Raw genomic sequence first — 44,978 nt, 5'->3', positions numbered from 1 at the left:
GAACGGGAGTCCCAGGACGACCATCACGAAGGAAACGAAGGGCATCGCCACCTTTTCATGCAGGTCCACCATCAGCTCCTGGACCGAGTAGCCTCGCCGGCGCAGGTCCTCGATGAATTCCCGCAGCTGCGTATAGCTCATCTGGTCAGGGGTTCGTGTGTCCCCCATGAAGCGGCTCGGATTGATCGGTAAGGGATAAGCCTTCTCCTTGAACTCGTCGAAGGAGGTGATGTGACCCCCCTCATCGAAGCCGCGCTCCCAGCCGCTGCGCAGCATCCACGACCCATCCACGAATTGGGCTTCGCGCGCATAGACCCGGGACAGCACCTGATAGGTCTCCGGATCCAGGCGCAGGATGCTGAATCCCTGGAACACCCCTTCCGTGGTGAGCGGCACCAGGCCGGGAGAGGTCTTCTGGAAGCTGCGGTACGAATAGAAAACTCCGTCGGTCCCCTGCACCCAGCGCTTTTGGGGCTGGGAATAGCTGCGGCTGACCTTGCCGCGAATCTGGTCGCGCAGCTGGCTGGCGCGCTGATTCGAGAAAGGCATGACGTAGCCTTGCAGGCCGAAGGCGAAAGTTGAGACCACGATCGTGGCGCCGAGGACGGGGAGCGAGATGCGGTAAAGGCTCAGCCCGCCTGCCTTCATGGCGGTGATCTCGTTGAACCGGGAAAGCACGCCGAAGGCCAGCAGGGTCGAGACGAGGCAGGCCACCGGCAGTATCTGACCGATGATCCACGGAGATCGATACTTGAAGAAATTCAGGACCAGTGTCCCGGGGACACGGCTGTTGATCACGTCGTCGATCAGCTCGCGGAAGTCGACCACCAGAAAGATGACGTAGATCGATAGCCCGGTCATGAGGAGGAACCTGAGATAGCTGCGCAGGACGTATCGGTCGAGCAGCGTGGAGAAGGCAGGACCCCCCGAGTATTTCCGCCGCGGTTCCGGGTCGATTGGCTCCGTACCGCCCTCCGTCCCACCGGATCCTCTCCGCTTCAGGACCCCGGCCACTGCCACTCGCACTTTTCGTCCGGCGGCGTAGCTTCGACCAATCCATCCGCTTCCTTCCATCCCCGTTTCCTGCTTCTCTTTGCGCCGCAGCAGCAGGACTCCGAAGATGACGAACACCAGGTTTCCGGTCCACAGCGCCACGAGGGGAGGAAGCTTGTTTTCGGTGGCCAGCTGCTCACCGGTCGTCAGAATGAGCCAGTAGACCAGCACGACTCCCAGGCTGATCGCGATGCCGGAGGATTTTCCGCCCCGGCGGTTGTAGATGCCGAGCGGGAAGCCGACGAAGCTGAACACCAGGCAGGCGACCGGCAAGGCGAAGCGCTCATGCCACACCACATCGATTGACGCTCTCAGCCGGTCCCGCGTCGGGATGTGCTCGAGAGCGCCGGCCTTGGCCCATGACTCCCTGAGCTCCTGCAGCGATTGCTCCCGATAGTTCTTCTGCTGGGGCTCTTTCAAGAGGCGGGTCCTGAGCTTGAACCCGCTGTCGGGCTCACGTAGGGCCATTTGTCGATCGGCTCCGTAAACCTGGTAGTCGAGGGGATCGGACGGATTGGTTCGGTGCGTCACGCCATCCTCGAGAAACAGCCGCAACCTCCCGGTGCCCGTGTCGTAATCGAGGCGACCCCGGCGCGCGGTGGTCAGCAGGTCCCGCCCCTGCGGATCGGACTGCGACAGGATGACCCGCTCCAGGCTGCTCCCGCCGCTATAGACCTTGTCGGCGTAAAGCAGCATTCCCGGAATCTCTTCGAAGAGGGTGCGCGACTTCAGCTCTTTGCGGAGGTCGGATTTAAGGACGAGGCGTGATCCGAGGCGATGGCGCAGATAATCGGCCTCCGGCTCGATCCATATGAGCAGCGAGCTGCAAATCGCCCATCCCACCAGGCCCAGGGTCATGACCGGAATCACGACCTTCCAGTAGCCAATCCCGCAGGCCCGCATGGCGATGATCTCGCTGTCGGCGGAGAGCCGGCCTACTCCGATGAGCACACCGAGAAGCACCGACATCGGAATGGTCAGAGTCAGGAACTGCGGCAAGGAAAGAGCCAGGATCTTGAGGACCGCGGTGATCGGCAAGTCCTTCTTGATGGCGAATTCCGCCACGTCGAAGATAGCGTTCATCAGGAGGACGAAGGTGTAGATGAGCAGACCCAAAACGGTCGGAGAGGCAAGATCCCGGAAGATGTAGCGATACAGTCGGAACATTAAGCCCCCTCAGGCGCTGTCATGGTAGGAGCGGCCCGGCCCTGAGTCAAGGCATCAGAAAGAGGTAAATCGCCAGGAAAATCAGGCTCTTTTGCGTTCCGACCCGGGATCCCGAGAATGTCCGATAAGAAATCTTATGTAAACTAAATGGTCGGTCAGGCCGCCCAGGAATTCCAGGGTTGCCTCTTCGCTCGAGCCTGCCCAGGCGCCGATGGAATGCCACCCCGTGAGACCCATCAAATGGAACAATCCAGGGACGTCCTCACGACATGTGTGCCTTCGCCTGCCCGGACTGCCGACCTACCCACACGATGCCCGCTGCAACCCCGGTGCGCTCCTTCCAGGCCCGGCCTCCTGACCTCGCAACGAGGCTGCAACTCGATGCATCTACCGTCTTGCTGTCGTTACTTAGGTCTATTTGAAAATGTCGGCCGGCCGACATTTCGCTCGATGACGCGGCTAGCTTTCGAAAACTTCTACGCAAGTTCGACAAGATCTTCCTCACCACCGATCGACATCGAATCAATGAGAATTCATCGCCCCATGCTCCATGTCCCGTGATCCGCCACGTGCGGTTCGTCTGTCATGCACCCGGGTAACGAAAACATTATTCACTCCTAACAGAATCCAAGATTCGTCTACGGCTACCTGATGGAGGCCTTCTTCTCCATGCCCCTCCACCTCCGCCTCCGGCAGGATCGTCCGCATCTCGAAGATCGAGCAACCAGCCGATCATCGGCAGGAACCGGATGAACAGGAACAGCAGCATAAGGAACAGCCCGATCGCCCTTAAGCGCAAAGATCATGAGAATTCCTTCGTGCTAGATCATTCTCAAGAAACCTCAAGGTCTCAACCGAAGTGAGCTCACGTGAACCGACACAAGTTCCACGCTCCAATTTCGCCTCCGAGCAGCCCGAACATCAGGCGTCGCAGCGAAGTGGATTGTTTCTTGACCAGGACGTCGGAGAATCTGCTCTTAGGAAGCTCAGATGGAGCTGGAGCTTGCGCTCCAGCCCGATTGCATCAACGAATTGGTGGATGGATTTATTGCGGGCGGCCGTGCCTAGTTGGCTTCGGCCTCGAGGTTCTGAAGGAGCTCGCGCAGCGTGTGAATGATTTCGTCCCGGGAAACTTCTGATTTGCTGAACCTGAGGCTGAAAGCGAAGCGACGGTCCTGTGCCCGATACCGGAACACGAAGTGCTTCGGCCTCCCCCGCTTTCCTTCCTCGGTCGACGGGTTCTTCAGCTTGCGCACGTCCTCCCGGGTCAGGTTCTGAGTCCGAATCTGCTCTGCAAGAGCCAGCATCGTGTCCACGTCAGGTTGATGGGCGATCGCGAGAAGATGCGATCGCGAGCTGATACCGTATTCCTGGCAATACTCCATCACCTCCTCGGGAATCTGGGTCAGGCTCAGGATCTCGGTGATTGCCGAGCGCGACTTTGCGAGCCGGCGCGAAACCTCTTCGTGGGTGTAGAGGAACCGGTCGATCAGCTGTTTGATGCCATGCGCTTCTTCGAAAGCGCTCAGGTCTCTGCGCTGCAAATTCTCGATCAGGGAGATCTCCAGCGTTCCTTTGTCGTCCACCTCCAGCTCGATGCACGGGATCTGCGTCAGGCCAGCCTCGCGCGAGGCGCGGTACCGGCGCTCTCCGGCGATTATCCGGAAGCGCGGTCCGTTGCGACGCACCAGGATCGGCTCGAGCACTCCCTTCTCCTTGATCGAGGCAACCAGGTCCTTCAAGTCTCCCATCTGCCGTCGGGGCTGGTCCGGAATCGTGTCGATCTGCTCGAGGGAGATCATCCTTCCGATGGGAGCCAGGGCTCCCCGGCTCAGGCTGTCGACGAAGTGGTGGTCATGGCGCATGCGTTTCTCGAGAGGCAGACCGCGATTCTTGCTGTTAGACACGTCCGATGACCTCTTCAGAAAGCCGGTAATATTCCAACGCGCCGGTCGAATTAGGAGAATAAGTGAAGATCGATTCCTTGTAAGCGGGACTTTCCTCGAGCCGCACGCTGCGGCTGATGATCGTCTTGAACACTTTGTTCCCGAAGACTTCCTTGATGTGGCTCTTGATATCCCTTCCGAGGACCGTGCGCTTGTCGTGCAGCGTGATGACCACGCCGAGGAACTCCAGCCCCGGGTTCGGGCGGGCCTTGATCTTCTCCACCGTCTCCAGAAGATCGTCTGTCCCCTCGAGCGCGAAGTAGGAGGACTGGATCGGTACGAGCAGGTGGCTCGCCGCCACCAGGGCGTTCACCGTCAGCAGCCCCAACGTCGGCGGACAATCGATGATGACGTAGTCATACTGCTTCTGCACCGATGCGATCCGATCCTTCATGCGGAAGTGACTGTCCAGCTCCCCAATCATCTTGCTCTCGAATTTCGCGAGCGTGATGCGCGATGGAACTACCTCGAGGTTCGCCGTCTGCGTCGGATGGATGGCCTCCTTGAGGCTCAATCCCGGCTCCGTCAAGGCCTCGTACACCGTCGTGCCGATTTGCTGGTGATCGACGAAACAGAGAGTGCAGTTCCCCTGGGGATCGAGATCTATCAGGAGCGTCTTATATTTCTTGTGAGCCAGGGCTGCTGCGAGATTGATGGCGGTGGTGGTCTTCCCGACTCCGCCCTTCTGATTGGCGATGGCCAGAATCATCCAGGAGATCCGCCTACGGGTTGTGGGATGCAGCTTGGTGGAATTGGAGCGAGAGAGCTATAACTTGTTATTTATCAATAACTTACGCAGCGAACGCCTGCGGCTACATCTCGTACTTGCCGAGCTCCTCCGGGTCCAGGTTCTCCAGCCATTTGCGGATCCGCTCCGACTCTCCTGCGTCCTTGGTGAGCTCTGCGTTCTTCGCCTTCTCGATCACCTCGCTCTCCACGAAGATGGGAGACTCGGTCCGCAGCGCGAGCGCGATCGCATCCGAGGGCCGCGAGTCGATCGACAACTGTCGGTCGCCGTGCCGCAGGTAGACCAGCGCGTAGAACGTGTTGTCCTTGAGCTCGGTGATCACGATCTTCTCCACCGAGGCCTGCATGCCGGTCAGGATGTTCTTGAGGAGATCATGGGTCATGGGCCTGGGGGTCGCGATTTTCTCGATCTGGAGGGCGATGGCATTGGCTTCGAAGATGCCGACCCAAATCGGAAGCACGGCGCTCGTCTTCGGATCGCGGAGAATGATGATCGGCATGTTGCTGATAGGGTCGATCATCAGACCCTTAATCTTCATTTCCACTTCCACGGTCTCTCCTGAAATTGCGCCCCACTTATAACCTTCAACTACGGGCAAGTCAAGACCCGGCGACGCGGATCCGGCGTGCTTCCAGGGAGTTGGGCCCCGCCGCCGTGATCCGGACCTGCACGGTGGAGCCGATCCAGGACTCTTCGCCCTCGAAGTTCACGACCCGGTTCGCCCCGGTGCGGCCTTTCAGCTTGCCCCCCATGCGCGACACCCCGTCCACGAGCACGTCCGCCTCGCTTCCGACATGAAGCCGGTTGCGCCGCAGCTGGATTTCCTGCTGCATCGCCTGCAGCTCCGCCAGGCGAGCGTTCTTCTCCGCGAACGACAGGCTCTCCTGCTCCTGGGCGGCGTCCGTTCCGGGCCGCGGCGAGTAGAGAAAAGAGTAGACCTGGTCGAACTCCACCTCGCGCAGCAGGGAAAGGCTTTCCTCGAACTCGGCGCGCGATTCCCCCGGATAGCCGACGATGATGTCGGTGGAAAGACCGAGGTCCGGAATCCATCGCCGCAGCGTCTCGATCCGGTCGAGGTAGCGCCGGCGGGTGTAGCCGCGGCGCATCCGCTCGAGGACCGCGTCGGAGCCCGATTGGGACGGCAGGTGCAGCGCGTGGCAGACGCTCGGGCACTCCGCCATGGCGCGAATGATGGCGGTGCTGAGATGGGCCGGGTGGGAGGTGGTGAAGCGCAGACGTTTTATCCCCTCCAGGGGCTGCAGAAGACGCAGCAGACCATCCAGGTGAAAGGAGCCGTCACGATAGGCATTGACGTTCTGGCCCAGCAGCTCGATCTCCACGAAGCCGGCCTGCTCCAGCGCGGCCGCCTCTTCCAGGACCTGGCTCACCGGCTTGCTGACTTCCCTGCCGCGGGTCGTCGGCACGATGCAGTAGGTGCAGGTCTTGTTGCATCCTTCCATGATGGTCAGATAAGCGCGAGGCCCCACAGCGCGACGTGCTCGCGCGCCGTCGAAGCGGATGCTGTCGTCGCGCACGGCGAGGTCGGCGAGCCGGGGGCGCCGGCGCTGCGCCGCTTCCCTCAAGAGGGCAGGAAGAGACTCGATGGCCCGCGGGCCGAGGATGAAATCGACCAAATCGCTGCGCCGGAACAGCCGCTCCCCTTCCTGCTGGGCGACGCAGCCGCACAGCCCGATGATGAGATCGGGGCGTTGCTCCCGCAGCGGCCGCAGCGCCCCGAGGTGCGAGAAGACCTTCTCCGCCGCCTTCTCCCGGATGCTGCAGGTGTTCAGTAGCAGCACGTCGGCGTCGGGCAGTCGGCCGGCCGGCACGCAGCCCTGCTCCTCGAGGATTCCGGCAAGCTTCTCGGAATCGTGGAAATTCATCTGGCATCCCCAGGTCTGGATGAAGTAGCGCATCGGCCTAGGATGCCTTCCGGCGCAGGGTCCGAGCCGGCTTCGAGCCGGGCTTCAGCGGCCGGCGGAGCTGCGTGCGGACTTTCTGGAAGGTGTCCTGCAGCAGCTCGGGAGTGACGCGCGTCGAGCCCACCACCGTCATGAAGTTGGTGTCCCCTTTCCACCGCGGCACGAGATGGAGATGGAAATGACCCAGGATGCCGGCCCCGGCGCTCTCTCCCAGGTTCATCCCCAGGTTCAGCCCGTCCATGCGATAGATGCGCCGGAGCGCGCGCTCGCAGCGCGCCGCCAGCATCATCATCTCGCGCAGCTGGGCCGGCGAGCTCCGCGCCAGGCTCGACAGGTGCTCGTTCGGGGCAATCATCAGATGCCCGCTGTTGTAGGGATAGCGGTTCAGGATGACGAAGTTGTAGCGGCCGCGGTGTACCACCAGCTCGGAGCGGTCGTCCCTGGAGTCACGCGCCTTGCAGAACACACAGCGCCGGCTGCGCCCGCCGCCGGCGAGATAGGCGTAGCGCCAGGGCGTGAACAGGTTGCGCATCGGAGCGGATCAGGGCTCGGGCTGGGAGTCGGAGTTGATCAGCTCCTTGAGCTCCTTGCCGGGCTTGAAGTACGGAATCTTCTTCGCCGGGACGTCGACCTTGTCGCCTGTCTTCGGGTTCCTCCCCTGGCGGGAGCGCCGCTGCCGAATCCTGAAGCTTCCGAATCCCCGCAGCTCGATCTTCTCGTCCTTCTGCAGGGCCTCGATGATCGAGTCGAAGACGGTGTTCACGATCACCTCGGAGTGCTTCTTGGTGAGCTCGGCGACGCGGGCTACCTCCTCGACAAGCTCCGCCTTGGTCATGGCCTGGGGCCCCTCCTCGCGGCGATTCATCGTCCGATCAGTTGTCGTCGCCATCGGCGTTGTCGGAATTCTCCGCCTCCAGGAATTGGGAGTTCCGCAGGGCATCTCCCAGTGTGCTGCCCGAGTCCTGAGCCGAGCGCTCCTGATACGCGCGCAGCTCTTCGGCGGTCAGATCCTGCGCGACCGCCTTCAGAGACAGGCCGATCTTCTGCTCGGCGGGCTCCATCTTGATGATTTTCGCCTTGACCACGTCACCGACCGAGAGGACGTCCTTCGGCTGCTCGACCCGCTCCTCCGAGAGCTCGGAGACGTGGATGAGCCCTTCGATCCCATCCTCGATCTCCAGGAAGGCGCCGAAGTCGGTCAGCCGGACCACCTTGCCGGTGACCACGTCGTTCACCGAGCGCAGGCGGAAGAACTCGTCCCAGATGTTCGGCGACAACTGCTTGATGCCGAGGGAAAGCCGCTGGTTCTCGGAATCGATCTTGAGGATCACCGCCTCGACCGTGTCCCCCTTCTTGAGCATCTCGGAAGGATGCCGCAGGCGCCGGGTCCATGAGAGATCGGAGATGTGCACCAGGCCGTCGATCCCTTCTTCCACCTCGACGAAAGCGCCGAAGTCGGTGAGGTTGCGGACCTTGCCCGTGATCTTGTCGCCAACGTGGTACTTGTCGGCAATGACGTCCCAGGGATTGGGCTCGGTCTGACGCAGGCCCAACGACAGCCGGCGTGCCTCCTGGTCGACGTCGAGCACGACCGCTTCCACCGTGTCCCCCACCGCCAGGACCTTGGAGGGGTGCTTGATCCGCTTCGTCCAGGACATTTCCGAGACATGGATCAGGCCTTCGACACCCTCCTCCAGTTCGACGAAGGCGCCGTAGTCGGTGAGGCTCACCACCTTGCCACGCACGCGCGAGTTCTTGGAGTACTTCTCCGAGACGCGCTGCCAGGGGTCGGTGCTCTTCTGCTTGTAGCCCAGCGACACGCGCTCCCGCTCCGGGTCGAACTTGAGGACTACCACCTCGACCTCGTCGCCCACCACGAAGAGCTCGGAAGGATGGTTCACGCGGCCCCACGACATGTCGGTCTTGTGCAGGAGGCCGTCGATGCCGCCCAGGTCGATGAAGGCCCCGTACTCGGTGATGTTCTTGACGATGCCCTTGAGGATTTTCCCCTCCTCGAGCAGCGCCAGGGTCTTCTTTTTCTTCTCCTGGTTCTCCTCCTCGAGGACCGCCTTGCGGGACAGGACGATATTGCCGCGCTTGCGATTCACCTTGATGACCCGCATGCGCAGCTCCTTGCCGCGCAGGGCGTCGAGGTTCCTCACCGGGCGCATGTCGACCAGGGAGCCCGGAAGGAAAGCACGCACGCCGATGTCGACCGCGAGGCCCCCCTTGATCCGCTCCTTGACGACGCCGCGGACGATCTTCCCTTCGTTGTAGGCCTGCTCGACCTCCTCCCAGATCTTCATCTTCTCGGCTTTTTCCTTGGAGAGGACGACGTAGCCTTCCTGGTTCTCCGTCTTCTCCAGGAGAACGTCGATCACGTCGCCCACCTCGACATGGATCTTGCCGCTGAGGTCGGTGAACTCCTCGATGTCGATCAGGCCTTCGGACTTGTAGCCGACATCGACCACGACTTCGTTGGGGAGGATGCGCAGGACTTTCCCCTTGACCACTTCCCCTTCCGCCAGGTTCCTGAAGCTGTCGTCGTACAGGCCCAGGAGCTGCTCGTACTCGGCCCGGTCCATCTCGGCCCCGGCGGCCTCGGTGCCTTCCAGCTTGGGCCGGGGAGCCTGTCGTGTGGGCCTGCTTGCTCCCGCGGGCGGGAAGTCGTCCTGGTCAAAATCCCTTTGCAAATCCATGCGTTTCGAATCCTCCTTCATTGCTTCAAAGGCCCCCAGGTCTTGCCCGTCCCGGGGTGCCCGGTGTTACTCCATCGAATAAAAGACCGGACCCTTCGGGCACCGGTCGTCCGCGGCCTGACGGCGTCCTCGCGCGGCGGGACCATCGCCATGTTGCCGCAAACCCATGAGAGCAAACGAGTAGCCTATAATACGAACCGAACCCCACCTTGTCAAGCAGAAAAGTCCTGTTTTCAGGAAATTAGGAAGACGCCGGCGGCCCCTTGGCCAGCACGCGGTCGAGGGATAGAAGCAGCCTGTCGTTCTGTGGGGGCGTGCCTACCGTGATACGGAGCGAGCGCGGGAATCCGTAGGCCCCCATCGGCCGGGCGATGACCCCTTCGGCCAGGAGGTCGCGGTGGACATCCTCGGCGTCCCTTTGGAAATGCACCAGGTGGAAGTTGGCCACGCTGGGGGTGAAGGGGACGCCCCGTTTCGACAGCTCGGCCGCCACGTGCTCCAACCCGATGCGGTTGGTCTCGACAGTGGCCGCGAGATGGGCAGAGTCATCCAGCGCGGCCAGCGCAGCGGCTTGCGCGACACGGCTCGTGTTGAAAGGAGATCGGACCTTTTCCATCGTCGCGATGAGATCGGCCGGGCCGATGCCGTAGCCGATGCGCAGCCCCGCAAGCCCATGCGCTTTGGAGAAGGTCCGCAGCACCACGACCGTCCTTCCTTCGCGAAGCGCGTCGAGGCCGGAGGGATAATCAGGACGCTGCAGGTACTCGCGGTAGGCTTCGTCGAGCACGGTGATGACACCCCCCGGCAGGTGCCGGAAGTAGTCCTGGAGCTCGGGGGTTGTGAAGTAGTTGCCCGTCGGATTGTTCGGGTTCGCCAGAAAGACCAGAGGCGTCCGGGGGTCGCAGGCCGCCGCCACGGCGGCCGGATCGATCCGCTGCTCGCGCAGCGGGACCTCAACCAGGCGCCCGCGAGCCGCGAGCACCGCGATGCGGTACATGATGAAGGTCCCCGCGGGGACCACGCTGCTTCCCCCGCTCCCCTGGAAGGTTCGCACCAACAGCTCCACCAGCTCCGTGGATCCATTCCCCAGGATGATCTGGTTCGCGGCGACCCCAAGCCGGCGGGCGAGCTCTTCTCTGAGCTGCCTGCCGGTCCCTTCCGGATAGCGGTGGGAGCGCTCCAGCTCCAGACGCACTGCTTCGAGGGCGCGCGGGGAGGGGCCCAGCGGGTTCTCGTTGGATGCCAGCTTCAAAGGCGCCTCGGTACCGTCCCCGCGCGCGGCAGACTCCTCCGACTGCCCCGGGACATACGGCATGAGGTTCGAGAGGTGCTGCGGAATTCGGGGACTCATCGCGCGCCGCTTTTCAGGGAGCGTATCTCCTCCTGGGTGAGATGCCGCCAGCTTCCGGGGGCCAGCCCGCGGTCGCCGATCCCTCCGATCGAGATGCGCTTGAGCTTGAGAACCGGATGGCCGATCTGCTTGAACATCCGCCGGATCTCGTTCTTGCGCCCTTCCCGCAGGGTGACTTCGATCCAGGCGTTCTTCTCGGTGCGGACCTTGGTCACCGCCGCGGGGGAGGTTTTCCTTCCCTCGAGCGGGATGCCCCGGCGCAGGCGGCCAAGCGCCTCGTCCGGAGGGACGCCCCGCACCTTCACCCGGTAGACCTTGGCGCACTGGTTCCGGGGATGGGTCACCGCCAGCGCCAGCTCGCCATCGTTCGTCAGGATCAGGAGACCTTCGGAGTTGAAGTCGAGTCTCCCCACCGGGTAGAGGCGCTGGCGGACTTGCGGGATCAGGTCCAGCACGGTGGGACGCTTCTCGGGATCGGAGCAGGTGGAAAGATAGCCTTTGGGCTTGTTGATCAGGATTGCGGTAGGACGCTCGGAGTGAGGGAGCTTCCGGCCGTCCACGCGGACCGTGTCGCGTCCCAGGAGGGCACGCGTTCCCAGCTCGGTGACGCGCCTTCCATTGACCGAGACCCGTCCCTGGAGGATCCAGCCTTCCGCTTCCCGTCGCGAGGCCAATCCGGCCTGAGCGATGAGCTTCTGGAGCCGCTCGCCCGCCGGGCTCTCGCCGGCCTCATTCTTCTTCATCGTCCCGGGGTCCGTCGGCCAGAGGCGTTGCGGGCGGCGCGCCCACGGGACGATCCTCCTCCCATTCATCGTCGGCGTCTCGCAGCTCGATGAAGCGCCCGCCGCGCACTTCCGGGCCGGAGGCCGACAGCCCTTCCAGCGAGCCGGCCGCGGCGGCGAGCGGGCCTTCGGGAGTCTCCAGGCCGCTTTCCGACAATCCGGGGAAATCCTCCAGGCTGGGCAAATCGCCAAGACCGTTCAAGCCGAAATGAATGAGGAACTCATCGGTGGTCCCGTAAAGGATCGGCTTGCCCACCACCTTCTTGCGCCCCAGCGTCCGGACGAGCCGGCGCTCCAGCAGCGTCTGCAGCACGCCCATCGGATTGGCTCCGCGGATCGCCTGGATCTCCGGAGAGGTGACCGGCTGCCGGTAGGCGATGATCGCGAGGGTCTCCAGCGCCGCTCGCGACAGCCGGACCTTGTTGCGCTGCCGATACAGGTTGCGAATCCAGGCATCGTGCTCCGGCCTCGTCTGCATACGGTAGCCGCCGGCGACCTGCACGATGCGCAGCCCACGGGGAGTCCCCGAGTATTCCAGGAGAAGCTCCTCGAGGCATTGGAGGATTTCCTCCCGCTGCTCCTGCGGCAATGCGGAAAGGATCTCCTCCTGCTTGACCGGCTCCTCCGAGACGTAGATGAGCGCCTCGAGGATCGCCTTGATCTCTTCCGAGGTCAGCTTGGCGTCAGGCATCCAGGACCCTTTCCGCATCGATGCGGATTTGATCCGGCTCTTCCAGAAGCACGATCTCGATCTCCCCGAAGCGGACATCCTGCGCGGCCCCGATCACCTGGAGGCGGATCAGCTCGAGGAGCGCGAGGAAGGTCACGATGAGATCGGCGCGCGAGGCGCCCGGCTCGAACAGGCTCGAGAAAGGGGCACGCCGCATCTCGCGCAGCCGATCCAGCACCCAGTGGATCCGATCCAGCAGCGAGATCCGCTCGCGCTTCAGCGCCAGCTGCTCCTGCCGGCTCAAGGTGTCCAGGATCCGCTTGAAGGCCCCCAGGAGGCTGAACAGATCGGCCACCACCGCCGCCTCCCCTTCGAAGCCGGTCACCAGAGATGCGGGGCGGCTCCAGGTGCGGTTCTGCTCGAATTCGGCCTGACCCAGCGCGAGGGCCACTTCCCGGTAACGGCGGTATTCCTCCAGCTGGCGGACCAGCTCGGCGCGCGGGTCGGACGGACCGGACACCGCCGCCTCCGGGTCGGGCGGCAGGAGCATCTTCGACTTGATGTGCAGCAGCGTGGCCGCCATCACCAGGTACTCGCCGGCAACCTCCAGGTTGAGCTCCCGCATCAAATCGAGGGTCTCGTTGTACTGGCGGGTGATGGAGACGATCGGAATGTTGAAGAGATCGATCTCGTTGACGCGAATCAGGTGCAGGAGGAGATCGAGAGGCCCCTCGAAGGCGGTCAGCCGGACTCGATAGCCGGTCCCGGCGACCGGGGAGGCACCCTCTTCCGTTCCCGAGGCGGCCGGATCGAACCCGCCGCTCTCCGGCGAGGGTGCGGGATGATCAGATTCGGACGGCATCCCGGACCTCCTGCAGCGTCTGCGACGCAAATCCTCGCGCCGTGGCGGCTCCCACCTCCAGGATTTCGTGCACCTGCTGCGGCTTTTGCGCAAGCGCCTCGCGCCGCACTCGCAGCGGCGTGAGCGTCTCGTCCAGGTGCGCCAGCAACATCTTCTTGCAGTCGATACAGCCGATCCCGGCGGTCCGGCACTCCCGGTTCACGGTCTCCAGCGTCTCCATCGACGAGAAGGCCTTGTGGAGCGTGAAGACCGGACAGACGTCCGGATTTCCTGGATCGGAGCGCCGCACCCGGGCCGGGTCGGTCACCATCGTCAGGACCTTCCGGCTCGCCTCCGCTTGCGAATCCGACAGATAGACCGCGTTGTTGTAGCTCTTGCTCATTTTTCTGCCATCGGTCCCGGGCAGCCTCGGAATCCTGGCGATCTTGGGCTGGGGCTCGGGGAAGATCTCGCCATAGAGCGAATTGAATCGCCGGGTGATCTCGCGGCACAGCTCCAGGTGGGAAATCTGGTCCTCTCCCACCGGCACCCAGTGGGCCTTGTAAGCCAGGATATCGGCCGTCTGCAGGACAGGATAGCCGAGGAAGCCGTAATTGGTGAGATCGCGCGTCGCGACCTGCTGCTGCTGCTCCTTGTAGGTCGGCACGCGCTCCAGCCATCCCAGCGGCACGATCATCGAGAGGATCAGGTGCAGCTCGGCGTGCTCCTTGACGCGCGACTGCACGAACAGCGTCGCGACCTCGGGATCCAGCCCGGCGGCGAGCCAGTCGAGCGCCATCTGGAAGACGTAATCGCGCAGCGGAGCGGTGTGGGCGTACTCGGAAGTGAGGGCGTGCCAATCACAGACCGCGTAGAAGCAGCGGTACTGCCGCTGCAGGGACACCCAGTTCTGCAGGGCCCCCACCCAGTGCCCGATGTGCAGCGGCCCGGAGGGCCTGAATCCCGAGAGGACCCTTTCCTGCGAGGCGTTCATGGCGGGCCCTCAGCGCTTCCGGAGGGTGTCGAGGATCAGCAGGGCGGAGGTGATGCGCGAGATCTTCCTCCCCCGCTTCTGGATCGCCTGGACGTCGTCCGAGGCGGGCTGATCGGCGCGAATCTCCCGCTGCACTTTTTCGAGCTGCTGCCGGAGCTGGGCCAGATCCGCGGGGCTGAAGCCTTTCAGCAGCGTGCTGTTCAGGAGGACGTACCCCTCCGCGATGTCGCGCGACATGGCGTAGGCAGAGCCACCCAGAAAACTGGCCATCGATCCAATAGCTCCTTGCGTCGGGCGCGCGTCAGGATGCCGGGGTGCGCCCCTGGAATTTCAGCAGCACCATGCCCAGCGCCAGCGTGTCCCCCGAGCGCACCGGCTCCGATTTCCCCGGCGTCAGCCTCTTTCCGTTCAGAAACGTGCCGTTGAGCGCCCCGACTTCCTCGCTGAGGAACCAGTCGTTCCCGCGGGCCACCAGCTTGGCGTGCCGGCGGGAGACGGAGCGGTTCGTGTCGTAGGCGGTGAGATCGATCTCGGGCCGCGTGCCGGTGACCGGATCGTAGCGCCCGATCAGACAGACGTCGGCGCGAATCGGAAACACCTGCTCTCCTTCTCCCAGCACGAGCGTCCCCAGGACTCCCTCCGGGAGCGGCGCGACGCGTCCCCGCACGGGCGCCGTGGGCTTGGAGGCGGAAGCCACCGGCACAACGCGCTCCGCCTCGGGAGTCACGGCGACCGCCGATCCAGGACGCGCCAGATTCTCCTCTATCTTGCGGTTGGCCTCCTGCAGCCGCGAGCTCAGCTTGCGCAGCATCCGGACGGCGATCTCGATGTTGCCCCGGATCATCCGGTCGAACACCGCGCTGGTGATCTCGACCAGCTCCGAATCCTCCACGGCGCGCGCCGAGGCGGTCCGCGGGCAGCCTTCCAGGATCGACATCTCCCCGAAGAAGTCGCCCTTTTCCATGACCGCGACCACGTGATCCTTGCCCGCCAGGCTCCTGGCGATCTCGACCGCTCCCGACTGCACGATATACATCTCGGAGCCCTGATCGCCTTCGCGATAGATCAGGTCCCCCGATTTGTAGCGGACGACGAAATCCTTCAGGGGATGTGCGACCACCGATGTCCTTGAGCGGGTGAAAGCGTGCTAACGGCGCGCAAGAGAATACCGGGGCGCGCGCGGCGATGTCAAGGAATCGCGAGATGTTGCGGGCGTCGTGCGGCCTCCCTACAATGCGCGCCATGCACCCGTCGCCCTGGATCCTCTGCGCCCTGCTCGTGGCTCTTCCTTCAGCCCCCGATCCGCGCTCCGAATCGCGTTACCGCCCGCCGCTCGATGGGGAGGCATCGCCCGTCTCCTCGTTCGGAGAGTACCGGCCCGACCACCTGCATCCGGGAATCGATCTCTCCACGGGCGGGCGCACCGGCCTGCCGGTCCATGCCATCGCCGACGGCGACATCTTCCGCCTGAAGGTCGAATGGCGCGGCTACGGACGTGCCGTCTATGTCCGGCACGCCGACGGGCGGATCTCGGTGTTCGCTCATCTCGAGTCGTTCGAGGAGAAAACCCTCAAGCTGGAGTCGCGGGTCGCCGCCGCCCGGCAGCAGACGCGCTCCCGCTATCCTGGGGACATCTACATCGATCCCCCCCTGCGCGTGCGCCGGGGGCAGGTCATCGCGCTCACCGGCGAAAGCGGGGCGGGACTTCCGCACCTGCATTTCGAGCTGCGCCGCGATGACGCGCATCCCGCCGATCCGTCCCCGGCGGTCGGCACGATCCGGGAGCAGCCCGCGATCCGGTTCGAAGCCCTCATCCTGCTGGCGGCGGAGCCCTCGGCGCTGGTGCAGGGCGAGCGAAGTGCCGAGATCCGCCTGTTCCGCGACGCTGCCGGGTATTACATGCCGGCGTCACCGCCCGTGGTGACGGGTAGCTTCCTGCCGGAGGCACGTCTCGTGTCGGAGGATCGGGAGGGACATCGTTTCGGGATCCGCCAGCTGACCGTCATCCTCGACGGCACGGCCGTCTACCGCTTCCGCATGGAGGAGTTCTCCTTCGACGCCTACCCGCAGATCGGGCTGCTGATGGACCATGCGCGCAGCCGGCTGTCTCCGGCCGCTTCGACCTACCGGCTGCAGCGCGTCGCCGGCAACGAGCTCGGCCGCGTTCACGAGGCATCGGAGTCGCCCTGGCCCGCGCTGTCGCCTGGCAATCACCTGCTCGAGGTGGAAGCGGCGGGAGCGTTCGGAGGATCGGCCCGGGCGCGTGTCCCGTTCCGTATTGTCCGGCCGCCCGAGCTGGGCTGGAAGCAGGAAGCGGCCCCAAGGGACGGGACGGTCCGAATGAGCCTCACCGGATGGGAGCCGGAAGGCGCCACCGGCGGGAAGAGCCCGATCACTTACGCTTTTCTCGGGCAGGAAGGGGCGGCCCCCTGCCGGGAGCGTACCTCCGAACCGCAGGGGGAGGCCTGCACTTTCGAGATCGCCTCGGGGAGCCAGGGAATCGTGGCGAGCCTGGATGAGGCGGGGGTGGTCGTGAAACGGCTGCTGCAGCCGCTGGCAGCGGGAGGATCCGCGAGCGTCACGCTTCTCCCTCGCCCCAGGCCCGGATTCCTGGATCTGGAGCTGGCATCGCTCTCAGGACCCCCTCCCATTCGCGCGCGCCTGCTCGGCGAGGGTGGAAAGGAAGTCGGGACCCTGGAGGTCCAGGCCATCGGAGAAAATCGCCTCGCGATCCCGCTGTCCTTCGACCTGCTGCGTCTGATGCGCAAAGTGGTGCTGGAATGGCCCGACGGGCTTGCCATCCCTTCCTTCGAGGTGGTGCCGGAGGCAGTCTATGCGTCGCCGGAGAGCGACCTGCGGTTCGCGCGCTGCGGCGTGGAGCTGCAGATTCCCAAGGGTGCGCTCTATGGACCGGCCGCCTTGGCCTGCGAGAGCGTCAGGCAGCCCGCCGCCAAAGAGGGCGCAGGAGCTTTGCCGCGCGGCCCCGCCGTCCGGCTCCTCCCCGAGGGGCTTCCGCTGTCGCACAAGGCGCCGCTGCGCTTTCCCATCCCCGCCGACGTCTCTACACCGAATCGCCTGGGAATCTACCGGCTCGATTCGGCGAGCGCGACGTGGGTCTATCAGGGCGGTGAACGCCAGGGTGATGCATTCGTGTTCAACGCCGGACGGTTCGACACTTATGCCCTCATGGAGGATGTGACCCCGCCGACCGTGCTCGGGATCGAACCCGCTCCGCAAGGGCGTCCCCGCTCCCCTTTCTCCCTGCTCAAGGTGCGGGTGCAGGATGACGCTTCAGGTCTGGGCTACGACGGCGTCCATCTGACGGTGGATGGAGCGGAGCTGCTCATGGAATACGACCCCGATCGCGGGTGGGCCACCGGGCGCACGGATCGTCCTCTGTCGCGGGGAACCCATGCCCTGGAATGCTGGGCGGAGGATCGTGCCGGAAACCGGGCTCCGACCAAGTCTTTCCAGGTGGAGATCCGCTGAATGGCGCAAGCCGCCTGCGTTGCACAGGCAGGCTGTTGAAAACTCCAATCCCGCTCTCGCCGGCCGTCCCAGCCGTATCCGAACCCTGCCGGTTGTCCACTAACTCATTTTCTTGGATAGAGTTGCATGAAAGACAGCGGCTCGAGACGCGCGGCGGCGGGAATCGGGCAGGCGCGCTTCGGTGAGGACTCATCCACAAGTTTTCCACAGCCCAGCGGCAGGATCACCGCACGGTGCGATCGAAGCAATCGCGCACGGATGCCAGCGTCTCGGCCACCAGGCTGCGCAGCGATTCGGCGCTGGCGTCCCGGGACGAAGACAGCGAAAAGCTGATCTCGCGCGACAGCCGCATCAGGGGAGACCGGGAGGCGGGCAGGGAGTCGCCCGGACGGTCGTAGAGCAGGCGCATCGAATGATCCAGGCCGCAAAGCAGGAGATATCCGGCGTACAGCTTCGGGTAGTCCTCACCCGACAGCAGTCTCCGGCGGTGCAGCTCGGCCAGCATGCGGGGCGTTTCCCGATCCCGACCTGGGGAAATCCCCTCGCGCAGCTGCAGGAACTGGATGATGAAGTGGATGTCCATCATGCCGCCTGGGCCCAGCTTCAGCGGGACGACGTCGCCGGAGGACGGCGCCGACTGCTCCAGGCTCTCCTTCATGGCGCGCACCTCCGAAGCGAGCGAGGCACGATCCACGCCCTGGAACAGGGTCGCCTCCAGCTCGTCGAGCAGGCTCCATCCGAAGTCCAGGTCGCCGGCGACCGGTCTGGCCTTCAGGAGAGCCATCTTCTCCCAGGTCCGCGCGGTGGTCCCGAAGTAATCGAGCAATCCGCTGCGCGTCTGAACCAGCTCCCCCTCCCCTCCCGCCGGGCGCAGCCGCAGGTCGACGTTGTAGAGCGCCCCTTCCTGCGTAATGGCGGTCAGCAGGTGGATCAGCGTCTCGGCGCGCCGGCGGGCCGCTTCTTTCGCCAGATCCGGTTGCGATCCCGGATCGACGACAAAGATCAGATCGAGATCGGAGCCATAGTCGAGCTCACGGGTCCCGAGCCGGCCCAGCCCCAGAATGCAGCCGCGGCCTCCCGCCGGGTCCGTGGCGGTCAAGCGCGCCGCGGCCTGCTCGCCGGCGATCATGCAGGTTTCCGCGAGCAGCGTCAGCCGGAGGAGAATCCGGCCCAGGTTTTCCTGGTGGTGCACGTCCCGCAACCCGGTGAACAGCAGGTGGCGCTGTTGGAAGCGCCTCATCTCGGCGGCCACCTCACGAGTGCCGGCGGCGGCGCGCAGGGACCTTGACAGAGTGTCGACCCAGGCCGCGGCGTCAGCCTCCTTCAGCGACTCGGAAACGCTCCCCAGCTCCTGCAGGATCCTGGGATGGCGCGTCAGCACGAGCGCGAGATGCTCGCTCTGGGCGAGCAGCCGCAGCAGCGGCGGAATCCATTCCGCCTTGCGCAGGAAGGCGCTGCGCGCGGCGGGCTCGACCCACAGCGAAGAGAGAAAGCGCTCCAGGTTCAGAAGGACCCGCCCCGGCTCCGGCGCCGAGGTGATCTCCTGCAGCATCGCCGCCGAGATGCGCCGCACCTGGCGGCGCTCCGCGGGACGGATCTGCTCCGGGGCGAACAGCCTCCGTATTCTCCTGAAGAGGCGCACGGCGTCCTCGCCAGCGGCGGCGCCGTTGCCCAGGACGGAGGCCAGCTCCCTCTCCGAAATCGGATCGAGGAGCGGATCGGGGACATCTCCCGGCAAGGCCGGCTGTGATATCTGCCCGAACACCCGGTCATAGAAGGCGCGCACCGACTCCCGGTGGCGGTTGAGCTCTTCCAGGAACTCGCTCGAGCCGTCCCGCTCGATGAAACCCATCCTCCGCGCCAGGGCGCGCATCCCTTCCGCGTCGGAGGGAAGCAAGGCGGTCTGCCGGTTCCGCTCGAGCTGCACCCGGTGCTCGGTTTTCCGCAGGAAGGCGTAGGCGCGATCCAGAAGCGCATGCTCGCCGTAGGTGACCAGGTCCTTGTCGGCGAGGCGGTGCAGCGCGCGGAGGGTGTTGGCTTCGTGAATCCAAGGCAGCGCCACGCCGTGCGCCATCTGCAGCCCCTGGACCGCGAACTCCAGCTCCCGAATGCCGCCCCGGCCCAGCTTGAGATCCCGATCGGATCGGCCGAGACGGCTCAGCTCCTCGTCGATCCGGTCTTTCATCTCCTTGATTTCCAGCGCCACCAGCGCCGCCGGACCGGCCGCGTGCACGCAGGCCGCCAAATCGTGCACCAGCGCCTCGCCGAAGGCAGCGTCCCCAGCGGAGGCGCGAACCTTGAGGAGCGCTTGCCTCTCCCACGTCCGCGCCCAGCTCCGGTAGTAAGCGAGCAGGGACCGCCGCGAATGCACCAGCTCGCCGTCCTTGCCCCCGGGCCGCAGGCCGAGGTCCACCCGGAACACCTGTCCCTCGGGCGAGATTCCGGAGATGCGCTGAGTCATCGCCTGGCCGACACGGGTGAAGAATTCGCGGTTGGAGACTGCCGTCTCGGGGTCGCCGTCGAGGCCGGAGGTCTGGCCTTCACGACTGAAGGCGTAGACCAGATCGATGTCGGAGCTGTAGTTCAGCTCGCCTCCCCCGAGCTTTCCGAGCGATAGGACCGCGAAGACCGCCTCACTCCACCGTCCCGAATCGTCGCGGTACTGCGGGGTCCCGAACCGGTTGAGCATCTCCCTCAGGGAGAGGCGGTAAGCCTCATCCAGCAGGACGTCGGCCAGCAGGGAAAGCTCGCGGGTGGTCTCCGAGAGATCCGCCTTGCCGAAGAAGTCGCGCAGAGCGATGCGCAGGTACTCGCGGTGCTTGAAGCGCCGCAAGGCGTCGGAATCGGGAAGGTTGGAGAAGGTGAAGCGATAGCGCGCCAGGTCCTGCCGGAGGTCCTCGGCGGTGCGCGCTTCCTCGCGCCGGAGGTGCGTCGCCACCCAGGCGAGCGACGCCTCCTCGCTCAACAGCTGCTCGCCGAGGAACGGGCTCACGCCGGCCACCGTGCAGAGGATGAGCAGATGCTGGCGGTCGGCCGGCAGGCCGTGGCTCGATTGGAAGCGGGTCAGCAGGTGGATGAGGGCGGCGGGATCGGGGCTCGCGGCGACCTGGTCGCGGAGGAACTCCGCCTCACCGGAAGGGACCGGCAGATCCCCGAGGGGATCCGTTCGCGGCCTTTCACGGGACGGGCTCATGAACGGATTGTATCGGCGCCGGAAGAGGAGGGTCAACGGGCGGCGGAGGATGACCTCCACCGCCCGGCTCTCGTGGGCGGATCAGATGTCGAAGTAGAGGCTGAACTCTGCGGGCGTCGGGCGGAAGCGCTGCGGCTCGATCTCCTTCTCGAACTTGTAGTCGAGCCAGGTCTGGATGACGTCCTCGGTGAACACGTCGCCTTTCAGCAGGAAAGCATGATCCTTCTCCAGCGCCCGCAGCGACTCCTCCAGCGAGCCCGGCAGCGACGGGACTTTGCGCAGCTCCTTGGGCGACAGACCGTAGATGTCCTTGTCCAGCGGCTCGCCCGGATCGATGCGGTTCTCCACGCCGTCCAGGCCCGCCATCAGCATCGCGGCGTAGGCGATGTAGGGATTGCAGGAAGGATCGGGCGGCCGGAACTCGACGCGCTTCGCCTTGGGCGACGGGCTGTACATCGGGATGCGGATCGCCGCGGAGCGGTTGCGCCTGGAATAGGCCAGATTCACCGGAGCCTCGTAGCCCGGAACCAGCCGCTTGTAGGAGTTGGTGGTCGGGGCGGCGAAGGCGACGATCGAGGGAGCGTGCTTCAGCAGCCCACCGATGTAGTGCAGCGCCATCTCGGACAGCCCGGCATACTTGTCCCCCGCGAACAGCGGCTTCTCCCCTTTCCAGAGGCTCTGGTGCGTGTGCATGCCCGAGCCGTTGTCGCCGTAAATCGGCTTGGGCATGAACGTGACCGTCTTGCCGTGCTTGCGCGCCGTATTCTTGCAGATGTACTTGTACAGCATCAGCGAATCGGCGGTCTTGGTCAGGGTGTTGTATTTGATGTCGATTTCCATCTGCCCCGCCGTCGCCACTTCGTGATGGTGGGCTTCGATGTGCAGACCGCACTGCTCCATGATGGCGACCATCTCGCTGCGCAGGTTCTGGAAGGCGTCGGTCGGCGGGACGGGGAAGTACCCTTCCTTGAAGCGCGGCTTGTATCCGAGGTTCGGCTTCTCATCGCGGCCGCTGTTCCATCGCCCTTCCACCGAATCGATGTAATAGAAGGAGCTGTGCTCGTTCTGATCGAAACGGATGTCGTCGAAGATGAAGAACTCGGCTTCCGACCCGAAGTAGGCGATGTCCGCGATGCCCGTGAACTTGAGATAGGCCTCCGCCTTCTGCGCGATGTTGCGGGGATCGCGGTTATAGCGCTCCTTGCTGATCGGATCGAGAATATTGCCCACCATCGAGAGAGTCGGGATGTCGCAGAAGGGATCGATGAAGGCGCTCGTGGGATCGGGGACCACCAGCATGTCGCTCTCGTGGATGGAGCGCCAGCCTCGTATGCTGGAGCCGTCGAACCCGTAGCCGTCCTGAAAGTTTGATTCGCTGAGCTCATGAATGGGAACGGAAAAGTGCTGCCACAGCCCCGGAAAATCCATGAACTTTATATCGAGGATCTGCGCGTTCTTTTCCTTCGCCAATTTGAGGACATCGGCAGGTTTCATGCGATTCCATCCTCCATGAAAGGCGGAATTCTAGCACAGGGAGGATCGCAGTCAACCGGGGCCGCGACGCGCCACACTGACTCTCGACGACGTATAATGCGCAAATGCGTCGCCACCGTACGAGACCTCCCGCTGCACCAGGATTGCCGCAGCCCCAGCCCCTCGCCTTCGCGGCGGCGCTCGCGGGCTGCCTCCTGCTCGTGGCGGCGGCTCCCGCCCCTCCATCCAAGGCTCCCACGCCGCTGCGCAAGCTCGTCGCGACCGTCGATGAGGACCCTCTGCCGGCCGGCAAGACGGGCCGGATCGTCGTGACGGTGACGCTGTCGCCGGAGTTCCACGTGAACAGCCATACGCCGTCGCAGGACTACCTCATTGCCACCTCGATCGAGACGACGGCGGCGGACGGTCTGGAAGTGGGGGGTTGGAAGTATCCCGAGGGAGAGACTAAGCGGTTCGCCTACTCCGAGGAGCCGATCCAGGTATACGAAGGAAGCTTCCGGGTCGAAGGGACGATCAAGGCGCCTGCGACCCTGTCCCCTTCCCGGCGCGACCTTCGCCTCCTTCTCAAGTACCAGGCCTGCACCATCGATCGCTGCTACCCGCCGAAGAAGGAGCCCATCACGCTGTCGGTGCGCGTCGATGCGGCCTCTGGAAAGAGCTCCGCCACACCGGGCACGCCGCGCTGACGAGCGCCGAGACTCCGAAACAACCTACCGGGCTGTGGAGATGGGAACGATCTCGGACTTGAAGGTGTCCAGGATCTTCTCGAGAGTCTGCAGCAGCGCCGCATCCTTCTCAGGCGCCGGATTGTCGGCATGGTCCGGACCGGCCCCACGGCCCTGGCCGCTGAAAATCAGGTAGTACTCGACGTCCTCGCGCGGCGAGTAGAAAGCCAGCGCCTTCACGGGGCCCGAGCCCAGGTGCTTCGGGATCGAGTCGACCCAGCGCCCCTGCAGGATCCAGGCGTCGTACTTCTTGAACTTCCCCTTGGCAAGCTTGGAGTCCTCGGGATCGAAGCGGAAGGGGCCCGTCCACTTCAAGTACTCCGACAGCGCCTTCTGCACTGCGGCTTCGTCTTTCAGGGCCTCGTCCTTCTGCGTCGACTTCCAGACGACCAGGATGTCGAGCGCGTCTCCCGGCACGCCGTTGTGCAGACGGTAATGCCCGGAATAGCCTTCATCGCGCGTCTCCACGCCGATCACCCCTTCCGGGTTGCGGCCGGTGGCCACGGCGTCCGGCGGAGCGAACTCCCAGCCATCGCGGCCCGAGACCGTGATGTCGAGCCCGATGCGTGCGTACTTACGCAGAAACCGGTTCAGATCACCCACGTTATTGGCGTACTCGGTGAAATTCACGCTCATCGGGAGGGTCTCCTCCTTGCCGGGCCCTTCGGGAAGCGTGAATTCAATCTGGGCGGCGGGAATGTTGAAAGTGCTCATGCGCCGCTCCAGCGACAGCTCCGTGAGGATGACCGCCGGCTGCCGCCGCACGAGGCGAGGCAGAAACATCGAGTAGGTCGAATTCTCGATCTTCTGCGAGAACTCGGGAGGGTAGCTTAGCTGCGACTGCATCACCTCGGGAGCCAGTTTCGGCTTCAGCTCCGCGGGAAAGCTCTGCTTGAAAGTCACGTCCTTCAGGCTGGCTGCGGCGGCGTTGACCACATAGATGTTGGCGAGGATGGTGAAGGTCTCGCTTTGGTTGTGGAAAATGGGACGAAAGGTCGGGTAGGCCACGAAGCGGGATCCGGAAGGCGGGGGTGCGACCTCTTCCTGGGTCTGCTGGGCTCGCACCGTCGGGGCCAGGACCACCACGACCATTGCCATCGCCAGGAACGACAGAACTCCTCTGCACATCAACGCCTCTCCTCCTTCGAAGGGAATGGAGCGGAAGTATAGCACAGCGATCTCGCCGGGACCGGCGGGCAGGACGGCGCTATGACGGAACTTCAAAATCGTAATCGGGGTTACATTATGGGACGCCGATCGTAACCTTCCGGCAGCGGGAAACGGGCCGACACGGAGGAAAATCGCTTGAAGGACAGCGTTTCGAGCGGGATGCGGAGCGCGGCGGGGGCTTGCACGAAAATTGCCATGTGCGAGGTCAACAGGGAACGGCCTGCGGGCCTTCCCCACCACCCCATAACGTCCGTCCCTCCTAAACCGAACGACGATGGCGGGGCCCTTCCCGGGGCCCCCGCACATTTTCGTGCCGGCCGGCTATGTGGAAAGAGTCAGAGTCATCCTGAGCTGAAGGCGGACCTTGCGGCCGTCGACCGACATTTCCAGCGGCACGGTAATCTGGTGCTGCCTGCCGGGAACGACGTCCCCGAGATGGATGGCAGGCGCCGAGGCCGGCTCTTCCTGTCGGGCGGAGAGTATTCCGAGAGGGTCGGCGCTGATTTCCGAGGAGACGCGGGAAACGGGCTGCGCGCCGGCGATGGCGAACCCTCCCGGGCGGGGCGCGGGTCGAGCGGGCTCTGTCGGAGGCGGCTCCAGACTGCGCGCAACCGGCATGGGTCGTGCGGCGGGAATCTCACGCAGCACCTCCATGGGCGACTCGTCGGAATCCTCGGGGATCTCCTCTAGAAGATCGCTCAGATCCTCCGACATCTCGGGTAGGGGCTCCTTTTGCGCCGGAATGGGCAGCGCTTCCAGCGAAGAGATTTCCTCCTCCCCATCGAGATCGAAGACCTCCAAATCATCAACCGTGGTGGGAGCAGCCGTGTGCGCCACCGCCTCGATGGACGGGGTCGTGCCGAAATCATCCTCTTCCAGCAGGCTGCTGTCATCCGCGTAATTCACGGTCGCTTCCGGCATGGGCGCCGGCTCCGGGATCGGAGCCTGCACGGGGGGCGCGGAGGGACGTGCCGGCTCGACGGCGTCCCGCAGGGAGGCGATTCCGGCGGACGCGGCCGGTCGATCCTGCTTCCCCTCCTCGGCCGTGCCGAGCTGGTATTTTGCCGCCAGGTGGTTCAGCACCAGCTTGGTGATTGCCTTGAGCGTATCCTCGACGCCGATTCCGGTGGTGGCGACCGCTTCGTAAAACGGCGCGTTGTGCCGGTTGATCAGCGTGTTCATCTCCTCGATCGAAGTAAGGTTCGGCAGGTCCCTCTTGTTGAATTGCATCACCAGCGGAATCTCGCCGAGCTTCAGACCAATCTCGCCCAGGTTCTCCTCGAGATTGTGATAGCTCTCGACGTTCGATTCCATCATCTTCTGCTGTGAGTCGGCGACGAACACCACGCCGTCGGCCCCCTTCAGCACCAGCTTGCGTGTCGAGTTGTAGAAGACCTGCCCTGGGACGGTATAGAGCTGGACGCGCGTGCGCATGCCGCGAATCCGGCCCAGCTCGATTGGCAGGAAATCGAAGAACAGCGTCCGATCCGTCTTCGTCGCGAGCGACAGCATCTTGCCTTTCTTGACCTGATTGGGAAGACCGTCATAGATGAACTGGAGGTTGGTCGTCTTGCCGCAAAGTCCCGGACCGTAATAGACGATCTTCGCCGTGAGCTCGCGCGTGGTGTAGTTGAAGAGGACCATCATGGCTCCCGAAAGGTTTCAGCCCCTTAAACATAGAGGCGCCACCCGCCTCGATCAACCCCGGCGGGCGGCGGGACGATAGCATGCCGCAGGGCATGGGTCAATCCCTTTCTATTCATGAAGTTAACGACCTGCGGCTCAAGCGCGGCGACGGAATTTCAGGGCAATCGGGGCGAGCTCCAGTCCCAGGGACTTCCGCAGGTGCCTGGCCAGGAACCTGCCGTAGGCGGGCTCAATCCGGGCCCCGTTGGTGAACACGACGAAGGAGGGAGGGAAACCTCCCGTCTGTGCGATGTAAAAGAGACGGGGCACCTTGTCCTTCGAAGCGGGAGTGCGCAGGCGAACCGCCTCCTCGAGGGCCTCATTCAGCCGGGAAGTCGGGATCTTGCGAGCGCATTCTTCCGCCAGCCGGTCCAGCGTCGAAAGGGCCTTCCCGAGGCCGCTTCCCTGCGAGGCAGAAACCGGCAGCACGGGAACATCACGGCCGAAGTGCAGGCTTTCGATCGCCTGCCCCACGACCGCCTCCACCGCTTCGCGCCGCACCCGATCCATCTTGTTCAGGAGCACGAGTAGAGGGCGGCGCAACCGCAGGCACTCGCCGATCACCGCCAGGTCCTGATGTGCGGGAGGCGAGGTCGCATCCAGGACCGCGAGGATGATGTCGGCGGCGCGAATCGTGGCAAAAGCGCGCTCCACGCTCTGGACCTCCACCGTCTCGCCTTCCGCCCGCGCCTTGCGGCGCAGTCCTGCCGTGTCCACGACCTTGTAAAGGCGCCCGCTATGGGAGAACTCGGCGTCCACCGGGTCCCGCGTGGTTCCCGGAACACTGCTGACCACCGCTCGCTCTTCTCCGGTGAGACGGTTGAAAAGAGTGGATTTCCCGACATTTGGGCGGCCGACTATGGCCAGCCGAATCGCCTCCGGCGATGCCGCAGGGAGCTCTTCGGCCGGAATCTCCGGAGGCAGTCGCTCGAGCATGCGATCCAGAAGGTGCGATATACCCCGTCCCTGCTCCGCTGAGATGGCAATCGGGTCCGCGAACCCGAGCTTGAAGAAGTCGGCCGTACGCGCTTCCTGTCCTTCGGCATCCACCTTGTTGACGGCGAGAAGGATGGGACGGGTCGACTCGCGCAGCACCTTTCCCAGGGACTCATCCAGCGCCGTGAGTCCATGCCGGCCGTCTACGACGAAGACCACGAGATCGGCTTCTTCAACTCCCTTCAGCACTTGGCGCTCGACGCCCCGGGTGAGCTCGTCCCGATCCCCTGGGACCAGACCTCCGGTGTCGAAGAGCCGGAACCGGCGGCCGTTCCATTCGCAGATCGCCTCGATCCGATCGCGCGTCACCCCCGGACGATCATGGACGATGGAGTGGCTCCCTGTGAGGCGATTGAAAAGGCGCGACTTCCCTACATTGGGTGCCCCGACGAGCGCCACCACGGCGCCGTCGCGCGCCGTTTTTTCCCTGGCAGAAGGCCTCCCGCGCATTACCGATCCCCTGCTCGATTCAGGCGGCTTGCGCAAAGCGTCAGGCGACCTGGACTTGCTTGACAGGAAACGCGTTACACCCTTACCATGGCAACAACTTAAAGCTGCTCAAGGCCCTAGGAGGAGGTGGAGGGGATGATCAAGACCGATATCATCAACAACGTCGCAAAAGCCGCCGATATCACCCGCATCAAGGCAGTCATCGCGGTCGAGGCGGTCCTGGATGCCATGAAGGAATCGATGAAGCGCGGCGAGCGCATCGAGCTCCGCGGCTTTGGAGTGTTCCAGGTGAAGCCCCGAAAGAAGGGAATCGGCAGGAACCCCAGGACCGGCTACGAGGTCCGTATCCCCCCGGGAAAGACCATCCGTTTCAAGCCCGGCAAGAACCTGAGAAATCTGAAGTAATCCGCCCGCAAGACGCTCCTCGCGGGGCGGCCGGGCAGTATAGCACCGCTGTAAGCTCACCCCTTCTCCCCTCTCCTAGGGACGGCGCATTGTACCCGCAAGGCCCCACTTCTCCCGAAACTCTTGGCTCCGTCGAAAGTCCCGAAGCGACGCGCGGCCCGTCGGCTCCAATGCCGCGGCTCCGAACGGCGCCCTCAGTGCGGTGGTGGCTGCATGTCCTGCTCTTCGCCCTGACCGCCGTGAGCGCCCTCATCGCGGGAGCAATCTTCCACTCCCGAGAGGAATTCTGGAAGGATCCGTTGCTGGAGACGATCCTGAATCCGGCGCGCTGGAGTGCCGGGGCTCCTTATGCCGCGAGCGTTCTTCTGATCCTCCTGGCCCATGAGCTCGGTCACTATTTCGCGTGCCGGTACTACGGGATTCCGGCGAGCCTTCCCTACTTCCTTCCGGGTCCCAACCTGCTCGGCACGTTCGGCGCCTTCATACGCATCCGCGGGGTCATCCCTTCCCGCAAGGCGCTCTTCGACGTTGGCGTCGCCGGCCCCATCGCCGGCTTCGTGGTGGCACTTCCTTTCTTCATCATCGGAATGGCCCGGTCGGAGATCGTGGCCTCCTCCCAGGCCGGAGACGCTCCCTTCCTCGTCGGCTTTCCGCTTCTCTTCCAGGCGGCGATTCCCTGGTTCTTTCCCCACGCCCCCGCCGGAATGGCCTTGAATCTCAGCCCGCTTCTCTCGGCCGCCTGGGTGGGGATGCTCGCCACATCGCTGAATCTGCTTCCCGTCGGTCAGCTCGACGGCGGACATCTCTGTTACGCCCTTTCCCGGCGCCTGCACGCCGCCATGTCCCGCATCACCTTGATCGGCGTCATTCTCCTGGGAGCCGTGCACAAAGGCTGGCTCCTCTGGGCCGTCGCACTCCTGATGATCGGAGAGCGCCACCCTCCGTTGCTGGATGAAGGTGAGCCGCTGTCCCGGGGCAGGAGAATCGTCGCTCTGGTGGCCCTCGCCATCTTTCTGCTTTCCTTCATGCCGATCCCTCTGGTGCTCAACTAGGCTGCGCTCACGGCGGCACCGCCAGGGCCCGGCGGCTCCAGCCCTGCCCGGCCGTCTCATATTCGATCGCTCCTTCCCGATCGGTCCGATGAATGCCGATGCTCCCTCTGCGAAGTCTATCGACGACGCTGGGCGCCGGATGGCCCCAGGGGTTTCCCGTCCCCACCGAGATCACGGCAATCCGGGGAGAGGCGGCTTCGAGAAAAGCTTCGGAGGTGGAAGAAGAGCTGCCGTGATGGGCCACTTTCAGGAGCTGCACCGGTCGCGAAGCCAGCAAAGGAATGAGCCTTTGCTCTCCTTCGGCTTCGACATCGCCCGTCAGCAATGCGGCGGTGTCGCCGAGCGAGACGCGCAGCACCAGGGAATCGTCGTTGGCGACCTTTCCCCCACGGCGCGACATCGCAGCGCCCGAAAGCAGCACCTCGAGGCAGGCGGCGCCATAGCAGCGCATGGTCCCGCCGGCGGGATGGAGCTCCGTTATCCGCAAGCTTCCCGCCTGAGCCTCGATCCGTCTCACCAGTGCGGCGTCGGCAGGCGCGCCTCCCAGCCATATCTCGCGAGGCGGAAAGGCCTCCAGGATCGCAGGCAAGCCGCCCCCGTGGTCCTGATGGGCGTGGGTGAGGACGACCGCCTCCAGACGCCGGACACCCCTCGACATCAATGCCGGAAGGACCACCCGTTCTCCGACGTCGAAATCGCTGGCCGCAAAGCCTCCGGCATCAACCAGGACCCATTTCGGACCGGGCAGCCCCACCAGGATCGCGTCGCCCTGCCCGACGTCCAGCGCCATAACGCTGAGCCTTCCCGGAGGCAGCCACGGATCGGGAGGCCACGCCATCAGGACCATGGACGCCAGCACGGCACCGTACAGGACCTTTCCCTCGGGCTTCCTCGTCTTGCAATGCAGTCGCGCCAGGAGGAGGGCTCCCAGGGCCGCGGTGACCGGAAAGGAAGGCGAGGGGACGCGCAGGCATGCACCCGGAATCCGCAGCGCGATCGAGCAGCAGGAGGCGAAGCCAGCGAGCAGCGCCTCCATCCACGCCGCCCCGGCGGCTCCGGGCCGGACCAGGAGAAACCCTCCCAGAACCATGGAGATCGTCAAGAAGGGCGCGGCGATGATATTGAGAAGCAAAGCGACCGGGGAAATCTGCAGGAACCAGCAAGCCATCAGAGGGGTCGACGCCGTCCAGGCGCCCAGGGAAGCCTTGATGCCGCGCGCGGCCCATTGGAGCTTCGCAGGCGCCGGTGTGGCTCCGCCGCCGAGCGCCAGGATTCCCCAGGTTGCCAGGAAAGAAAGCTGGAAGGCCGGGGTGAACAGGTGCTGGGGGGTGACCACCATCAACGCCACCCCCGCAAGCGATTGCGCGTCCCACGCCGAGACCTTGCGCTCGAATCTCTCGCCCAGCTCCTGGAGTCCCGCCGCCAGAGCGCAGCGAAGGATGGGATCCGCGCCTCCCGAAAGCAGCACATAGAACCCTCCGACCCCGGCGAGCAGCGCCGGCTCCGTCCATCGCCGCCACGGCAGCCGCCTCCCCAGGACGCGGAGCATCGCCAGGAGCAGAGCGAAGTGCATCCCTGAGATCGATACGATGTGGTAAACGCCGGTTCTTCGGAACAGCGATTCGGTGCGCCCCTCTCCCCCTTCTCTCTCTCCCAGCAGAATGGCCGCCAGGAAGCGGCGCGACTCCTCCCCGTCCGGATTCTGAAATGAGGCATCCAGGCGGGCCTTCCAGCGCGATCGCAGGCGGTGGATCGCGACCATCGGATCGTCGTACCCCTTTCCCGGAAGGGGCTCGGCGAGCTGGCTGCTCTTGAGATTCCCCAACAGATGGATTCCGTCGGCTTCCAGAGCAAGCCGATAGTCGAATGCGCCCGGGTTGCGGAAGCTTTTTCCCTGGCGCAGGCGCAGCGGCATTTCCCAGCGCGATCCATAGGCCGGACGAAACGCCGGCGCCGGAGCGCGCACCGAAATCCGCACCGTTCCAGGGCAAGGGAGCCAGCCATCCGGGACGGCGACCTCTTCAACCTGGAAGGAGAAGCGGAGACGATCGAGATGAAGGACGGGGTCGGAGATCACCCGGCCCCGCACCCGCGTCAGGCGCGCCGGATCGAGCGGCTCCCGCTCGGCCAGCCGCAGCAGCGGCGCCTGCTGGTAGCTCCGGTGGGTTCGCGAAGCCAGGGCGGCGCCTCCCGTGGCGATGGCCAGGCTTACGCATGCCGCGAGCGCCAGGGAAGGCTGGCGACATCCCGCAAGGGCGCGACGGCGCAGACTCCACGCGGCTGCGATGCAGATCGCTGAGCCGAGGATGAACAGAGGGGGAGGAAGAAGGATTACGCGGGCGGCGGCAATTCCGGAGGCAAAGGCAACCGCCGTGCCGAAGGAAAAGGTGAACCGAGGGGGAGAAGTTCGGCGCACGCGGCAGGCTCGACGCGCGGACCGGCTCCCCGGGGGAAGCTAGCATTTCCCGCGCGCCGCATCAAGTCAGGAGAAAAGGGCGATACGCCCTATCCCCCAGTGCTTGCGCGTCAGCTCGTCCTCGAGAGCCTGCAGCGTCTCATCGCGCGCCTGAGGCGTCATGCTCCTGCCGAACACGGCTGCGCGCGCACGCGCCTGTGCGGCGATGTCCGCGCGCGCTTCGACAGGCAGGCTGCGCCGCGCCGCTTCCAGGAGCGCCGCGTCGAGACGCGTCAAAGCCTGGTCGAGAAGAGAGAGATTTCCCTCTTCCTTTCCCGCATCGCGCCGCAGGCGGCGCGTTTCCGCCGCCGCCACGAACAGCTCGCGCGCCAGCTCCTCTCCGCCCGCGTCGGCCGCTCCGGTCGCGGCGGAGGCAAGACGGCGGGCCAGCCGCCCCAGATGCAGGCGAATCTCCCGGCGCAGCCGTTGCGAGTCCTCCGCTTCCCCGCGCCGCACGGCGGCCATCTCGCGGCGCAGTCGCGCGCGGTGCTCGACCTCGGAGCGGACGTAGGCCAGGGAATTCACCGGCCGTGCCGTGGTGCCCCCGGTGCGGCGCGCGGCGAACACGTCTTCCAAGGCCTCCAGCACGATTGCGATCGGCACGCCGTCGGACCACCAGGAGGCAATCAGCGCCCAGTCGCGGGGGGACAGGAGCAGGTGGGTGCCGCGCAGCGCGCCGAAGCGCTCCTCGATGGTGCGGAAGTAGCGGCGCTCCTCCGCGGAGACCTCCGGCTCGGGTGAGCGGCTCACCGGTTTCTCTCGTACAGGATGCGCAGCCCCGTGAGCGTGAGATCGGGATCGATGGCGTCGACGAAGCGCGAGAGATCCGGCTGCAGCAGCGCCGTCAGGCCGCCGGTGGCCACCACGGCGGGAGTCCCGCCCATCTCCGCGCGCATGCGCTCCAGGATTTCGCGGACCAGCCCCAGGTACCCGAAGACGATTCCCGATTGCATGCTGGCGATCGTGCTCTTGCCGATCGCCCGATCGGGGCGCTTCAAGTCGATGCGCGGCAGCTTGGCGGTAGCCTCGAACAGCGATTGCGCCGAGACCTTCACCCCCGGCGCGATGGCGCCTCCCAGATACTCTCCCCGCGCGCTGACCGCGTCGAAGGTGGTCGCGGTGCCGAAATCGGCGACGATGGAGGCCCTTTGGAAGCGCGCATAGGCCGCCACGCCGTTCACGATTCGGTCGGCCCCCACCTCGTTCGGATTGTCCACCAGGATCGGCATCCCGGTCTTGATGCCGGGGGCCACGAACAGGGGATCAACCCCCAGGTACTTGCGGGCGACCGCCTCGAGCACCGAGTCGAGCGGCGGGACGACGCAGGCGATTGCCACGCCCTGGATCCCGCTGAGGGCGAGGCCGCGTGCCGCGAACAGGCTCTGGATGGCGACGCCGAATTCGTCGGTCGTGCGCCCCCTTTCGGTCGACAGCGACCAGCGGGCTTCCAGAGCCTCGCCGCGGAACACCCCGAGATCGGTGCCGGTGTTCCCGACGTCCACGGCCAGCAGCAGGCTCACGGCATCCTCATGCGGCGGATCTCTCCGAAGTGCAGCGGCCGCACGCTCCCGTCCGCTTCCTGCAGGAGCAGCTCCCCGGAGCTGCCGTAGCCGGCGAAGGTACCGCTCAGGATCTCGTCCCCGAGGTCGATTTGCAGCGGGCTGCCGGGCGGATGGGCCGACCGCTCCAGCATCGCCTCCAGCAGCGTCGCCGGACCGGATGAGAGGAGACGATCGTAATCGGCCTCCCAGAAAGCCAGGATCGCGCCCAGCAGCGCCTCCCGGTCCCAGACATGGCCGCCGGAGAGCCGCAGCGAGGTGGCTTCCCCTTCCATCTCGGCGGGAAACTCAACCAGGTTGACGTTCATGCCGATGCCCACGACAAGCGCCGCAGCGCCCGCTTCTCCGCGAGCCTCCGCCAGGATTCCACCGAGCTTGCGGCCCCGGAAAAGGAGATCGTTGGGCCACTTGATGGCCACTCCGGGGAGCTGGCCCCATTCGGCGAGCGCCCGGGCCGCCCCCGTCGCGGCCGTAAGAGACACGAGGGGAAGCAGGCTCGCAGGCAGCGGCGGGCGAAGAATCAGGCTCGCGTAGAGGCTGACTCCCGCGGGCGAGTGCCAGAAGCGATCGCGCCGTCCGCGGCCCCGGGTCTGCTCCTCGGCCAGTACGAGCGTGCCTTCCGCAGCTCCGCTCTCGAGGAGCTCGAGCGCTTTGTCGTTGGTCGATTCGAGCGCATCGTAGCGGTGCAGCGGCTTTCCGAACCGGCGGGGTGCTGGAAACAAGGCAGGTATCTCCGGCATGCTCACGGCAAAGGCTCCAGGCGCAGCGACAGATCGGCCCAGGGCGCCGAGTGGGTCAAAGCACCGGAGGATACCGCGTCGGCTCCCAGACTCGACAGGCGCCGCACGTTTTCCGCCGTCACTCCTCCCGAGATTTCCACATGGATTCGCCCCCGGGCGACGGCGAGCGCTCGGTTGAGAGCGCGCCCCGACAGGTTGTCCAGGAGCACGGAATCGGCTCCCGATACGATCGCCTCCCGCAGATCGCGCAGCGATGAAACCTCGACCTGGATGGGTGGGCGGCGCCCGACACCACCGCGGCCGGCGCGGCGCACCGCGGCACCCACACCGCCTCCGACTCTCCAGTGATTGTGCTTGATCAAAATGCCGTCGTCCAGACGAAGCCGGTGGTTCTCGCCTCCTCCCACCCGCACCGCGTACTTCTCGGCCAGGCGGAGGCCGGGATGGGTCTTGCGCGTGTCGCGGACGGCACATCGCCCGCGGGCGGCGCGGACGCAGCGATCGGTGTAGGTGGCGATGCCGGAGAGGTGCTGCAGGAAATTGAGGGCCGTGCGCTCGGCCCGCAGGATCGACGCGGCGCGGCCGCGCACCCGGGCGACCGTCTCACCGCGCCGCACTCTGCTGCCGTCGCGCCGCACCGGGGTGAAGCGCAGGGTGGGATCGACGCGGCGGAAGGCCTCGTGGGCGAACTCGATTCCCGCGAGCACCAGCGGCTGCTTCGCGCGAATGGTCCCCACGGCGCGTTGCGCTTTCGGCACGACGGACAGGGTGGTCCGGTCTCCCGAACCCAGATCCTCCCGCAGCGCCTCGCGCACCAGCCTTCCCTGCTCCTGCCGCAGGGCGGATAGGCGCACTCCGCCGGTCACGGTTTTCCGGCGCGGGTTGAGGCATCCGGATCGGAGAGCGCGGCCAGCGTCTGCTCGAGCTTGTCCCGCTTTCCGGCCAGCTCGGTCCGGGAGGAGCGCACCTTCTCGACGATTGCGGCGGGGGCACGTGACACGAAACTATCGTTGGCCAGCTTGGCCTCCAGCGCGGCGATCTCCCGGTCGATCTTCTCCATCTCGCGGCTCAGCCGGCCGCGCTCCTCGCCGGTGTCGCGCTCCTGGGGAAGCAGGAGCGCCATCTCCAGCCCCGTGACCACCCCGCGCACCGCCGCGGCATCCCTGGGTATCTCGTCCACGAAGCGCGTGCCCGACAGCCGCGCCAGCGAGGCCACGGTCGACGCATGCTCCTCGAGGAGCCGCCGCGGGTAGGCCAATTCCGTCTTGAACAAGGCCTCCACCTTGCGGCCCGGATCGAGCTCCGCCTCGGCGCGCAGGTTGCGCAGCTTGCCCACGGCCGCCATCAGGAACTGCATCTCGCGCTCCGCTTCCTCGTCGTGCTCTTCGGGCCGATGGACGGGAAATTGCGCCACCACCAGGGAGTCGCCCTGGTGAGGCAGCCTCTGCCAGATTTCCTCGGTCAGGAAAGGCATGAACGGGTGCAGCAGCCGCAGCGCCCGGTCCAGGGTGCGCAGCAGGACGCTGCGCGCCGTCCGCGCCGCCTCCGCGTCGCTTCCGAGGAGTGCCGGCTTCACCATCTCGAGGTACCAGTCGCAGAACTCGTGCCAGAAGAAGCGGTGCAGCGCCGTCGCCGCCGCGTCGAAGCGGAACTCCTCCAAGGCGGCATCGACTTCCGCCGCGACGCCGTTGACCCGGCTGATGATCCAGCGGTCCGCCAGCGGCAGACCCTTGCCAGCGGCGCGGAAGCGCGGCTCCGAGGGAGGCATCGCGGGGTCCAGGTTCATCAGGGTAAAGCGCGCCGCATTCCAGATCTTGTTGGCGAACGCCTGGTACCCTTCCACCCGCTTGAGGTCGAGCAGGACGTCGGCGCCCGGGGAGGACATGGCGGCCAGCGTGAAGCGCAGCGCGTCGGTCCCGTGCCGCTCCATCAGCTCCAGGGGATCGACGGTGTTACCGCGCGTCTTGCTCATCTTGCGGCCCTTGTCGTCGCGCACCAGGCCGTTGAAGTAGACCTGCGGAAACGGGACCTCGCCCATGAACTTCAACCCCATCATGATCATGCGGGCCACCCAGAAGAACAGGATGTCGTAGCCCGTCACCAGGACCGAGGTGGGATAGAAGCGCCGCAAATCGGCAGCTGCGGTGTCGGGCCATCCCAGGGTGGAGAAGGGCCACAGTGCCGAGCTGAACCAGGTATCGAGGACGTCCGCATCCTGCACCGGATGCGCGGCTCCGCAGGAGGCGCACGCCGCCGGCGTGTCGCGCGACACGGTGATGTGCGCGCAGCGGGCGCAATGCCAGGCCGGGATGCGGTGGCCCCACCAGAGCTGGCGGGAGATGCACCAGTCGTGGATGTTGCGCATCCACTCGTAGTAGTCGTTGCGGCGGTTCTCGGGAACGAAGCGCACCCTGCCGTCCTCCACGGCGCGCAGCGCTTCCGAGGCGAGCGGCTCCATGCGGACGAACCACTGGTCCGACAGCGTCGGCTCGACCACCGTGTCGCTGCGATCGCAGCGGCCCACCGCGTGCCGGTGCTCCTCGATTTTCACGAGGTAGCCTGACGCCTCCAGATCGGCCAGCAGCTTCTTGCGGCAGGCATAGCGATCCAATCCGGCGTACGGCCCGGCCTCGGAGCTCATCTTCGCCGCCTCGTCCATGATGCGCACTGCGGGGAGGCCATGCCGCCGGCCGATGGCGAAGTCGTTCGGATCGTGCGCCGGGGTGACCTTCACCGCCCCGGTGCCGAAGGCGGCATCCACCGCGTCGTCGGCGACGATCGGCAGCTCCCGTCCCAGGATCGGCAGGACCGCATTCTTCCCGACCAGCGCCGCGTAGCGCTCGTCGGCCGGATGCACCGCCACCGCCGTGTCCCCCAGCATCGTTTCGGGCCGGGTCGTCGCCACCGTGATTGATCCGTTGCCTTCCTTGAGCGGATAGCGAATCGAATAGAGCTTGCCGGTGACCTCCTTGTGCACCACCTCCAGGTCCGACAGCGCCGTCCGGCAGCTCGGGCACCAGTTGACGATTGCCTTGTCGCGGTAGATGAGCCCCTCTTCGTACAGGCGCACGAAGACCTCGCGCACCGCGACGGAGAGCCCCTCGTCGAGGGTGAACCGCAGGCGGCTCCAGTCACAGGAGGCCCCCAGCCGCTTCAGCTGCTCGACAATGGCGCTGCCGTGCTCCTCCTTCCAGGCCCACACGCGCTTCTGGAACGCCTCGCGGCCCAGCACGTGCCGGCTCGTCCCCTCCTTCTGCAGCTCGCGCTCGACCACCATCTGCGTCGCGATCCCGGCATGGTCGGTCCCCGGAAGCCACAGCGTGTTCCTCCCCTGCATGCGGCGCCAGCGCACCAGAACGTCCTGCAAAGTATTGTTGAGCGCGTGGCCGGCGTGCAGCCTTCCCGTGATGTTGGGCGGCGGGATGACGATGCAGAAAGGCTCCGACTGGGAAGACGGATCGGGAGTGAAGTAGCCCGAGGCAAGCCAGTGGGCGCTCCAACGGCCCTCCACCTCCGCCGGATCGAAGCGCTTCGGGACTTCCATGCGTGGCACTCCTGAGGAGCATGCCCGCGCGGCGATGCTCCCGAAAAACAAAGGAGGCAGGCACGGGCCTGCCCCCTGATCCATGGACCTGCGCGGTGGGATCAGCCTTCCCGGGAAATCTTCTCCTCGAGCTCCCGGATGCGCTGGCGAATCAGGTTCTCGGCGATTTCGGGGATTACCTCCCAGGCAATCTCCCGAACGATCCGATCGGAGAGCTTCTCGACCACGCGTGAGGCGATCCGATCCACCTGGTCGGGACTGAGGCCGTTGCCTCCGGTCTCACCGTGGGTCTCGGCTGCGTAGGCGGCCTGGACCGCTTCCGCGGAGATGGGCTGCTCCGCTTCGCGCGCCATGGCGGACTCGCCGCGCATCGGCGCCCTCTCTTCGGTCTCGGGACGCGATGAGAGGGGCGCGGAGGAAAGCCCGCTGGCCAGCTCGTCCCAGGTCCCCGCCGAAGCTTCCTCGGAAGAGCTCGACGGGGGCGGGATGTCTTCCGGATCGAGGTGAACGGTCTGGATCGACTCGCCCGCTTCGCTGCCGAATTCGCGCCGCGCGGAAGGCTCGTCGTCGTAGCGATCCGGCACGATGCGAACCTCAACTTCCTGCGCAGCGCCCGCCGGCTCGGGGGCTTCGGCAGTCGGTTCTTCTATCGCCTCGCGGACGCCAGCCGGCATCGTCACGGCCGGTGCGGCCATGGCAATCAGCTCCTCCACGCGCGCGATCAGCACTTGCGATTCGAACGGCTTGGTCAGGTGGCCATCCGCTCCCACGGCTTGCGCGCGATTTTTATCGAAAGGCTCGAAGGTGCCGGTCAGCAGCAGGACGGGAATCCGCGAAGTGGTCGGATCCCCCTTCACCTTCTCGCACACTTCGTAGCCGTTGGCCTCCGGCATGATCACGTCCAACAGCGCGATATCGGGCCGGACCTCGTGAATCTTGCGCAGCGCCTGTGAGCCATTGCCGACGGCATAGACCTGATAGTCCCCTTCCGAGAAGGTCAGCTCGACGACCTTCTGGATGGTGATGCTGTCGTCCGCTAGAAGGATTTTCTTCGGCATGCCGCCCCCGGCCCGCAGGTCCCGGAACGCTCGGGAATCGCTCCCGGCGACAGGGCCTTCGTCTTGAGCCGGCTCAACTTAGCAGATGGGATCCGAGAGTGTCAAGGCTCCCCGCGTGTAGCTCAACGCAGCTGCTTCTCCGCCAAATCGAGCAAGGACTCGGGGGGGAGCCCGCCGTTGGCGAGGAGGGTACCGTCGCGACCAATCAGAAAGTAGTTCGGCGCGCCGAGGAACCGGTACAGCCTCTGCAAAGGCCTGTCCCGAAGCGCCTCCCCCGTCTCGATCGTCTGGGGCCAGGACATTTCATGCGATGTCGCGAAGGCCTCCACCTGCTCTTTCGCCCCCCCGAGGTGGACTCCGAGAATCTCGAATCCTCGCGGGTGGAGACGACGATAGCCCGCCACGAGCGTCTTCGCGTGGGCCACGCAACCCTGGCACCAGGTTCCCCAGAAATCGAGCAGGAGCACCTGCCCGCGAAAATCGCTCAGGTGGCGGCGTTTCCCGTCGAAGTCGACGAAGGCGAAGTCGGGCGCGGGGCTATCCACCTCGAGGCTGGGCCGCTCCGGGAGCTTCTCGGCGAGCGGTTTCAGAGTCAGTGTCGAGCCATCGTGGTCCACCGAGAACTCGTAGGTCGCTCCTCCGAGACTGACCTGGCGTTCCCAGATCCAGAAGAACTCGCGCGAGGCCCGGTTCGCGGGATCCAGCTTTCCATCGCCATTCAGGTCGAACAGGGCCGCGTTGTAGTCGTCGTCGTAAGAGCCGGCGGTTCCCCACAGCGCGAAGGCGATCTGCATCCCGGGGCCGCGCACCACTCCTTTGCGCAGCGTCGATTGGGACAGGATCGCTTTCGGCCTGGCTCCCGTCCCTCGCATCAGCTCCGCCGGATTCTCCGAAAAGGTCATGCGAAACATCACGCGACCGCCCGTCGTCTGCACGCCGGTGTCGATCTCGGCGACCCAGAGCGCTTTCCGCCCGGAATGGCGGGAACGGACCCGTAGATCGACGCTTTGTTTTCGCACTGGATAGCGGCGATCGTCGCCGAGGTCGCCGTCCGAATCCAGATCGGCCGTCACGAAGGCGGCTCCCCGTGAATCGAGATCGACGGCAAGGGTCACCGTGTGGTCCAGACTCGCGAGAACCGTGTCGAAGAGCGCGCTGGGGGAAAGGCCGGTAAGCCCGGGCTTCAAGGGAACGTAATCAGGATCCTCGCTCCACCGGGCGGCCGCCTTGCGGAACTCCGCTTCGGAGAGCCAGTGGACGGAACCTGCTCCCACGTCCACGAGGACCGGCTCCGTCGTGGCAATCCTGAGGACTTCGGGCTGTACCGAGGGAGGAAGTGGCGGCAGCGCGGCTAACAGGAGAAGAAACGACCCGATCTTCATGGAAGCACTCGCTTCCGTTATCTCGGCGACGAGCTCACCGCCGCTTTCCGGCAGGCGCTCCGCGACGAGATCGTGCAGACGATCGTCTCCTGGCGCCTGTGGCAGCACTCTTCCGGCTGCGCACACCCTTCGTACGAGCCCGCGCGCGCGACTTTCCGTTGCGCCGCTCCGACGCGGCGGGAGCCGCCGCATTGCCGCGGGGATGGATGTTGGTGCGCACCCATTCGACCACTTCCGAGGTGGTGGCCCCGGGCGTGAAGATGGCGCGCACTCCCGCCTTCTTTAAGACGGGGATGTCGTCTTCCGGGATGATGCCGCCGCCGAAGACCGGCACCTCGACATCGGCATCCTCCAACAGGCGGATGACTCTGGGAAACAGTGTGTTGTGCGCGCCGCTCAGGATGCTCAGCGACACGGCATCGACGTCTTCCTGGAGCGCGGTGGCCACCACCATCTCGGGGGTCTGGTGCAGCCCGGTGTAGATCACCTCGAAGCCCGCGTCGCGCAGCGCCCGCGCGATGATCTTGGCGCCGCGATCATGGCCGTCGAGACCGACCTTGCCGACGAGCAGGCGAATCTTGCCCGCCGCCGAGGGGCCGACCGGTCCGCCGCGCTCAGAAGTAGGTTTTTTCTTCGCGATACTCACCGAACACCTTCTTCATGGTGCCGCATATCTCCCCCACCGAAGCATAGGCCTCGACCGCCGCGAGGATGGGCGGCATGAGATTGGCTCCGTTCTTGGCCGCGGCGCTCAGGGATTCCAGGGCCTTTCGGTGGACGGCCGCGTCGCGCCGGCGCCGGACCGACTGCAGCTGGCGGATCTGGGCCCGCTCCACCGCCGGCGAAATCTTCAGGATTTCGACCGGCTCATGCTCTCCTTCCTGGAACCGGTTCACGCCCACCATCACCTTCTCGCCGCGCTCCAGCTGCTGCTGGTAGCGGAACGAGGCCTCGGCGATCTCGCGCTGCGGGAAGCCCTGCTCGATGGCGGCGACGATGCCGCCCATCCGATCCACCGCGTCGATGAGATCCATCGCCTCCTTTTCGATCCGGTCGGTCATGCTCTCGAGGAAATAGGACCCGGCCAGCGGGTCGACGGTCGCCGCCACGCCGGTTTCCTCGGCCAGGATCTGCTGCGTGCGCAGCGCGATCGTGACCGCCTTCTCGGTGGGCAGTCCCAGCGTCTCGTCCATCGAGTTGGTGTGCAGCGACTGCGTTCCACCGAGCACCGCGGAGAGCGCCTGCAGCGCCACCCGCACGATGTTGTTGTAAGGCTGCTGGGCGGTGAGCGAGCAGCCCGCCGTCTGGGCATGCGTGCGCAGCATCCAGGAGCGCGGGTCCTTCGCCCCGAAGCGGTCCCGCATGACCCGCGACCAGATGCGGCGGGCGGCGCGGTACTTGGCGATCTCCTCGAAGAAATCGGAATGGGCGTTGAAGAAGAACGACAGGCGCGGCGCGAAGGCGTCGACGTCCTGCCCCGCCCGCGTGCAGGCCTCGACATAGCCGATCCCGTCGGCCAGCGTGAAGGCCAGCTCCTGCGCCGCCGTGGAGCCCGCCTCGCGGATGTGGTAGCCGCTGATCGAGACGGTGTTCCAGGCCGGCACCTCTCGCGTGCAGAAGTCGATCATGTCGACGATGATGCGCATCGACGGCCGCGGAGGATAGATCCACTCCTTCTGGGCGATGTACTCCTTCAGGATGTCGTTCTGGATCGTCCCGCGGACGCGGTCCCAGGAGACGTTCTGCTTGCGGGCGACCGCCAGGTACATCGCCAGCAGGACCGCGGCCGGCGCATTGATGGTCATGGAGGTGGAGACCTGCTCGAGCGGGATCCCCTCGAACAGCGTCTCCATGTCGGCCAGGGTGTCGATCGCCACCCCTTCCCGTCCCACCTCTCCTTCCGAGCGCGCGTCGTCGGAGTCCAGGCCCATCAGCGTGGGCATGTCGAAGGCGACCGAGAGACCCGTCTGGCCGTGGCGCAGAAGGTAGCGGTAGCGGCGATTGGTATCGCGCGGCGTCCCGAACCCCGAGAACTGCCGCATGGTCCAGAGCCGACCACGGTACATGGTGGGGTGCGGGCCGCGCGTGTACGGGAACTCTCCGGGCTGTCCGAGCTTCGTTTCCGGGTCCCAGCGCTCCAGGTCCTCCCAGGTGTAGAGGCGGTCGACCGGGCTGCCCGAAATCGTGGTGAACTCAGGCAGGCGCTCCGGCGCGCCGCGTCCTGCCATCCGCCGCGTCTCCTCTTCCCAGTCCTTGCGAGTGCGGCGGGTCAGGACTCCCCCTGCCGGCTGCTTCATCAGGATCTCCTTCCGAGGTCTTCCAGGATCCGGCGGGCGATGACCAGCCGCTGGATCTCGGAGGTCCCCTCGTAAATCGTGGTCACCCGCGCATCCCGATAGTACCGCTCTACGGGGTACTCGCGCGAGTAGCCGTAGGCGCCATGGATCTGCAGCGCCTGGTAGGCGACCCGGTTCACCATCTCGCTGGCGAACAGCTTCGCCATGGAGGCCTCTTTGGTGAAGGGCACGTCCCCCTTGTCGCGCAGGCGCGCAGCCCGGTGCACCAGCAGCCGGGCCGCCTCGATGGCGGTCGCCATGTCGGCCAGCATGAACTGGATCGCCTGGAAATTCACGATCGACTCCCCGAACGCCTTGCGCTGCCGCGCGAAGGAGATCGCTTCCTCCAGAGCGCCGCGCGCGATCCCCACCGCCTGCGCGCCGATGCCGATGCGCGCCCCGTCCAGCGTCGCCATGGCGATCTTGAAACCCTGGCCCTCTTCTCCGAGGCGGTTCCCGGCCGGCACCCGGCAATCCTGCAGCAGCAGGCTGCCGGTCAGGGAGGAGCGCAGCCCCATCTTGTCCTCCACCTTGCCGAAGGCGAACCCGGGGAAATCCTTCTCCACCAGGAAGGCGGTCAGTCCGCGGGCCCCCTGCGCCGGGTCGGTGGCCGCCACCACCACGAAGAGCTGTCCGATGCCGACGTTGGTCACCCAGGCCTTGTCCCCGTTAAGAAAGTAGAAGTCTCCCTCGCGACGGGCTCGCGCCCGCAGGTGGGCGGCATCCGACCCCGAGTCGGGCTCGGTGAGCGAGAAGCCTCCGAGGATCTCGCCGCGCGCCAGGCGAGGCAGGTAGCGCCGGCGCTGCTCCTCGCTTCCGAAGCGCACGATCGGCCCGGCGCACACCGAGTTGGTCACGCTGACCGTCACCGCCAGCGCGGCGGAGCCCCGGGCGATCTCCTCGATGGCCACCGCGCCTCCGAGGGCGTCCAGGCCGGCCCCGCCATAGGCTTCCGGAATGGTCATCCCGAGCAAGCCGAGCTCCGCCAGGCGGGCCACGGCGCGGGCCGGAAACTCCGAGCGGCGGTCCAGCTCCCCCGCCTCGGGAGAAACCTCGCGGGCGACGAACTCCCTCAGGGTGTCGCGGACGAGAAGATGCTCTTCGGAAAGCGCGAACGGCACGGTGGGTCAGTCCTTCAGAAGGTTGGCGGCGATGACCAGGCGCTGGATCTCGGAAGTGCCTTCATAGATCTCGGTGATCTTGGCGTCGCGGAAGTAGCGCTCCACCGGATAGTCGTTCATGTAGCCGTAGCCGCCATGGATCTGGACCGCCTTGACGGCGCTGCGCATCGCCACCTCGGAGGCGAAGAGCTTGGCCTGCGCGGCCTCGAGCGTGAAGCGCTTTCCCTGGTCCTTGGTCCAGGCGGCGCGCTGCGTGAGCAGCCGCGCGGCGTCCACCTCGGTGGCCATGTCGGCCAGCATGAACTGGATGGCCTGGAACTCCGAGATCGCCTTCCCGAAGGCCTTGCGCTGCTGCGAGTAGCGCGTCGACTCCTCCAGGCAGGCCCGAGCGATGCCTACGGCCTGGGCCGCGATGCCGATGCGCCCCCCGTCCAGCGTGTTCATGGCAATCTTGAATCCCATGCCCTCGGCTCCCAGCCGGTTCGCCTCCGGAATCTCGCACTCCTCGAAGACCATCTCCACCGATCCGGAGCAGGTGATTCCGAGCTTCACTTCGTCCTTGCCGAGGCGGAACCCGGAAGTCCCCTTCTCCACCAGGAAGGCCGAGATCCCGTGGTGCTTCTGCGCGCGATCGGTCACCGCGAAGACCAGCGCCGTGTCGGCGGCCACCCCGTTGGTGATGAAGTTCTTGGTCCCGTTGAGGACGTAGCCGCCGCCCCGGCGGACCGCGGTGGTCTGCTGGGCGCCGGCGTCGGAGCCGGCCCCCGGCTCGGACAGGCAGAAGCAGCCGATCTTCTCGCCGCGCGCGTGCGGCGCCAGGATCCGGCGCTTCTGCTCGTCGTTGCCGAATTTCTCCACCGGATGGCAGAACAAGGAGTTGTTCACCGAGACGATGACCCCGGTCGAAGCACAGGCCCGCGACAGCTCCTCGATGACCAGCGTGTAGGTCAGCGTGTCGAGGCCCGACCCGCCGTGCTCCTCGGGCACCATGACGCCCATCAGGTTGAGCTCGGCGCACTTTTTCACGTTCTCGTAGGGGAACTCGCGGGTTCGATCGAACTGCGCGGCGTGCGGCGCGATCTCCTTCTCGGCGAAATCGCGCACCATGTCGCGGATGGTGACGTGCTCGGAGGTCAGCTCCATTTCCATCGAAAGTGTCCCTGGCTTGTGAGTCGATCCGGTCCGCGCCGCGCGACGGTCCTGCCGGCGCGGCATCGAGGCGCTGGAAGGCGGTAAGCTGTCACGCTGCAAGCCGTTGCAGGATAGCAATGGGGCGGAAGGACTGTCAACCGCGGGCGCCTGCCCGGCGGATTTCAGGGCTCCGGCTCGATCAGCCCGAAATTTCCGTCCCGCCGGCGGTAGAGGACCGAAAGGCGCCGCGACGAGGCGTTGCGGAACACCAGGAACTCCTTGTCGGTTCCCTTGACCTGCAGGAGGGCCTCCTCCAGGGACATCGGCTTGAGGGGCGAGGCGTCGACGCGCACCACCTGGGGCTCCTCGGCGGCGCCATCGCCGTCCGCTTCCGGCTGACGGGGAGAGGCCTTCATCCCCTGCCGCTTCTTCTCCACCTTGACCTTGTCGCGGTGCTTCTTCGCCTGCCGCTCGAGCTTCTCCGCCACCAGCGTCAGGGTGGAATACATGTCGGCCGTCTCGCCGGCGGCCGAGAGCGTGACATGGCGCCCGTGGACCACCACCTCGGCCCGATGGCGCCGCTTCTCGACCGCCAGGATGACGTGCGCCTCCATCAGATGATCCAGGAACCGGTCCAGTTTTCCCAGGCGCTCCTCGGCTGATTTCTTGAGCGCCGGACTGATCTCGATCTGCCTGCCCGTGAAGTGGAACTTCATGGCTCGCTCCTTCAGCGAAACCCCTGCCGGCGCTCGTTCGAGGACGGAATGCGCAGCTCCTCCCGGTACTTGGCGACCGTGCGTCGCGCAATCTGGAGCCCTT

The 44,978-nt window shown here is 65.5% G+C and carries 36 protein-coding genes and 2 pseudogenes; 4 read left to right on the top strand and 34 right to left on the bottom strand.

What is annotated here, in order from left to right; translation table 11 throughout:
• The 15 genes from VFW45_02335 to VFW45_02265 all read right to left on the bottom strand — a co-directional run.
• The coding region (locus tag VFW45_02335) for an LptF/LptG family permease (GenBank protein HEU5179602.1) at nt 1–2,220 on the bottom strand (2,220 nt) is incomplete at its 3' end.
• A gap of 1,064 nt (nt 2,221–3,284) precedes the next feature.
• On the bottom strand, nt 3,285–4,085 hold the full coding sequence (locus VFW45_02330; GenBank protein HEU5179601.1) for a ParB/RepB/Spo0J family partition protein: 801 nt from the start codon (nt 4,083–4,085) through the stop codon (nt 3,285–3,287).
• Between the two features lie 34 nt (nt 4,086–4,119).
• Complete coding sequence (locus VFW45_02325) at nt 4,120–4,875, bottom strand: ParA family protein (protein ID HEU5179600.1); 756 nt, start codon at nt 4,873–4,875, stop codon at nt 4,120–4,122.
• Between the two features lie 103 nt (nt 4,876–4,978).
• On the bottom strand, nt 4,979–5,452 hold the full coding sequence (locus VFW45_02320; GenBank protein ID HEU5179599.1) for a bifunctional nuclease family protein: 474 nt from the start codon (nt 5,450–5,452) through the stop codon (nt 4,979–4,981).
• 61 nt (nt 5,453–5,513) lie between these two features.
• Nucleotides 5,514–6,830 (bottom strand): tRNA (N6-isopentenyl adenosine(37)-C2)-methylthiotransferase MiaB, encoded by a 1,317-nt coding sequence (miaB, locus tag VFW45_02315; protein HEU5179598.1) that lies wholly within the window; start codon nt 6,828–6,830, stop codon nt 5,514–5,516.
• 4 nt (nt 6,831–6,834) lie between these two features.
• Nucleotides 6,835–7,368: an HIT domain-containing protein gene (locus VFW45_02310; protein ID HEU5179597.1), complete on the bottom strand. Its 534-nt coding sequence runs from the start codon at nt 7,366–7,368 to the stop codon at nt 6,835–6,837.
• A gap of 9 nt (nt 7,369–7,377) precedes the next feature.
• The gene (locus tag VFW45_02305) at nt 7,378–7,671 is read right to left on the bottom strand and encodes an integration host factor subunit beta (GenBank protein HEU5179596.1); all 294 of its coding nucleotides are present in this window, start codon (nt 7,669–7,671) and stop codon (nt 7,378–7,380) included.
• A 37-nt stretch (nt 7,672–7,708) separates the two neighbouring features.
• Nucleotides 7,709–9,421, bottom strand: coding sequence for a 30S ribosomal protein S1 (locus tag VFW45_02300; GenBank protein ID HEU5179595.1), 1,713 nt, complete (start codon nt 9,419–9,421; stop codon nt 7,709–7,711).
• A 355-nt stretch (nt 9,422–9,776) separates the two neighbouring features.
• On the bottom strand, nt 9,777–10,886 hold the full coding sequence (hisC, locus tag VFW45_02295; protein ID HEU5179594.1) for a histidinol-phosphate transaminase: 1,110 nt from the start codon (nt 10,884–10,886) through the stop codon (nt 9,777–9,779).
• Nucleotides 10,883–11,629: a pseudouridine synthase gene (locus VFW45_02290; protein HEU5179593.1), complete on the bottom strand. Its 747-nt coding sequence runs from the start codon at nt 11,627–11,629 to the stop codon at nt 10,883–10,885. The genes hisC and VFW45_02290 overlap by 4 nt, the downstream gene beginning before the upstream one ends.
• Nucleotides 11,616–12,359 (bottom strand): SMC-Scp complex subunit ScpB, encoded by a 744-nt coding sequence (gene scpB / locus VFW45_02285; GenBank protein ID HEU5179592.1) that lies wholly within the window; start codon nt 12,357–12,359, stop codon nt 11,616–11,618. The genes VFW45_02290 and scpB overlap by 14 nt, the downstream gene beginning before the upstream one ends.
• A complete protein-coding gene (locus tag VFW45_02280; protein HEU5179591.1) occupies nt 12,352–13,200 on the bottom strand; it encodes a segregation/condensation protein A in 849 nt (282 codons plus the stop codon). The genes scpB and VFW45_02280 overlap by 8 nt, the downstream gene beginning before the upstream one ends.
• Nucleotides 13,184–14,173 (bottom strand): tryptophan--tRNA ligase, encoded by a 990-nt coding sequence (gene trpS / locus VFW45_02275; GenBank protein ID HEU5179590.1) that lies wholly within the window; start codon nt 14,171–14,173, stop codon nt 13,184–13,186. The genes VFW45_02280 and trpS overlap by 17 nt, the downstream gene beginning before the upstream one ends.
• A gap of 9 nt (nt 14,174–14,182) precedes the next feature.
• Complete coding sequence (locus VFW45_02270; protein ID HEU5179589.1) at nt 14,183–14,443, bottom strand: hypothetical protein; 261 nt, start codon at nt 14,441–14,443, stop codon at nt 14,183–14,185.
• A 31-nt stretch (nt 14,444–14,474) separates the two neighbouring features.
• On the bottom strand, nt 14,475–15,293 hold the full coding sequence (locus tag VFW45_02265; GenBank protein ID HEU5179588.1) for a cyclic nucleotide-binding domain-containing protein: 819 nt from the start codon (nt 15,291–15,293) through the stop codon (nt 14,475–14,477).
• A 122-nt stretch (nt 15,294–15,415) separates the two neighbouring features.
• Here VFW45_02265 and VFW45_02260 point away from each other — a divergent pair, with 122 nt between their 5' ends.
• On the top strand, nt 15,416–17,662 hold the full coding sequence (locus VFW45_02260) for a M23 family metallopeptidase (GenBank protein ID HEU5179587.1): 2,247 nt from the start codon (nt 15,416–15,418) through the stop codon (nt 17,660–17,662).
• A 223-nt stretch (nt 17,663–17,885) separates the two neighbouring features.
• Here VFW45_02260 and VFW45_02255 read toward each other — a convergent pair whose 3' ends face one another.
• Nucleotides 17,886–20,855 carry a hypothetical protein gene (locus tag VFW45_02255; protein ID HEU5179586.1) on the bottom strand — a complete coding sequence of 990 codons (2,970 nt, stop codon included), beginning with the start codon at nt 20,853–20,855 and terminating at the stop codon, nt 17,886–17,888.
• Between the two features lie 81 nt (nt 20,856–20,936).
• Entirely contained in the window at nt 20,937–22,349 is a 1,413-nt protein-coding gene (glnA, locus tag VFW45_02250) for a type I glutamate--ammonia ligase (GenBank protein HEU5179585.1), read from the bottom strand.
• 143 nt (nt 22,350–22,492) lie between these two features.
• Here glnA and VFW45_02245 point away from each other — a divergent pair, with 143 nt between their 5' ends.
• On the top strand, nt 22,493–23,035 hold the full coding sequence (locus tag VFW45_02245) for a protein-disulfide reductase DsbD domain-containing protein (GenBank protein HEU5179584.1): 543 nt from the start codon (nt 22,493–22,495) through the stop codon (nt 23,033–23,035).
• A 24-nt stretch (nt 23,036–23,059) separates the two neighbouring features.
• Here the strand turns inward: VFW45_02245 and VFW45_02240 are convergent, their stop codons facing one another.
• The 3 genes and pseudogenes from VFW45_02240 to der all read right to left on the bottom strand — a co-directional run bounded on the left by VFW45_02240 (nt 23,060) and on the right by der (nt 27,376).
• Nucleotides 23,060–24,202, bottom strand: coding sequence for a hypothetical protein (locus VFW45_02240; protein HEU5179583.1), 1,143 nt, complete (start codon nt 24,200–24,202; stop codon nt 23,060–23,062).
• A 1,119-nt stretch (nt 24,203–25,321) separates the two neighbouring features.
• Nucleotides 25,322–25,888 (bottom strand): annotated as a pseudogene (locus tag VFW45_02235) (GTPase domain-containing protein).
• 138 nt (nt 25,889–26,026) lie between these two features.
• Nucleotides 26,027–27,376, bottom strand: a complete 1,350-nt coding sequence (der, locus tag VFW45_02230) for a ribosome biogenesis GTPase Der (protein ID HEU5179582.1) — start codon at nt 27,374–27,376, stop codon at nt 26,027–26,029.
• Between the two features lie 135 nt (nt 27,377–27,511).
• Here der and VFW45_02225 point away from each other — a divergent pair, with 135 nt between their 5' ends.
• Together VFW45_02225 and VFW45_02220 are read left to right on the top strand one after the other, a co-directional pair.
• Nucleotides 27,512–27,781 (top strand): HU family DNA-binding protein, encoded by a 270-nt coding sequence (locus VFW45_02225; protein ID HEU5179581.1) that lies wholly within the window; start codon nt 27,512–27,514, stop codon nt 27,779–27,781.
• 197 nt (nt 27,782–27,978) lie between these two features.
• Nucleotides 27,979–28,833, top strand: coding sequence for a site-2 protease family protein (locus VFW45_02220; GenBank protein ID HEU5179580.1), 855 nt, complete (start codon nt 27,979–27,981; stop codon nt 28,831–28,833).
• Between the two features lie 7 nt (nt 28,834–28,840).
• On the opposite strand, the gene VFW45_02215 is transcribed toward VFW45_02220, so the two are convergent.
• From VFW45_02215 to VFW45_02150, 14 genes and pseudogenes are all read right to left on the bottom strand, one after another.
• Complete coding sequence (locus tag VFW45_02215) at nt 28,841–31,249, bottom strand: DNA internalization-related competence protein ComEC/Rec2 (protein ID HEU5179579.1); 2,409 nt, start codon at nt 31,247–31,249, stop codon at nt 28,841–28,843.
• Between the two features lie 66 nt (nt 31,250–31,315).
• Nucleotides 31,316–32,038, bottom strand: a complete 723-nt coding sequence (locus VFW45_02210; GenBank protein HEU5179578.1) for a hypothetical protein — start codon at nt 32,036–32,038, stop codon at nt 31,316–31,318.
• On the bottom strand, nt 32,035–32,802 hold the full coding sequence (locus tag VFW45_02205; GenBank protein HEU5179577.1) for a type III pantothenate kinase: 768 nt from the start codon (nt 32,800–32,802) through the stop codon (nt 32,035–32,037). The genes VFW45_02210 and VFW45_02205 overlap by 4 nt, the downstream gene beginning before the upstream one ends.
• A 2-nt stretch (nt 32,803–32,804) precedes the next feature.
• Nucleotides 32,805–33,569, bottom strand: coding sequence for a biotin--[acetyl-CoA-carboxylase] ligase (locus VFW45_02200; protein HEU5179576.1), 765 nt, complete (start codon nt 33,567–33,569; stop codon nt 32,805–32,807).
• Nucleotides 33,570–33,589: 20 nt separating this feature from the next.
• Nucleotides 33,590–34,453 (bottom strand): carboxylating nicotinate-nucleotide diphosphorylase, encoded by an 864-nt coding sequence (nadC, locus tag VFW45_02195; GenBank protein ID HEU5179575.1) that lies wholly within the window; start codon nt 34,451–34,453, stop codon nt 33,590–33,592.
• Entirely contained in the window at nt 34,450–37,131 is a 2,682-nt protein-coding gene (locus VFW45_02190) for a valine--tRNA ligase (protein HEU5179574.1), read from the bottom strand. Before VFW45_02190 ends, nadC begins: the two co-directional genes overlap by 4 nt.
• 101 nt (nt 37,132–37,232) lie before the next feature.
• Nucleotides 37,233–38,189, bottom strand: a complete 957-nt coding sequence (locus tag VFW45_02185; protein HEU5179573.1) for a response regulator — start codon at nt 38,187–38,189, stop codon at nt 37,233–37,235.
• A gap of 122 nt (nt 38,190–38,311) precedes the next feature.
• Nucleotides 38,312–39,571 carry a TlpA disulfide reductase family protein gene (locus VFW45_02180; protein ID HEU5179572.1) on the bottom strand — a complete coding sequence of 420 codons (1,260 nt, stop codon included), beginning with the start codon at nt 39,569–39,571 and terminating at the stop codon, nt 38,312–38,314.
• 205 nt (nt 39,572–39,776) lie between these two features.
• Nucleotides 39,777–40,148 (bottom strand): annotated as a pseudogene (locus VFW45_02175) (cobalamin B12-binding domain-containing protein).
• A 37-nt stretch (nt 40,149–40,185) separates the two neighbouring features.
• The gene (locus tag VFW45_02170; GenBank protein HEU5179571.1) at nt 40,186–41,799 is read right to left on the bottom strand and encodes a methylmalonyl-CoA mutase family protein; all 1,614 of its coding nucleotides are present in this window, start codon (nt 41,797–41,799) and stop codon (nt 40,186–40,188) included.
• 68 nt (nt 41,800–41,867) lie between these two features.
• Nucleotides 41,868–43,028 (bottom strand): acyl-CoA dehydrogenase family protein, encoded by a 1,161-nt coding sequence (locus tag VFW45_02165; GenBank protein ID HEU5179570.1) that lies wholly within the window; start codon nt 43,026–43,028, stop codon nt 41,868–41,870.
• A 6-nt stretch (nt 43,029–43,034) separates the two neighbouring features.
• Nucleotides 43,035–44,177, bottom strand: coding sequence for an acyl-CoA dehydrogenase (locus tag VFW45_02160; GenBank protein ID HEU5179569.1), 1,143 nt, complete (start codon nt 44,175–44,177; stop codon nt 43,035–43,037).
• 164 nt (nt 44,178–44,341) lie between these two features.
• On the bottom strand, nt 44,342–44,875 hold the full coding sequence (raiA, locus tag VFW45_02155) for a ribosome-associated translation inhibitor RaiA (GenBank protein HEU5179568.1): 534 nt from the start codon (nt 44,873–44,875) through the stop codon (nt 44,342–44,344).
• Nucleotides 44,876–44,886: 11 nt separating this feature from the next.
• Nucleotides 44,887–44,978 (bottom strand): hypothetical protein (locus VFW45_02150; GenBank protein ID HEU5179567.1); only part of this gene is annotated, 92 nt, incomplete at its 5' end.

It is taken from the genome of Candidatus Polarisedimenticolia bacterium (assembly GCA_035764505.1).
Taxonomy (GTDB): domain Bacteria; phylum Acidobacteriota; class Polarisedimenticolia; order Gp22-AA2; family AA152; genus AA152.
Note: the sequence above shows the minus strand (reverse complement) of the source record. Positions and strands in the feature narration are given on the sequence as shown.

Excerpts from the sequence above, each read along its gene's own strand:
- VFW45_02270 (HEU5179589.1), bottom strand. The coding sequence starts at position 14,443 with ATGGCCAGTTTTCTGGGTGGCTCTGCCTACGCCATGTCGCGCGACATC.
- VFW45_02330 (HEU5179601.1), bottom strand. The coding sequence starts at position 4,085 with ATGCGCCATGACCACCACTTCGTCGACAGCCTGAGCCGGGGAGCCCTG.
- VFW45_02190 (HEU5179574.1), bottom strand. The coding sequence starts at position 37,131 with ATGGAAGTCCCGAAGCGCTTCGATCCGGCGGAGGTGGAGGGCCGTTGG.
- VFW45_02225 (HEU5179581.1), top strand. The coding sequence starts at position 27,512 with ATGATCAAGACCGATATCATCAACAACGTCGCAAAAGCCGCCGATATC.
- raiA (HEU5179568.1), bottom strand. The coding sequence starts at position 44,875 with ATGAAGTTCCACTTCACGGGCAGGCAGATCGAGATCAGTCCGGCGCTC.
- VFW45_02185 (HEU5179573.1), bottom strand. The coding sequence starts at position 38,189 with ATGCCGAAGAAAATCCTTCTAGCGGACGACAGCATCACCATCCAGAAG.
- VFW45_02325 (HEU5179600.1), bottom strand. The coding sequence starts at position 4,875 with ATGATTCTGGCCATCGCCAATCAGAAGGGCGGAGTCGGGAAGACCACC.
- VFW45_02320 (HEU5179599.1), bottom strand. The coding sequence starts at position 5,452 with ATGAAGATTAAGGGTCTGATGATCGACCCTATCAGCAACATGCCGATC.
- trpS (HEU5179590.1), bottom strand. The coding sequence starts at position 14,173 with ATGAACGCCTCGCAGGAAAGGGTCCTCTCGGGATTCAGGCCCTCCGGG.
- VFW45_02280 (HEU5179591.1), bottom strand. The coding sequence starts at position 13,200 with ATGCCGTCCGAATCTGATCATCCCGCACCCTCGCCGGAGAGCGGCGGG.
- VFW45_02180 (HEU5179572.1), bottom strand. The coding sequence starts at position 39,571 with ATGAAGATCGGGTCGTTTCTTCTCCTGTTAGCCGCGCTGCCGCCACTT.
- VFW45_02310 (HEU5179597.1), bottom strand. The coding sequence starts at position 7,368 with ATGCGCAACCTGTTCACGCCCTGGCGCTACGCCTATCTCGCCGGCGGC.
- VFW45_02240 (HEU5179583.1), bottom strand. The coding sequence starts at position 24,202 with ATGTGCAGAGGAGTTCTGTCGTTCCTGGCGATGGCAATGGTCGTGGTG.
- scpB (HEU5179592.1), bottom strand. The coding sequence starts at position 12,359 with ATGCCTGACGCCAAGCTGACCTCGGAAGAGATCAAGGCGATCCTCGAG.
- VFW45_02160 (HEU5179569.1), bottom strand. The coding sequence starts at position 44,177 with ATGGAAATGGAGCTGACCTCCGAGCACGTCACCATCCGCGACATGGTG.
- VFW45_02305 (HEU5179596.1), bottom strand. The coding sequence starts at position 7,671 with ATGACCAAGGCGGAGCTTGTCGAGGAGGTAGCCCGCGTCGCCGAGCTC.
- VFW45_02290 (HEU5179593.1), bottom strand. The coding sequence starts at position 11,629 with ATGAAGAAGAATGAGGCCGGCGAGAGCCCGGCGGGCGAGCGGCTCCAG.
- miaB (HEU5179598.1), bottom strand. The coding sequence starts at position 6,830 with ATGCGCTACTTCATCCAGACCTGGGGATGCCAGATGAATTTCCACGAT.
- der (HEU5179582.1), bottom strand. The coding sequence starts at position 27,376 with ATGCGCGGGAGGCCTTCTGCCAGGGAAAAAACGGCGCGCGACGGCGCC.
- glnA (HEU5179585.1), bottom strand. The coding sequence starts at position 22,349 with ATGAAACCTGCCGATGTCCTCAAATTGGCGAAGGAAAAGAACGCGCAG.
- VFW45_02170 (HEU5179571.1), bottom strand. The coding sequence starts at position 41,799 with ATGGCAGGACGCGGCGCGCCGGAGCGCCTGCCTGAGTTCACCACGATT.
- hisC (HEU5179594.1), bottom strand. The coding sequence starts at position 10,886 with ATGAGTCCCCGAATTCCGCAGCACCTCTCGAACCTCATGCCGTATGTC.
- VFW45_02255 (HEU5179586.1), bottom strand. The coding sequence starts at position 20,855 with ATGAGCCCGTCCCGTGAAAGGCCGCGAACGGATCCCCTCGGGGATCTG.
- VFW45_02300 (HEU5179595.1), bottom strand. The coding sequence starts at position 9,421 with ATGGACCGGGCCGAGTACGAGCAGCTCCTGGGCCTGTACGACGACAGC.
- VFW45_02260 (HEU5179587.1), top strand. The coding sequence starts at position 15,416 with ATGCACCCGTCGCCCTGGATCCTCTGCGCCCTGCTCGTGGCTCTTCCT.